Origin of the sequence: Segatella copri, from assembly GCF_002224675.1 — a bacterium.
Classification (GTDB): Bacteria; Bacteroidota; Bacteroidia; order Bacteroidales; family Bacteroidaceae; genus Prevotella; species Prevotella copri_U.
In genome coordinates this window covers 1-57671 of record NZ_NMPZ01000021.1, presented here as the reverse complement: position 1 = coordinate 57671, position 57671 = coordinate 1, and the positions used below count along the sequence as shown (strand labels likewise).

Sequence of the window (57671 nt, the reverse complement as noted above, 5' to 3'; positions counted from 1 at the left end):
AATGACGAAGCACTTGCTCTGTACATTCAGTATGGCGGTTTGCCTGGTCTGGCAAAGATAGGGCTGGAAGAGGATGATGCACGTGAATACCAGATGGATATTTACCATACCGTTTTGCTTAAGGATGTCATCATGCGCAACCAGATAAGAAACGTGCCATTCTTAGAGAACCTGGTGCGTTTCCTTGCTGATAATACAGGTAAACTCATCTCAGCCAACAGCATCTCCAAATATATGAAATCTCAAGGAGAATCCATCGCTTCGGCAGCTATCACCAATTACATATCCTTCCTTTGCGAAGCCTATATCCTGCACAAGGTGAACCGCTATGACATCCACGGCAAACGTATCTTTGAAACCAACGATAAGTTTTATTTTGAAGACAACGGCATTAGAAATGCCATTGCCGGAGGTACACGTGAAGGAGACATTGAGAAAGTGATAGAGAATATCATCTATCAGCACCTCATACGATTGGGCTATCAGGTATATGTAGGACAACTGCAAGCTGGAGAAATCGACTTTGTATGTACCAAACCAGGAGGCGAACGCATCTACGTGCAAGCTTCCTACATCATAGCCGACAATGCAACCAGAGAGCGGGAGTTTGGCAATCTCCGTGCCATCAAGGACAACTATCCGAAATACGTTATCTCCATGACTCCTCTGCTCACCAAGAATGATGATGACGGCATCACGCACCTGCATCTTCGCAAGTTCTTGACTGAAGGAATATAAATGAGCCTATGTGGTTTATGATAAATCGTGCAAAAACAAAGGAACATACAATGATTGATACAAGACTGAAAGTTTTCAGGAGCGTGGCTACACTCCTGAGTTTCACCAAGGCTGCCAACGAACTGTTTATCAGCCAGCCTGCCATCAGCAAGCACATACAGGAGCTTGAGAAGGAATATGGGGTGCGATTGTTCGACAGAATCGGCAATCGCATCCAACTAACCCGTGCCGGACAGCTTCTGCTAGACCATGCCTGCAAGATTATCGATGCCTATCAGAATCTTGATTTCGACATGAAGAAGCTCACGGCGAAATCAGAAGGCGAATTGCGCATCGGAGCCAGTACTACCATCTCGCAATATGTTCTCCCCGAACTGATTGCTGGGTTCAGAAAACAATATCCCGACATTCGCCTTACCTTGCTCAGCGGAAATTCTCATGAGATAGAGGATGCACTCGCTACAAGAAGGATAGACCTGGGTATGGTAGAAGGCATGAAGCGACAACCCACCTTTAAATACACCCCATTTATGAAAGATGAGCTGGTGGCGTTTGTACATTGCTCCAATCCCCTTGCCCGGCAAGAGGAGATTTCCCTAAACCTTCTGAAGCAGACTCCGATAGTACTGCGTGAATTAGGCTCCGGAACTTTGGATGTCATCCAAAAAGCACTGCAAGAGAACGGCATCGCTCTCTCTGATCTGAACATAGAGATGAACCTGGGAACCACAGAGGGCATCAAGCATTTCGTAGAACACTCCCAATGTATGGGTATCATCAGCATCAGAGCCATCTACAAGAGTATCTACGAACAGGTATTCAAGGTTCTGGAAGTGGAGAATCTGAAGATGGAACGGGAATTTCAGTTTGTTGAGAAGAGAGGCGAGACGGCAAAACTCCACCAAACTTTCAAGAGATTCATAACCCAAGGTTATAACACATAGTTATTCTGTATATACAACATCTCATGATTTTTCGTACCTTTGCACCCGCTTTACAAAAAAAAGCATTTAACCGACAAAAAAGAAAATTATGAGATTATCAGAACAAAGGAGCAGTATGCTGCATGGTGTACTACTCATCACGCTCTTCGCCTGCGCCGCCTTCTACATCGGCAACATGGATTGGGTGAAGGTACTTTCGTTTAGCCCGATGGTAGTGGGCATCATTATTGGTATGATTTATGCCAACAGTCTGCGTAACAACCTGCCCGACACCTGGGTACCTGGCATCAAGTTCTGCAGCAAGCGAATCCTCCGCATAGGTATCATCCTTTATGGCTTCAAGCTCACCTTCCAGGATGTGATGGCCGTGGGAATCTCTGCCATCGTGATGGATGCCATCATCGTATGCGGCACCATCGGCTTGGGAATCCTGATGGGAAGACTCCTGAAGATAGACCGCAGCATCGCACTGCTCACCGCTTGCGGAAGTGCCATATGTGGAGCTGCAGCAGTATTGGGCGTAGATGGAGCTATCCGTCCGAAACCTTACAAGACAGCAGTAGCCGTAGCTACCGTAGTTATCTTTGGCACATTATCCATGTTCCTCTATCCTATTCTCTACAGAGTAGGCATCTTTGACCTGTCGCCAGAGATGATGGGACTCTTCACGGGTTCCACCGTCCATGAAGTAGCCCATGTGGTGGGTGCAGCCAATGCCATGGGAGCCGAGGTGAGCAACAATGCCATCATCGTGAAGATGATAAGAGTGATGATGCTGGTACCGGTTCTGCTGGTGATAGCATGGACTGTGGCAAGAGACGTTGCCAAAAGAGATAGCTTGGAAAACTCTGATGCCAACAAGCCTAAGATCAGCATTCCATGGTTTGCCATTTTCTTCCTGGTGGTTATCGGATTCAATTCCCTCGGATTGCTTTCAGAAAGTGTAGTGGCATGGATCAATCAACTGGACACCTTCCTTCTGACTATGGCAATGGCAGCACTGGGAGCCGAGACTAGCTTCGACAAGTTCAAGAAAGCAGGCTTCAAGCCATTCCTTCTGGCAGCCATTCTTTATTGCTGGCTCATCGGAGGTGGATATTGTCTGGTAAAGTTTGCTATTCCTTATTTATAAGATGGCAATCTGCCAAGAAACTATGTAAATATTATTCCAAACAAGTAAAATACTTCTCAAACACCCGTAAAATGGGGTAAGAAGAGATTCTATATTTTCCCTTAAGGTTTTTTGTATTTTCCCTTAAGGAAAAAAATATTTTTCCTTAAGGGTTTGAAAATATCTCCTTAAGGGATTTTTACGAAGCTTTTAACTTGTAAAGATAAGTACAATATGGCTCATTCCATACACTTCATTGAAACCATCAGTTTATCACCTTATCGGATACCTTACAACAGCTGGATTACGAGTGCACAACACCTGATGTGCGTCCGCACAACAGCTGATATGCAAGCGCACAACAGCTGTTGTGCGGTTTACAACTGCATCGTTTCCAAGAACAGACATTATATCTTCCAACAACTTCCATTATATACTTCGACAACTTCTCATATTGTTTTCAATCGCTTATCCTATTACTTACGACCGCTTATCCTATTACATATAATAACCGACGATACTTGCTGGCAGCAGTTATCCTATTTGCCTTTGTGTGGCATCAGGTGACATTAAGTGGCAATGCACCAATAAATAAAAAAGCTTAAATCAAGCTGCAAACAATCTGATATCCAATTATTCTTAGTACCTTTGCATTCGAAAACAACGTTTAAGAAACAGCAGTTTCGAAAACACCAGTTTCAAAAAACAAGAGGAAATCAATACTAAAAATAACAAATAATGAATTTCAACAAGACATTTCTTACCCTCGGTTTGGCTGCAACACTCTTGCAGATGCCAACCTCATCGTTTGCCCAGAATGCAGGCGGCAAGCGTCAGAACCCTCTCCTGGTAAAGAGCAGCCTTCCTTTCGGCGCTCCTGATTTCAGCAAGATTCAGGAGAGCGACTATCTCCCAGCCTTCGAAGCTGGCATCAAGGAGCAGCGTGCCAACATCCAGAAGATTATCAGCAACAAGAAGAAGCCAACCTTCCAGAACACCATCCTCGCTTACGAGAACAGCGGTATGTTGCTGGATCGTGTTTCCAATGTATTCTTCGGTCTTACCAGCGCACACAAGACTCCTGGAATCGCAGAGGCCCAGAAGAAGGTGATGCCTTTGCTCACCGACCTCGACAACGAGATTTCATTCAACCAGAAACTCTTCGAACGTATTAAATATGTTTACGACCATGAGTACAGCAAGCTCAAGGGCGAGGACAAGCGACTCACCGAAGTCATCTACAAAGGCTTCGTCCGCTCAGGTGCCCTGCTCTCTCCAGAGAAAATGGAGCGCATGAAGCAGATCAACACACGCATCTCAGACCTCCAGGAGCAGTTTGGCAATCTTCTTCCTGCAGCTACCAACAACGCCGTGGTTTGGGTGAACAGCAAGGAAGAACTTGCCGGACTCAGCGACGCCGACATCGCACAGTGCAAGAAAGACGCAGAAAGCCTGGGCAACAAGGCTCCATACTGCATTGTCATCGTGAACACTACCCAGCAGGCTATCCTCACCAATCTCCAGAACCGTGAGCTCCGCCGCAAGGTTTACATGGCAAGCATCCACCGTGCCGACGGTACCGACCCTAAGTTCAACACCTTCCCTATCGTAACCGAGATTGCCAAGCTCCGTGCCGAGAAGGGACAGTTGATGGGCTACAGCACCTATGCAGACTATTCACTGGAGAAGACGATGGCAAAGACTGCCAAGAACGTAAACAACTTTCTGCAGAGCCTCATCAAGGAATACGCTCCTAAGGCAGATGCCGAGACCCGCGAAATCGAAGCTTACGCACAGAAGAGCGAGGGCAAGGACTTCAAGCTCCAGCCATACGACCGCTTCTACTATTCTGCCAAGATGAAGAAGGAGATGCTCAATATCTCTGACGATGAAATCAAGCCTTACTTCAATGTGGATAGCGTTCAGATAAATGGTGTATTCTATGCTGCTCATCGCGTATATGGTCTGAACTTCAAACAGCGCAAGGATATTCCTACCTATCACCCGGACATGAAGGTATTCGAGGTAAGCGACAAGAGCGGCAAGCCTATCGCCCTCTTCTACAGCGACTACTTCCGTCGCCCTACCAAGCGTGGAGGTGCCTGGATGAGTGCCTTCGCCAAGCAGAGCGACAAGTGGGGACAGTTGCCTATTATCTATAATGTATGCAACAATGCCAAGGCTCCTGAGGGGCAGCCTACCCTGATTACATGGGATGAGGTTTGCACCATGTTCCATGAGTTCGGTCACGCTCTCCACGGCATGTTGTCAAAGTGCGGTTACAATACCCTTTCAAGTACAGCTGTAGCCCGCGACTTCGTGGAAATGCCATCACAGTTTAACGAGTCATTTGCCAGCATCCCAGAAATCTTCGATCACTACGCCCGTCACACAGAAACCGGTGCAGCGATGCCAGCAGACTTGAAGGAGCGCATGCTGAAGAGCATCAACTTCCAGCCAGCCTATGCTTTGGGTGAGAACCTGGCAGCTACCTGCCTTGATCTGGCTTGGCACGAGTTGACGCCAGATGAGATTCCATCTCCATATATGGCAGGTGCCTTCGAGAAGGAAGCCCTCAATAATGTGGGCCTGCTCAATTCCCAGATTCCTCCTCGCTACTCTACCACCTATTTCAATCACGTATGGGGTGGCGGTTATGCTGCCGGTTACTACAGCTATCTCTGGACAGAGGTGCTCGCCGTAAATGTAGCCGATTACTTTGCCAAGCATGGTGCCTTGGATCCAGCCATCGGTCAGGCTTTCCGTGACAAGGTCCTGAGCCGTGGTAACACCAAGGATCAGATGGAAATGTTCACCGATTTCACGGGTATGAAAGAGCCAGATGCCTCTGGTTTCCTGAAGGCAAGAGGATTGTAAGAAAGAAAATCATATAAGAAAAAAGCGTCCCCCAAAAAAATCAGGAGGACGCTTTTTTCTTTTATAAAGCTTTTACCCTTACAGGGCGACAGGCTTGCATCTACAAAAACCCAGGGTGTTACCCTGGGCTAGGAGCTTCTGCCCTTTCAGGACGTTTTGCAGCAAACAGGGCGTATAAAAGTTACATGCAAACCTTACTGCTTCACCGCTTTAGGAGTCCAGTTCTTCAGGAATCGGAGTGTCTTCTGCTCATCGTAGCCCTTGCCCTGCTCCAGGAAGCTGGAATCCTGGATATGGAGTACATTTCCATTCTCGTCCAGAACCACGAAGACTGGGAAACCGAAACGCTGAGGATAATTCAATCGCTTCATCAGCTGCGCAGCCTTCTCAACAGAAGCATCGCCTTCCTTCTTGCGAGGATTGTAATTCACGTGAAGATACACGAAGTTATCGTTCACCGCCTTGTTCACCGCCGTATCCTTCTCTACGAAATCGGCAAAGCGCAGGCACCATGGGCACCAGTTGCCACCCACCTGACAAATCACGAACTTGCCCTCAGCCTTCGCCTTCTGCAATCCCTCGTCTATCTGAGTCATCGGGTCGATAGTCTCATTATACACTCTCTTCAATGCTCCCTGAGCATGCGCCATCATCACGACAACCGTCATCATGAAGGCAATGGTAATCATTCTTTTCATACGATATCTCTATTTTTTCTAATTCATTATATACAATACATTTTATCAATCATACATCGCAGGACTTACATTTCGAATGGAGTCAACACATTCCGAAGCTTTTCGAAATCGGATTTCGAGATTCGTCTGCCCCGAAGACTTCTCACCTGCGGATAATCCTCAAAATAAGACTCCTGGGTGGTGTACCAGCGATGAGAACGGAGCTCGCGAACCAGAGCCAGTTTCGATTCGATGCGGCGGGCAAAGCTGGGATTCACACGCGAAAGATAATGCTTGCCATCCTGCATTTCGATGGCAAGCATCAGATAGGTTTGCGGTCCCTTCGCCTTCTGCCTCTCCTCAACCCGCTCACTCACCTTCCAGCCCTTGGTAGAAGTCATCACCCGGATATCCCAACCGTATTTCCTGTTCAGATTATCCATCATCCCCCTGAACACGATGCCGTGAGGAGCCGTATCCTTCAAACCGGTAAAGCCGATGATGTAGTGAATCATCTCGTGGAGCAGGACGCTCTTTGCCTGCCGGTCGGTCATATCGTAATACGTACTCATGGAAAGCTTGAAATCATAGAGTTTGGTGCGCCCCCATCGGGTGGCACGCTTGTAGGCAAGCTGTCCCAAACGGGTCTTGGCACGGGTCAGCCCCAACTCCGGAACGGGCAGTTTGCCGCCGAAGTAGTCGTGGTCGAAACGCCGAAACCACTCTTCCATCCATTCTACTGTTACAATCATGGCGGCAAAGGTACAGCATTTTGCTCATAAAACAAAAATAAATCACGAAAAACTGGTTCAAATTGTTTCATTTTGTTTCACTGCCAGCATATTAACACAAATACAGACTCAGTACTCTTCTGGAAGAGCGCTGAAAGCTATCTGGCCATTCCTAAGAGTTTCTTCTTCAAGACAAGATGGAAGAACTATGACTTCGACAGAAGCATAGAACAGCTTACCATGCTCCTCAATATGATGAGCGAGGCACATTCCCTGCATAACAACGCAGCCCATCTTGCATATATTACGAATAAATATGCAGAAGTTTAGACTTTTGTATCTCCATATCAAACTTTTTTAGCCTCTGCAATGCGATTGTAACTTGCAGAGACTATTTTTTTGTATTTTTATAGCATTTTCTTGTCGAAAATGAGTAACTTTGCAGCCAAATTTAAACGATAAAATGAACAAGACTGCACAGCACATCATTGACATACAAAATGTGTCGAAAAGATTCGGCGAGAAAACAGCCCTCAACAACATTAATCTCTTTGTGAGAAAGGGTGAATTCATGACCATTCTCGGTCCTTCGGGATGCGGAAAAACTACTCTTCTGAGACTCTTGGCAGGATTCGAAACAGCCACAGAAGGCGTGATAACCATCAGCGGCAACGACATTACCAACCTGCCACCCTACAAACGAAACGTGAACACGGTGTTCCAGAAATACGCCCTGTTCCCTCACCTCAATGTATTTGACAACATCGCTTTCGGCTTGAAACTCAAGGACACGCCGAAGGATCAGATTATGCCTAAGGTGAAGCGTGCCCTGAAAATGGTGAACATGAGTGATTACGAATACCGCGATGTGAACTCGCTTTCGGGTGGACAGCAGCAGCGAATCGCCATCGCCCGTGCCATCGTCAACGAGCCGGAAGTACTCCTACTCGACGAACCGCTGGCTGCACTCGACCTCAAGATGAGAAAAGACATGCAGCTGGAGTTGAAGGAGATGCACGACCGTCTGGGAATCACCTTCGTATATGTTACCCACGACCAGGAAGAAGCATTGACCCTGAGCGACACCATCGTGGTGATGAGCGAGGGAGAAATCCAACAGATAGGAACGCCTACCGATATCTACAACGAGCCAGCCAATTCGTTTGTGGCAGATTTCATCGGAGAGAGCAACATCCTCTGCGGAACGATGATCCACGACTGTCTGGTAAAGGTTGCCGGATCGGAGATTCCTTGTGTGGATAAGGGATTCGGATGCAACCAGGAGGTAGATGTAGTGATCAGACCGGAAGACATCGAGGTGAGCACCGACACAGAGCACGCCCAGTTTGTCGGCAAGATTACCTCATCCATCTTCAAGGGCGTACACTACGAGATGCTTGCCGAAAGCGACAAGGGTTGCGAATTTCTGATTCAGAACTACAAGCATTTCGAGGTGGGACAGACCATCGGTATGAGCGTGATTCCCGACAACATCCACATTATGAAGAAGGAGCGCACCACCAATACCTTCGAAGCAAAGGTGAATGGCGACGACACCATCGAGTTCCTGGGCTGCGAATACCAGATAGAAATTCCGGAGGATAAGAAGAATCTGATTCATACCGATGAAGACGGCAAGGAAGTGATCAATGTCAACGTGGATTTCGGAAAGATCGAACTCTTCGACAACGAGAGCGAAGGAACCTTTACGGGCGACATCAGCTTCATCCTTTACAAGGGCGACCACTATCACCTGACCATCGACACCGACTGGGGCGAGAAGCTCTATGTGGATACACAGGATGTATGGGATCTGGGCGACCACGTAGCAATCACCATTCCTCGAGAGAATATTACTTTTTAAATAAAAAAATTGTAGATCAGAAATTGAAACTCATTAAGTTTATCTCTTCGCGACAGAGTTGGTCGATTCCGTACGCCATCTTCGCGGCAATTTTCGTGGTGCTCCCCTTGCTGCTCATCGTGTTCTTCGCATTCACCGATGAGTATGGTCACATCACGCTCTATAATTTCCAGAAATTCCTGGCGCATCCCGAAGCCATCAATACCTTTGTGTATTCCATCGGAATCGCCTTTCTCAACACCCTGCTCTGTATCCTGCTGGGCTATCCGGCAGCGTATATCCTCACACAGACCAAGATGAAGTATGCCAACACCATCGTAATGCTCTTCATCCTGCCTATGTGGGTGAACATCCTGGTAAGAACACTCGCCACCGTGGCACTGTTCGACTTTGCCGACCTTCCGCTGGGCGAGGGCGCACTCCTGTTTGGTATGGTTTACAACTTCATCCCCTTCATGATCTATCCAATCTACAACACCCTCCAGAAGATGGACCGCAGTTATATCGAGGCAGCCGAAGACCTGGGCGCATCGCCTTGGCAACAGTTCTATAAGGTGATACTGCCCCTGTCGATGCCGGGCGTGGCAAGCGGAATCCTGATGGTGTTCATGCCAACCATCTCAACCTTCGCCATCTCAGAGCTGCTCACGATGAACAACATCAAGCTCTTCGGTACCACCATCCAGGAGAACATCAACAATTCGATGTGGAACTATGGTGCAGCACTCTCGCTCATCATGCTCTTCCTCATCGGTGCCTCTACCCTCATCGCAGGCGACGGCAGTAAACAGGAAGGAGGTATCAGATGATGAAATCACTATTTACCAGGGATATGATGAAGAAGATATTCTGTCAGGGTTATCTGTGGCTGCTCCTGCTGCTGCTCTACTCCCCTATCCTCATCATCGTCATCTTCTCGTTTACCGAGGCCAGGGTCATGGGCAACTGGACGGGCTTCTCGCTGCAACTTTACAAGAATCTCTTCGTAGAAGGTACCCACCACTCACTCACGGCGGCACTCATCAATACGATTACCATAGCACTGATCACCGCCACCGTATCTACGATTTTCGGAACCCTCACCGCCATCGGAATCTACAATCTGAGAAACCGGTATGCGAGAAATGCCATCCAGTTCGTCAACAATATCCCGATTCTGAACGGCGACATCATCATCGGTATTTCGCTCTTCCTGCTCTTCATCACGTTGGGCATTCCGCAGGGCTACACCACGGTGGTTCTCTCTCACATCACCTTCTGTCTGCCCTACGTCATCCTGAGTGTGATGCCTAGACTGAAGCAGATGAACCCGAACCTCTATGAAGCGGCACTCGACCTGGGTGCTTCTCCGATGCAGGCATTGCGCAAGGTGATTATTCCGGAGATTCTGCCCGGTATGATTTCGGGCTTCATGCTCGCCATCACGATGAGTATCGACGATTTCGCCGTCACCATCTTCACCATCGGAAACGAGGGATTGGAAACACTCTCCACCTTCATCTATGCCGATGCCAGAAAGGGAGGCTTGACGCCGGAACTTCGTCCGCTGAGTACGATCATCTTCGTATTGGTGCTCGTGATGCTGATTATCATCAATCGTCGTTCGGATAAAAACAAGAAGAAATAAGAATGAAGAACAAGATATTTTTAGGAGTTAAGACAATTGCTTTTCTCTTCCTGAGCCTGCTGATGATTCTGCCGCTCTCTTCCTGTTACAATAAGGAGAACAGAGAGGAGATTCTGAAGGTTTACAACTGGGGAGATTACATCGATGAGGATATTCTTGCTGAATTTCCGAAATGGTATGAGGAGCAGACGGGCAAGAAGATCCGCGTCATCTACCAGACCTTCGACATCAATGAAGTGATGCTCACCAAGATTGAGCGTGGTCACGAAGATTATGATGTGGTGTGCCCATCAGAATACATCATCGAGCGAATGCTTCGCAAAGACCTTCTGCTGCCTATCGACACCGCTTTCGGCAAGACGCCAAACTATCTCAAAAACGTGTCGCCATACATCGTGAAGCAGATTGATGCAACCTCGAATCATGGCAGAATCGCCCACAATTATGCCGTTCCGTATATGTGGGGAACCTGTGGTATCTTATATAATAAGGTACACGTACCTATAAAAGATGCGCAGACCTGGGGCACGCTGTGGAGTCCCAGATATCGTGGCAAGCTCCTGATGAAGGATTCCTACCGCGATTCTTACGGCACCGCCCTGATCTGGGAGCACCGCAAGGAACTGGCTGCCGGCAAGGTGACCGTTCCGGAACTGATGAACGATTATTCGCCAAAAGCCGTTGCCATCGTAGAGAAACAGCTGAAGGCGCTGAAACCGAGCATCGAGGGATGGGAGGCTGATTTCGGCAAGGAGACGATGACCAAAGGCAAGGCTTATCTAAATATGACCTGGAGCGGTGATGCGGTCTGGGCGATAGAAGAAGCCGGGAAAGTGGGCGTAGATCTGGGATACGAAGTTCCTAAGGAGGGAAGCAACGTATGGTTCGATGGATGGGTGATTCCGAAGTATTCCCGCAATCAGAAGGCTGCTTCCTACTTCATCAACTATCTCTGCCGAGAGGATGTGGCTCTCGCCAATATGGAAACCACGGGATATGTGAGCAGTATAGCGGGCAAGAAGGTCTTCGAAGCAATGAGCGACAAGGAGGCTTATCCTGAGACTGTGAATCTGGCTTATTTCTTCGGAGAGGAAGGCAGAAAGGCGCATCTCAACCCGATTATGTATCCTGACAGCACGGTAGTGGCAAGATGTGCGATGATTCATGATGCCGGTGATCATACTCCGGAAGTTCTGGATATGTGGTCGAAAGTAAAGGGTGACAACCTGGGTGGTGGCATTGTGATTTTCCTTCTTGCAGTGGTCTTGGGCTTAACCGTCTTCGTTTCTATCAAGAAAATCGAGCACTACAAGCACAGAAGATTGTCGAGAAAGCATCGCAGACACCACATTATAAAAGTTAAAGGGTAAAAAGTAAAAGGATAAAAGCTCATACCTCTCACGCCCTGAACCAACGGTCACCGGCCGAAGGGAAAGGTAAAGGGCAGAAGCTCTTAGCCCAGAGCAACACCCTGGGTATAATAGCAGTCAACATGACGCCCTGAAAGGGCAAAAGCCTTCTTTTTAGGGGGAAAATGAAGTTTTTTGAGAAAAAAGTGAAAAAAGATGCAGAAAAATTTGGTGGAATGAAAAAAAAGCACTACCTTTGCACTCGCTTTTAAGAACAAAGCTTTTATCAAATAAAGAAAGTTCGCAAATCAAAAGCTTTTGGGTAGTTACCAGAGTGGCCAAATGGGGCAGACTGTAAATCTGCTGGCTATGCCTTCGGTGGTTCGAATCCATCACTACCCACTTTTCCCAAAAAATAACTCAAAGATATAAAGATCCGGTTTTCATTATGAGAATCGGATTTTTTGTTTTTATATTATCCACAGATAATACAAAACGAAAAAGCGATGGATTTCTGCAATCCATCGCTTTTCATATTTCTCTACCAAAAGATTAGTCTTTCAAACTCTCCTGATACCAGTCGAAGAGCTTCTTCACACCATCCTCAATCTCAACTTTGTGAGTCCATCCAAGGCTGTGGAGCTTATCTACTGAGATGAGCTTTCTTGGGGTTCCATCTGGTTTGCTGGCATCAAACTCAACCTCACCCTCGAAACCTACAGCCTTTACTACAAGCTCAGAAAGCTCACGGATGGTGAGTTCCTTGCCGGTTCCCACATTGATGTGGCAGTTGCGAATCTCACCGAGAGATGGAATGGCTCCGCCACGACCCTCTGAATTGTTTCTATCCACGGCACCATCTACCTTGGCACCATAGAATACAGAACTGTACTTCTCGATACCGATGATGTCCTTGAAATCCACATTCAAGAGCACATGTACGCTGGCATCAGCCATATCCTCGCTCCAGAGGAACTCACGAAGCGGTGTTCCGGTTCCCCAGAGCACTACCTTATTATCATAGATACCATAGAACTCCAATGCCTTCAGAATGCGCTCATGAGAGTTGCTTCCATCCACATTGCCCTCGCCGATGATGGCACGGAGCTTGTCTGTAGGATTGATAGGACGCTTGTTCATATCTACCTCGATGCTGTGCCAGTCGCCGTCGTGGATGAGCTTGGCAAGATAGATCTTGCGCATCATCGCAGGCATCACGTGACTATTCTCCAAGTGGAAGTTATCGTTCGGACCATAGAGGTTGGTTGGCATCACAGCGATATAGTTGGTACCATACTGAAGGTTGTAGCTCTCGCACATCTTCAGTCCGGCAATCTTGGCGATGGCATATTCCTCGTTGGTGTATTCCAGCGGAGAAGTGAGGAGCACATCCTCCTTCATTGGCTGCGGAGCATCCTTCGGATAGATGCAGGTAGAGCCCAGGAAGAGGAGCTTCTTCACACCATGAGAATAAGCGTTACTGATTACGTTGCACTGCATCTTCATGTTCTGCATGATGAAGTCGGCACGATAGAGCGAATTCGCCATGATACCGCCCACGAAGGCTGCAGCCAAGACCACAGCATCCGGCTTCTCCTCATCAAAGAACTTCTCAACTGCATACTGGTCGGTCAAGTCGAGTTCTTTGTGAGAACGACCCACCAGATTGTGATAGCCTCTCTTCTCGAGGTTATTCCAGATAGCAGAACCCACGAGTCCATGGTGTCCTGCTATATAAATCTTTGAATCTTTTGATAACATTGATTATTATTGTAAACTATCAACCGTTAACTATCAACTGTTAACTATTACTTAACAATACCCTTCTCCAAGTATTCCACGAGGTTGCAGCGAACCTTCTCACCGGCAGCCTCGGCAGCCACCTTTGCCATATCGCTCTCTACCATGATCTTGACGAGATCTTCGAAAGAGGTGGTGTTTGGATTCCAGCCGAGCTTAGCCTTTGCCTTTGTTGGGTCACCCCAGAGGTTAACCACGTCGGTAGGACGATAGAAATCTGGAGAAACCTCAACGAGTGTCTTGCCAATGAGTTCCTCAGGACCCTCAACGCAGATACCCTTCTCGTTCTCGTTCTTGCCTTCCCACTTCAGCTCGATGCCTACATAGTGGAAAGCCAACTGAGCGAACTCACGAACTGAGTGCTGCTTACCTGTTGCAATCACGAAATCCTCTGGCTTCTCAGCCTGGAGAATCAACCACATACACTCTACGTAATCCTTGGCATAACCCCAGTCACGGAGAGAATCCAGGTTACCGAGATAGAGCTTGCTCTGCTTGCCCTGCTTGATACGAGCTGCAGCCAATGTAATCTTGCGGGTTACGAAAGTCTCACCACGGCGCTCACTCTCGTGATTGAAGAGAATACCCGAGCAGCAGAACATATTATATGCCTCACGATACTCCTTGACAATCCAGAAGCCATACTGCTTGGCAACTGCGTATGGAGAATAAGGATGAAATGGAGTGTTCTCGTTCTGAGGAACCTCCTCTACCTTACCATAAAGCTCAGATGTGGAAGCTTGATACATGCGGCAGGTATCGGTCAAACCGCACTGGCGGATAGCCTCCAGGATACGGAGCACACCTGTTGCATCTACGTCGGCAGTAAACTCAGGAGAGTCGAAGCTCACCTGTACGTGGCTCTGAGCTGCGAGGTTATAAACTTCGGTTGGTTTCACCTTGTTCATCACCTGGATGATGCTCATAGAGTCACCAAGGTCGGCATAATGAAGGTGAAAGTTTGGGGTACCCTCCAAATGTGCGATGCGCTCGCGATAATCGGTAGATGAGCGACGGATTGTTCCGTGAACATCATACCCCTTACTCAACAACAATTCGGCTAAGTAAGAGCCATCCTGACCTGTGATACCTGTAATTAAAGCTACTTTTCTATTTTCCATTTACTTCTTTATATATGATAAATTAATAAATTCGTTGCAAAAGTACGACTTTTTTCTCAGACTATCAAACTTTCTGCTATTTATTTGCCTTTTTCTCTAACATTGAACCGTCTGCGTCTCTGGCCAGTTCACCAGATACAGCATTTCCGTAGCTCGCGTAAAGGCGGTATAGAGCCAGTGGATATAATCGGGATTCAGCATATCATCCGTCATATACCCCTGATCCACATACACATGTGCCCACTGTCCGCCCTGCGCCTTGTGGCAGGTTACGGCGTATGCGAATTTCACCTGCAGAGCATTGAAGAACTGATCCTGCCGGATTGCCTTCATCCTATCTGCCTTGAGCGGAATATCCTGATAATCCTCTTCTATCTGATGGAAGAGCTGCTCCTGCTGTTCATGGGTCAGGGCAGGCGCCTCACTCGTCAATGTATCCAGCAGCACTGTAGCTTCCAGCTCATAGTTGCCGTAATCGGGAAACTGGAGCAGCAGCGTGGCAAAGCGGAAGCCATAGAGGTCAATGCGGCGGCGCACCTTCAGCACTTTCGCCCGATCGCCATTCGCCAGAAAAGCAGGAATCTCGTTGCTTTGAAGTTTATTATTACTCTTCCTCTCTTCTTCCATCCAGTAATAATTGTTCTTCACAATCATCAGGATATCGCCCTGCGAAAGCTCTTCCTCCCTATCCAGCACCATATTGCGGATGCCCTGATTGAAGATGTTTGCACGCTTGTTGCTGCGAGTCACCACGATGGTATCGTCCAGACCCACATGGTGATAGCTGTCGGCCAAAGCCTCTATCAGTTCGGCTCCAGGCATCGGCTTGATATCCGAATAGCCAGCGAAATGAATCTTCGGAAGTTGGGTAATGTCATCGTGCGTAATCATCTGTCTGATCATCGTGGCATTATAGAGAATACCCGATTCCTCGCTCTGTCGGAGCACCTCGTTCAGATCACATTCATACGCCTTCAGTCCATATCCCTCCAGCATCGCTGCATGCAGGGCTGGCGATTCCTCCTCGCCTACAGGAGGCAACTGCGCCTTGTCACCTATCAGCAGCAAGCGGTCGTTCCGTCCCTGATACACGAAATGCACCAGGTCATCCAACAGGCATCCGCTTCCGAAGCTCATCCCTCCCAATCCCATATTGGCAATCATCGACGCCTCATCTACCATGAAAAGCGTATCGGTATAGAGATTATCATTCAGATTAAACTGTCCCTCTACCCCTGAAAACGATTTTTCACGATAGATACGGCGATGGATGGTATAGGCAGGCGAACCGCTGTTCAGCGAGAAAACCTTCGCTGCCCTACCCGTAGGTGCCAGAAGCATCACCTTCTGACGAATCTCCTTCAGGGTCCTGACGATGGCACCCGAGAGCGTTGTCTTACCCGTACCCGCACTACCTCGTAGAATCATCACGGCATGCGGATCTCTATCGGTAAGAAACTCAGCAAACACCTCCAGGGCATGTGCCTGTTCCTGGGTTGGCGGAAAGCCAAATTGCTGCAATATCTTATATTTTAGCTCGTCTATTATCATCAATTTGTTATTTATCCTTTAATAATTAATAATTTCAACACCAAATATTTTGCGTTGTCTTCGTTTTGCATTATCTTTGCAGAAGATAAGCTGCACTCGGCAATGTGAAAGCAAGCTTTCATTGCGCTCGTTTGCATTATCTTTGCAGAAGATAATCAAAAAAGTTGTATCAGTCTAATAATCAGCATAGTTGTTTCGACTGGTTTATTTATGGTAACGATTTAGCGAAAGTCAGACTACTTCTGCCTGCTTTACTTTGCATAATGGTTCAAACAACTTTTGCAGTTGCAAAGATATGGTATTTATTTGATAACGCCAAATATTTTAGTAGCCATGTTCGCTACAACCATAAAATATCTTGTATATCAGAAGAAATAGAGCATGTTCAAAGTGAACATGCTCTATTACTATTTCTATTTCACCAAAGTCAATCATCGCATTAAAAAGACTTACCTTGTTGGCATTTCGCAAATCTTCCAATGTAATATCTGCTTTTTGTATCATTCCCTTGTCCAATAGTGCGGCTCTTTTTGTGCCTGGCAATAAGGGATGTCTGGGAGTCACCCAATGTTTGCCATCAAATATGGCAAGGTTCGTGAATGAGGTATCCGTTAAAAGTCCATGTTTGACGATGATGATGTCGTCACAGTTTCCTTTCTGTGCGACCAAGGCATTGAGGCGACTGCGGTCGGTACTTTTGTAGCCAACGTTATCGTGTCGTCTGCGACCACTTGAATTTACCATTGTTCTTGAAGGCGATAACATTAAGATACAAAGACATAAAATGGCTACTGATCTGTGATGTAACAATGAAAATTAGAAATATTTTACATCCTCAAAAACTCCGTAAACCGTTACATTCATTGGCAGGTGCAACTGTTATGGAGTAATACTCTACGCACTTACTTCTTTATCGTTAATAATGCATAAATATTGGGGGTTGTATACGTTTTTTAATGTATTGCACCTTATCTTTGCTTATCGGAAATAATCCATAACCAAAGTAATAGAAATAGAAAATGGCAAAGAGCAAAAAAGACTTTACATTACTTCTCATTGCGCTCTTTTGCAGTTCTTTGGCTCATGCACAAAAGCAAGTTCCTGCAGAACGGAAAGATTCCATTGACAATGGAAGTAATATAATAAAGATAGTTGGAAATCATTCCAACAAGGGTGCGGCCAACAACGCCCTCGACGTGTTGAGTGGTCAGGCTGCTGGTGTCAATGTGACATCCAACGGTCTGGATCGTATGGCTATGCTCAATAGTGTGCGAGTACGTGGTACAACCTCCATCATCGGAGGCAATGACCCTTTAGTGCTGATTGATGGTGTCACTTCTGACGTACTTACCCTATCAACCATCTATCCTGCAGACATCGAGAGTTTTCGTATATTAAAGAATGCTGCGGAGACCGCCATGTATGGTTCACGTGGAGCGTCTGGTGTTATAGAGGTGAAAACCAAGAAAGGCACAGGAAGAGGATTCCAGATCTCGTATGAGGGTAATGTGGGTTTTGAGCAGATGTACAAACACCTGGAGATGCTCAATGCTGCTGAATATGTTGCAACGGCAAAGACATTGGGTATCTATTGCAACAACGGAGGTTTCAATACCGATAACTACAAGGTGATAACACGCACGGGTTTGGTGAACAATCATTACCTTGCATTCAGCGGAGGTACGCCACAGTCAAACTATCGTGCATCTTTCGGAGTAATGGACCACAACACCATCATCAAGAAGATGGACTATAACGTTTTTGTTGCCAAAGTTGATGTAACCCAGAAAGCCTTCAATGACAGACTAACCGGAGAATTCGGAGTTTTCGGCTCTTCATTCAAGAACCATGACATCTTTGATACGCAGATGCTGTTCTATTCCGCAGCATGCCAGAACCCAACTTTCCCTGCAGGTACTGACGAGCATGGAAACTGGCTGAAAAACGAATCGGCAACACATGTCAATCCACCCGGGATATTGCTTGAAGAGAAAAACGACTCCAAGGATTTGAACTTTGACGCACACATAAAGCTGAGCTACGATTTCAATAAGAACTGGCGTGTATCCACCTTCGGCTCTTACCTGTATGGCTCTACCGAAAACGGACAATTCTGTCCAACATGGGTATGGGCACAAGGCAACGTGTACCGTGGAGAGTTCAAGAAAGAGGAATGGCTTGGCAATGTATCTCTTGATTTCAACAAGGAGTTCGGCATACATAAGGTCTCTGCTGGAGTAAGCAGTGAATACAGAAAACTGAGAAAAACTGCTTTCTGGGTGTATGCCAAGGGAATACCTACAAACGATTTTCATTACGACAATCTGGGTGCTACAGCAGCCCGTCCATACGGTGGAACAGAAAGCACTTACGAAGACCAATCTCTGGCTTCTGTAATGGGAAGCATCACTTATAATCTGCTTGACAGATATACCTTAGCAGTTAATGCACGCGGTGACGGATCGTCAATGGTTGGTGACAACAACACATGGGGATTCTTCCCATCTGTATCATTCACTTGGGACATGAAGAAGGAAAGCTTCCTTGCCAACATAAAACCGCTGTCAATGCTTAAACTCCGCACGGGTCTGGGACAAGCGGGCAATCTTGGCGGTATCTCCGCCTACACAACCATGAACACCGTAAGGCAGACTGGCATTGTTCCGGTAAAGAGTTCTCCAACAGTAACCCTTGGTATGGTAAGAAACAACAATCCTGATTTGAAGTGGGAAACGAAGACAACGTTTAACCTCGGTGCGGACATTGGTCTCTTTGCCAACAGGCTGATGCTTACAGCGGAGTATTACTATTCCAAGACCACCGACATGCTCTACGCCTATGAGGTTCCGGTTCCACCATTCGCATACAATACATTGCTGGCAAACATCGGTTCAATGTCAAACCGCGGATTTGAGCTGGGCTTGTCCGTGCAGCCAATCAGCAAGAAGGACATGGATCTTAACATCAATATGAACCTGTCGTTTCAAAGCAACAAACTTATCTCGCTAAGTGGTGATTACAAGGGAATGAGCATGTCGGCAGCAAACATCACCGCCATTGGTTCTTTGGATGGTGCTGGTCAAAACGGCGGCGACAACAACGTGGTCTATCAGATAGTTGGACAGCCGCTTGGCGTTTTCTACCTACCCCACTGCAAGGGACTTGTCAAGAACGAGAACGGCAGCTATTTTTACGACATAGAGGACCTTGACCATAATGGCAATGTGGACTTAAGCGATGGAGGCGACCGATACATTGCAGGACAAGCCACACCAAAGGTGATCCTTGGCTCAAACATCAGTTTCAGATACAAGAATTACTATGTCTCCATACAGATGAATGGAGCATTCGGGCACAAGATTTTCAACGGAACAGGACTGGCTTACACAAGCATGGCTTGCTTCCCAGACTACAATGTCTTGAAGGATGCTCCAAAGAAGAATATCGTAGATCAGAGAGTCTCAGACTATTGGCTTGAAAAGGGCGATTATCTGAACTTTGAGCACTTGACATTAGGATATAATGTACCTTTGAGGAGCAAGCTTATTCGTTCCTTGCGTGTATCATGCAACATTAGCAACATTGGAACAATCACCGGATATAAAGGTTTGACACCAATGATAAATAGCTATGTTGTCAACAGTACGATGGGTATTGACGACAAGCGCAACTATCCATTATACCGTACTTACTCATTGGGACTGAGTGTACAATTTTAAAACGAAAAGAGCATGAAGACGATTATTAAATACATATTAGCAATACCGTTAACGCTATGCTTCAGCAGCTGTCTGGATGAGCATCCCAAAGACCAGCTGGACCAGGAGGCAATCTACAACAATGCTGATAATATATACAAGAATGCCGTGGCTTCTCTGTACAACTACATAGGGAGCAATCAGGAGTCGGAAGGGCTTCAAGGAACTTGCCGGGGTATTTACGACTACAATACCTTGACCACTGACGAGGCAATGAATCCAATCCGTGGTGGAGACTGGTATGATGGCGGTTTGTGGGAGAACATGTATCAGCACAAGTGGAATGCCAATGATATTAATTTATATAATGTATGGAAATACCTCTTCAAGGTAATTGTTTTATCTAACCAGTCGCTTTCTATCATTGACAGCCATAAGAGTCTGCTTTCTGCAGAACAGACAAGAGATTTCACGGCAGAGGTAAGAGCTGTACGAGCCTTGTTCTACTATTATGCGATGGATATGTTCGGGCGTGTTCCTATCGTGACATCATACGACGTGAAATTGGAGCAGGTAACGCAAAGCGAAAGAAGTGAGGTATTCAAGTTTATTGTTGACGAGTTGCAGGATGTTACCCCACAGCTCGCCGATGAGCATTCCAACAAAGAAGGTGACTATTACGGACGTGTGACACGCCCGGTCGCAAACTTTCTGCTTGCAAAGCTTGCCTTGAATGCGGAAATATATACGGATGATAACTGGACCGACGGCAAGCGTCAGGACGGGAAAAGCATTTACTTCAATGTAAATGGCGAGAAAAAGAACGCTTGGGAAGCCTGCATCTGGTATTGCGAGCAACTGCGGCAAGAAGGCTATGAGTTGGAGAGCGACTACGCATCGAACTTTGCGGTTCATAATGAAAATTCCAAGGAGAACATCTTCACAATCCCATTGGACAAGAACTTATATTTGAACGAATACCACTATCTTTTCCGCTCACGCCACTACAAACATGGCGGAGCTTATGGTGGTTCTTCCGAAAACGGCACATGTGCAACTGTTTCAACCGTCAAGGCTTTCGGTTACGGAACGGACAATGTTGACAATAGATTCAAGATAAACTTCTATGCAGATACCGTGCTTGTTGACGGAAAGAAGATATATTTGGACAACGGGAAGCCGTTGGTGTATATGCCGCTTGAACTGAAACTGAACCTCAGCGACAGCCCATATAAACAGACGGCAGGCGCCCGTGTAGGCAAATACGAGGTTGACCGAACCGCCTATTCGGACGGACGGCAGGTTGACAACGATATCGTCCTTTTTAGATATGGTGACGCGCTGTTGATGGAAGCCGAGGCGAAAGTTCGCAATGGCGAGGATGGTTCTATAGAGCTGAACGCTATAAGAGACCGAGTAGGAATGCCTCATGTGGAAGCCAATTTGGACAACATTCTAAAGGAGCGTCTGCTGGAATTGGTTTGGGAAGGTTGGAGACGTCAAGATCTCATCCGTTTTGGCAAATATACCAAGGCATATGATCAAAGAACTCCATTAGAAAAGGAGTCTACCGGGTTTACAACGGTTTTCCCAATACCACAAAGATGTCTGGATTTAAACAAGAAATTAAAACAGAATCCAAGTTATTGATATAGTTGCCATAAGCTTTTCATTCACATGAAATCATTTTAAGGTAATAAGAGTTCAGGATTCTGGGCAGACAAATTATAATAGCTCATAATTTAGTCTGCCATGCCAAGACTGCCAAGGTGAGCGCACATCATTGCACAGCAAATTGGAACTTTTGATGTTTCAGCACTGCGTAAGCCTTTGTGCAGTCTTGGCTATAACTAAAAAGAACCTTCTGTAAATTGGTCTACTTCCTATTATTTGAGAACTGATACGTTACTATCAATTCCATTTTAATTCAAGTTCCTATTTCTTAATAGTTAGCAATAAACTAATTGTTGTTTTCCAGTCATTTTTTAACACACTTATAGCTCTTATTTGTTCCGCGATTCCAAGCGAATCAAAGCATTGGAATCACGCATAAAAGAATCTTCCGAGTTTTCTTGGCAATCTTCTAATTATTAGATACTTTTGCCTTTTAATTCTATAATTATCGCCCATTCATCATCGTCAAAAAGCAGTAACGTTATAGTAACGAAAGTCTGTCTTAAACTGGCATTTTCCTATCTTCTGATGTCTTTATGGAAAACCCCATTCACCGACATAATTCAGTCATCTTCAACAATTTTGCTTTAATTATTACTGATTTTCAACTTTTTGTTGTATCTTTGCAGAAGATAAGCTGCACTCGGCAATGTGAAAGCAAGCTTTCATTGCGCTCACTTGCATTATCTTTGCAGAGGATAATCAAAAAAGTTGTATCAGTCTAATAATCAGCATAGTTGTTTCGACTGTTTTATTTATGGTAACGATTTAGCGAAAGTCAGACTACTTCTGCCTGCTTTACTTTGCATAATGGTTCAAACAACTCTTGCGGTTGCAAAGATATGGTATTTATTTGATAACGCCAAATATTTTAGTAGCCATGTTCGCTACAACCATAAAATATCTTGTATATCAGAAGAAATAGAGAATGTTCAGAAGTGGACATTCTCCATTGCTATTTCTCTTTCACCAAACTCAATCATTGCATTAAAAAGACTTACCTTGTTGGCATTTCGCAAATCTTCCAATGTAATATCTGCTTCTTGTATCATTCCCTTGTCCAATAGTGCGGCTCTTTTTGTGCCTGGCAATAAGGGATGTCTGGGAGTCACCCAATGTTTGCCGTCAAATATGGCAAGGTTCGTGAATGAGGTATCCGTTAAAAGTCCATGTTTGACGATGATGATGTCGTCACGGTTCCCTTTCTGTGCGACCAAGGCATTGAGGCGACTGCGGTCGGTACTTTTGTAGCCATACGTTATCGTGTCGTCTGCGACCACTTGAAGGGAGTTTATGTTTCGAATAAAATACGGAGCATATTCTACTGCTTCAACACCTTGTTCGCCATACACCACTCTCGCCTTGTAAAAATCCATGCTTTCCGTTGGATTTATCAGTTTTTCCAATGAAGGCATAGACGCATTGCATAATGAAGGAAAGAACTTACAGATCGTTCTTTCCATTCTTTCCTGATGGTATGCAAGAGCTTGTGTCTTTCCATTCACAATCTTTATTGTCTCTACGAATTGCTGTGCCATATTAAAATCAGTTCTATTCAAAAGGAAGATACACTTTTTGTAACACTTCCTCGTATTCTTTTCTGCAATCACTCTTCGAAGTAATGCCTCCTCCTGCCTTGAAATACGTTCCTATACCGTCATTTTCAAGAAAGCGTATCATTACAGCCGAGTTGAGTTCACCATTATTATATATACCCATGACTCCTGTATAGAATCCACGGTCATAGCCTTCCGCCTCATGGATTATTTCCATAGTCTTGTCCTTTGGCGCACCTGTTATGGAACCTGCGGGCAACATTGCATCCAATATGTTTCCGATGTGCTTTTGATAACCAGTTGGCAACTTGCCGCTTATTTCGGAACTGGTCTGGAGAATATTCCCCTTATTGGTATGGAGCACATCAATATAACGGTATTTATCCACCCTTACATGCTCCGCCACACGGCTAAGGTCATTTCGAATCAGATCCACAATGGTAGCATGTTCGGCTGCTTCTTTTTTATCTCCCATCAACACTTGCTCTGCTTCGGGTAAGGACGCGTCAATCGTGCCCTTCATCGGATAAGAATATATCATTCCGTTCTTTATCTTCACGAATGTTTCCGGCGAGAAGCACACGAACCGTCTATTGCTATTATTGTCTATTAGTAGAATCTTATACTTGCCTTTAGCACGTAGGAAGATGTCCTCCAACGTAAGGTTGCAGTCCAAAGCAACCTTACAAGTAAGGTTGGCAAGATAACTGTTTCCACGCAGGATGTTGCTTTTGACGGTTTCAAAACTTTTCGTGTAATCTTCAAAATTTGGCTCAAACACTTTCCACGTCGGATGTTTGGTAGCCGAAGAGAGTGACTGCCGTTTTACATTGGTTATACCCTCAAAGTCATAAAGGCATTCATCGATAGCTATTTCAGACAGCTTCCGTATGTATGCTTCCGAACCTGCATAGTTGATGACAAAAAGGAAAGGCTCCTTTTCGTTAGCCAAATGATTGATACGGTCTATAATATTTTGTTTCATTGTCTTACATTTTAATGTTACTGAAACATCTGTCCATTATCTTATATCTTAGTTGAGCATTCTTGTTTGTTGGCATACTTATGCGATTTTATTATAAAATTGCAAAGATAGCTATTCCTTCGCAATATCATACTTTTTTTGCGATAAAAAAAGTAAAAAATGGAGAGATGTTGTTGAAAATCCAACTTCATCACTCCTTTGTTATTTATTGGTGTTCACTTTATATATAATACTAATGTTGTTGTAACCTTTAGGACTAACCTCCATGTATATAATCTTATGCGCCACAAAAAAGCATGGCACAAATCACTGCGCCATGCCACAATAAAAGAAAACCTTATAGTCAAAATAGAAATTAGCGATTCTAATTCTTATTCTGGTACTAATCTTTTTCTAGTACTTCGCATTCTGAGGATCAAAGTTGGTCCAACCATTCATCCAGTTGTTGCTGCCATCGAAGGCTCCGATGTAGGTTACAGTGTCGAAACCTGTCCAGCCAGCGAAACTTGCGGCACCAAGCAATGGGCTTCCTGCGATAGGAGTATAGCCATCTGCACCAACCAATGAAGTCCATGAATCAAAATACTTGTTGCTCTGCTCTGAGAAGAAGAAGGTGTTGCTGTATGACTTCTGATTCTTGTCGATATCCTGCTTCTTTGCAGCATCGTAGAGATAATCCTCATACTTTTTGTTGGCATCAGTACCAACGGCATCCATACCTGCGAAATATACATTCTGAAGCTTGAACTTGCCATCCTTGGCATCCTTCACGGTTTCACCCTTCTCACCATCAACAATCAAACCGATAGGCCAGCCTAAGGCTACAGAGTTGATGCAGTTGAGGTTAGAAGAACGACGAATCTGCATGGCTGACTGGAACTTGCCGAGAGCTGACCCGTTGTTTGGATTGTATGCTCCGGCAGTGATATAATCTGTGGTGTTCTGGAACTTGTCATCCAATACCTTAGGACCTACGAAGGTGATGTTAGAGAAGGTAGCCTTGGTACGAGGGTCCACGGTAGCACCATCAGCGCAGTTGTCGCTCTCGAAACCGTTGCTCTGAGAGGTATCGGCTATCTTGCTGTCGCGCAGAGAAAGACCATACTGCACCTTTCCTGAGAAACCGTTATCGGTATCGAAATCATCATCCCAGCCCTTGTAGGCTACGAGATACTTGCAGTTTACTGTACCGCCAAACCACTCGAAGGAATCATCATTGGAATAAGATACCTGAACGTGGTCAATCTCTGTGCCTGAACCTACAGAACCTAAGGTTAAACCATTAATCTCCTTATCCTTCTGGAATGGATAACCAGCAAACTCAATGCGTACATAACTCAAGGCTCCTGAGTTGTCAGCATCATCTGCGCCACCATGCTTGGTACGAGGACCACCCTCTATCTGCTGCTCAGTCTGGTTGTTCTTAGCCTTGCCGCAGAGAATGATGCCCCCCCAGTCGCCAGGCTTTCTGCTACCAGCAGCCTCTTCAGATGTAAAGACGATAGGCTCGGTGGCTGTACCCTTGGCGATGAGCTTGCCGCCACGCTCTGCGATGAGTGCCGCCTTGGTCTGCTTGTCGCCCTTGATGATAGTTCCCGGTTCGATGGTAAGCTCAGCACCATCTGCAATATATACCCATCCCTTGAGGAGATAAGTTCCTTTCTTCAAAGTCTGCTTGCCTGTGAAGACGAATTCCTGGTCGCCGTTGCCAATCTGTGTTCCGTTGGCGTTTTCCTTGTCATCTGTTCCGAAGAGGATGTGGTCGCAAGCCTTCAAGCCACCATTGGTTGTCCACTTGTAAACTACTCCTGATCCAGGATTTGGAGAAGGAGTTGGATCGTCATTGTCACTGCTGCAGCTGCTCAACATGGCAGATGCTGCAAGGATGCCCATGCATCCTAAAAAATACATCTTGTTCATCATTGTTTTCTGTTTTATTAAACAAATATCTAATATTATCTTTCTTGAAATTCTACGGATAGTCTCTAAAATTTATAGATTGCCTGCAAACCGATGTTTTTGCCCGGCTTGTAGCATCTTGCTATTTCTTCTACTTCCTTCTTGCTTCCGTCGCTATACGTTACATCGGCAAACTGCTTGTAATATATCTTTTCTGCTAGAAGATCCCTTACGTTGAGCTTCAGCTCCAGATGGTCTCCGAATTTCTTAGCCAGCGAGAAGTCGATGGTGTTGCGGGGCATCTCGTAGCTGTGAGGCACTCGGGCGTTGGAGTCATCGCCTGTGCTTCCCTCGCTTCTGCCCACACCGATGATTCGCTTGCCTATGCGGTTGTAAAGCAGGGCGATATCCATCTTTAATGGCTCGTTCTTATAGAAGATGCCGGTGTTGATAAGGTATGGCGACTGACCCTGCATCGGTCTGTCTTCTTCCTTCGCTCCCTTCTCAAACTGAACCTTGCTTTTGATGAGAGCACCGTTAAACGACCAACTGAAATCCTTCAATCCTATGAATCCGAGATTCTTTCTGATATCCAGCTCCACACCATAGTTGTTGGCACTCTTCGCATTCTTGTAAGAGTAAATCAAGTCAGTGCCACCTGCCACCGTATAGGTCCACTCGATAGGAGAATCGAAGTGCTTGTAGAAGACTGCCAGCGAAATGAGCTCTCCACGGGATGGATACCACTCATATCGCAGGTCGAGGTTATCGACATAACAGTTCTTCAACTCAGTGTTTCCCTGCACATTGCTGGCAAGGTCGAAGTCGTAATACACCGACGACGATACTTCACGGAATTCCGGGCGGTTAATACTGCGGCCATACGACAGTCGCACCTGGTGCTGGTCGTTGATCTTATATGTTGTATTGAGAGATGGAAAAACATCATCGGTCTTGTAATGACGGCTCGATTCACTCTTCTCGTAGTCACGGGAATTGGAGATGAGTTCCATATCATTATGCTCGAAGCGGACACCGGCGTGGATGCCGAGTTTGCCAAAGGGGAGAGACAACGCCAGGTATCCTGCGCCTAAGGTGTTGTGTCCGCGGTAGTTGTTGCGCATCTGCTTTTCCTCCAGAAGATACAGCTTGTCGTAACCCATGTTTGCCTCGCTGGAGAGCAGGGTTGGGATGTCGCTGTGGCGGAAGTCGGATGGCAGGTTGTTATCTGAAACATTCCAGTTGTAGATGAAGTTGCGGGTCTGGTATTCTCGGCTGCGATACTCCCCGTAGGCACCCACTTGCAAGTCTGGCTCAAAGTTGCCAAACTTGAAGTGGTGCTTGTCATTTACACCAAGAGAGAGAATGTGTTCGTCGAGTTGAGTCCACTCGCGGGATATGTCGTTGCCGGTGCTCAGGGCATAAACGCCCGATTCTAGAGCATCGTCGATGAGGTATCTACGACGGTCAGGCAAATGGCGGTTGGCATACGCATACCCGATACTCCAGTCAAGGGCATCGCTAGTGAAGGTGTGCTTACCGGTAAGCTGACCGTTATATGTAGTTCTACTGCGGTAGTAATACTCTGCGCTTCGCTCCAGGTTCGACTGGGCGCTCACGCCATCACGCCAGGTATATCGGCTGGTAGCCAACTGGTTGAAGATGTTCTTGAGCTGATACTTGTGATTGCCGTCCTTGGAAAGGAAGGTGAAGTTGAGCATTGCTCCGAGTCTGACGTTATTATTATACTGATCGTCAATAGAGTGACGAAGATAGTTTGGCTTGTCGTTTGCCGCATCATAGATGCCATAGAGATTGTTCTCCATGTTCTCGTAGGTGCGGTATTCGTTGGTATAGTTCAGGGCGGCAAGCATGCCGAGTGTTCTTCCGCCGAGCATCCAGCGCTGGTTCAGGCTGGCTGCCAGTTTCAAGTCGCCCAAAGGTTTCTTGTTCTTGATGAGCCAATCATTATTGAATCCGTTGCCCAGGAGCGAAGTAGCATAATCGCCCACTGGTTTTCCGTTGGCATCGAGCTGTGGATTCAAGTCAGCATGGATGCCCCCATTCAGATTTCTCAAGCCATTATCGAACCCAAGGAAATCGGTTCCGGAACCTTTTGAGTAAGAAAAGTCCTTGAAGGCAGAAGATGTATTCCAGTTTCCGCCCACGGCGATGTTGAAACTGTTTTCTGCCGGAATCTCCTTGGTGTTGACGATGATGAAACCGCCTGAGTAATCAGCGGGATATTCAGCCGTTGGCGACTTCACGATGGTAAGGTTGTCAATCTGCGAACTTGGGATGATGTCGAAGGAGAATGCCCTGGAATCAGCCTCAGAACTAGGCACTGCTCCTCCGTTCACCCACACATTGTTGTAGCGCTGTGACAATCCGCGAACCATCACGAATTTATCGTCGATGAGGCTCACGCCTGGCACTCGGCGTATCACCTCACCCGCATTCGTATCCTGAGTTCTGGATATTTCCTGTGCCGAAACATTACTCACGATGACGGGACTGCTTTTGGCCACCTGTATCATTGCCGCATCCGTATTACGCCTTTCCACTGCGGTAACGGTCACCTCTTTCAGCTGCTGTTCATCAGGTTGCAGCGCGATCACCTGGTCTGCGTCCTTCGCCTGAACCCCGTCAATTTTTTGAGTCTTATATCCTACATAGTTAATATATAGTGTATATTTCTTTTCTTTATCCAATCCATCAATCTGGAAGTTTCCGTCGATGTTGGTGATAGCCTTCACGTTGGTTCCATCCACAGTGATGACTGCACCGATGAGTGTCTCTTTCGATTTCTGATCGATAACCACACCCTTAATCTGTTGCGCCCACGTTGGCATGCTAGCCGCCGAGAGCAATCCTAATACAATAATTCCCCTTTTAGCATTCATAACCTATATCGTTTGATTACGGTTGCAAAGGTACGGCAGTATTATTACATTGCGATTGCGATGAGATTGAAAGGCATTGACGAAGCTGCGACAATGGTGTTACGGTTGCAATAACTAAAGATATTTAAATATTTAACCCGATATTTGGAGATAAATAAAGGAGTCCACTTTAAAAAGTAGTTTTTGGTTCTTTTTCCTACAAAATACCATTTGATTATCAGATGGTTACGTACATATAAAGATATACTATTTATGAGAGAATGCCAAAAATATCCGTAGCCACATTGACTACATTTAAAAAATTTCATGACTTTTACCATTATTCTTTAATACGATAACATTAAGATACAAATATATAATAATGGTTGCTGACCTGTGATGTAATAATGGAAAAACACATTTTTTTTTACATCCTCAAAAAACTCCACGAATCGTTATATTCTCGGGCAGGTGCAGCTGTGATAGAGATTTACTCGACGTGTTTCGATTTTTATCGTTAAAAATACCCGAGTCATAACAAAATCTTTTATTAATTGAATATCAGCGGGTTAAGTACTTTAAAAAGCGTAACTGCTAACGATTTAGAAACGAGCTATATTCTTTTTCTTTCACAACCTTGTAATATACAAAGAACGCTTTGATTACAGGTACAAAGATAAATTGAAATTCTGATATACAATTATTTTTGCTCATTTTTTTCACTTTCTTTAATGGATTCCCTTGGCAAGCCCTTTGGCACTTTACCTACTTTAAGGTATTGCAAATATACACCGATTTTCGTACCTTTGCAGCCGATTTTGAATATTCAAACCAAGATGAGGCTACGATATGCTTATGTGTCTGTGCTTTTGCTCATGTCCTTCTCAACAATAGCAAATGTATGGGCATCGTCTTCCCTTTCTCCTGACGGAAGGGCTTTCTCTTATGCTGTGTCGAGTGATACAGTAAGGGAGAGTCGTGCCTTGTCAGAGGGCGATGGCGACTCTGTGGAAACGCAAAAAGAAGATTCCATCTTTAAGACGCTCAACCTCGGCGAAGTGGTGGTTACTGCTGCCATGAAGGAGGTGGAGATGAAGGGCGATACCACGGTTATCAATGCCAATGCTTTCCAGACTCCCGAAGGAGCATACCTCGAAGAACTCTTGAAGCGAGTGCCTGGATTGGAATACGATAAGCAGAACAAGACGATGACCTATAACGGTCTTCCCATCCATGAAATCAATGTCAATGGCGAGAGTTTCTTTGGCGGCAACAGCACCCTCGCCCTCGAAAACCTGCCAGCCAAGTTGGTGAGCAAAATCAAGGTGTATGACAAGCGGAGCGAACTGGAGAAAATCACCAAGGTGCGCAAGGGCGGCGAAAACTATGTGCTCGACTTGCAGACCAAGCGAGAGTTCAACGGCACGCTGATTACTTCGGCTGGTATAGGCAGGGGCAACAACGAAAAGAAGGAAGCCGAGTTAATATCCAACCTCTTCCGCCAGACTGGCGATAACATCTCCGTGATAGCTCGAAGTGGCAACCGATACATGACTTCTCGCTATCCCGACAACCGACAGGACAACGTGGCGATGAACTTTGCCAAGAAGTTCTCCAAGCGATTCACCCTCTATGGCAACATGATGTACAACCATTATGCCAGTGGCAACGAGAGCACCCTATATAGCGAGCAATATCTCACCACAGGCAACCGTTACCAGAACTCGGCATCCACCAGCACCAATCGCAACACGATGGGCAATGGTTCGTTGGGCATGAGGTGGAGCTTGGATGACAAGACCTATTTTAATATAGGTGGAAACTTCAGCAAGTCGAAGAGCGACAACACCAGCGACAGCCAGCAATCCACCTCTTCAGAAGGCGATGAGCGTATCAACAGCATCACGAGAAACTCGGATTCGAAGAGCGACAGCCATTCGTTCTCCGTCAATGCCGACATCACCCGAGTGTTCAACGACAAGGGTACGAGCATCAGCCTCACGGGTAGTTACTCCGACAGCAAGAGTACCAACGAGTCACATTCCCTTTCCGAGACCACTTACTATCAGTTGGAGAGCAGTCTGGGTGGCGATTCCGTGCTTTATCGTAACCAATACCAGCACTCCCCCTCCACCAATCGTGCCTATTCCGTAGGCATCAACTTGACGCAACCCTTGGCTGAGAACTTGCGCCTGCAACTCGGTTATCGCTATTCCGCCAACCGACAGGTGAGCGACCGAAGTACTTACGAGAGCGAGGTGTATATGGATAGCCTAAGCAACCACACCCTGAGCAAGACCATTACCCACGACCTCAGCCTCTACCTCAATTATGATGGCAAGCGATGGGAGGCAAATGCAGGAGTGTTGATGCAGCCCGAGCGCAGGAGTCTTGACCAAAAGACCGGCTTGCTCCACGCCGACACGGTAAGGACGAGTGTGAACTGGAACCCACAGTTGAATGTGTCATGGCATCAAGGCAAGACTCGCTTCGAACTGAATTATGACGGTAGTAGCCGACAGCCCGACCTCGGTAGCTTGATGTCGCTCACCGATAATAGCGACCCGCTGCACATCACCCATGGCAATCCTTCGCTCAAAGCATCCTATAATCAGAATTTCCGATTGACAGGTAGGAACACGCGCCTCGGGCTTTCGGGCGATGTACACTTTAGCAACACCTATAACAGTCAGACGCAAGCCGTCTTTTACAACCTTGCCACTGGTGGCACGGAGACTTATCCTGTGAATGTGAATGGCAACTGGAATATGCGTGCCAGTCTTCGTTATCAGAAGCGATGGAAGAAACGGTTCAATCTCTCCGCTCGCACAGGTGCCAACTTTAGCCAAAGTGTAGCCTTGGTGAACGAGGGGAAGAGCGAGGAGCCAGACCGCAGCGTCACCCACAATACGTCGTATAATGCCAACCTTCGCTTGGGTTATCAGCCGAAATGGGGAGGCTTCGACTTGCAGGGCGATTGGCGTTATCGCCATGCCACCAACCAACTCCGGGGTACATCCAACTATACCCGAAGCTATAACTTTTCGCTGAATACTTACGCAGAACTTCCTCTTGGCTTCCTGGTCAAGAGCGATGCTGCATACTCTTTCCGTAACGGCACCAACATCAAAAAAGGCGAAGACGACCAAGTGGTTTGGAACTTGGAGGCATCTTGGCGATTCCTCAAAAAGAAGCAAGCCGAGCTTTCGCTCTATTGGTCAGATATTCTCAGCGACAAGAAAAACTATTATCGCAATGTTACGGCGACAGGATTGACGGAAAGCCGTACCTCACAAATTGGCAGCTACTTCATCATCAGTTTTAGGTATCGGCTGAATAAGCAACTGTGAAAAACATATTGAAAATCTTAGATATGTTATGATTTCTCAACAAGACAGATGAGAAACCCTATAAATCATAATAAATTAGTATTGCACATTATTTAATAAATATGTACCTTTGCAGCCACAAATTAAAGGTAATATTTTGATTAATTATAAACATTTAAAAGAATAATAAAACAATGAAAATTTTAAAGAATTTTATCGGTCTCGCTGCAATAGCTCTCTGCCTCGGCTTCGCTTCTTGCAGCAGCGATGATGATGCGCCTTCTTATAGTGAGGTGGCAGTTGACAATTCTCAGCTCAAAACCCTTCTCGAAAGCAAAGGATATACATTCGACGAGAACGGCAAATTGCTCCTTGACGACAAAGCAAACAGCACCACATCTCTCGACCTTTCAGGCACAAAGGTTGATACCGCTGCCTTGAAGGAACTTTCTGTTTTTCCTAATTTGAAAGAGTTGAACCTTAGCAGCAATGGCTATGGTCCAGTTTTCCATATCGCTTCACTTCCTTCACAGATTACAGGTCTTGACTTGCAAGGCAATGACATCTATGACTTCGACGGCTTGGTAACAGCCAAGGTTGAGAATGATGAGGTGAAAGCTACTATCCTTCATGAGTTTACAAAACTTTATCTCCCTGCTTCCTGCAAGTATAATGTAGAGGATTTGATGCCTTTCTATACAGAGAATGAGGCAGAGAATAAGACTGTTGACATGCAAATGGTTAATGATAAGGGTTCTTTGGAGAAGTATAATACTTTGAGAGAGATTCCAGATACTTACTTTGCAGCTTATTTGAAGATGAACTTTAGTTCGGTTTTCACTTCTGACGGAAAGTTGGACATCAGCAAACCTCTCGGTCTTGAAGACAGAGGACGCAATATTTTCTTGCAGTATGACACACAATATGCAGATATTGAAAAAATTGCTTCTATCGAAGGAATAGAATATTTTGTGAACAATCCTTTTTATGAGTCTTTTTATGTGTACATTGATGTTCAGGCAAGTACAGAAGAAACTAAGCAATTTGAATGTCACAGATTATCTCCAAGACAAAATGTCAAAGGCTTGGTCGTAAAAAAGACAAATTTTATTGGAGGACTAGATTTGAGCGACGCAACTGCTCTTTCTTCTTTAGGAATCAGTAACAATCCGTCTGTAACATCTTTGGATTTGACAAATACGGCTTTTCTTAATCAGGAAATAAAGGATTTTGATGCAACCATGTCAAACTTGTTAGATTGCAGAGATTGTAAGAATCTTGAGGAAATAAAAATCAACCTCAATAATAAAAAGGTTACATCTCAAATTATTTTGGCAAACTTGCCTAAATTAAAGGCTATTAATTTACAAAGTATTGAAGCAATAGGCGATTTGGCTCTTTGTCAATTACCAAACTGTGAAATTATTTATCCAATTAATTTGATTGCATATTATCGTAGTTCTAACAACAAGTTGTACGATTTTGAATCCAATCCACGCAGAAAGGTTTATTTCACTGTGTCACAAGATGTTTTAGACAAAGAAAGTACAAAGAACTTTGTCCAGACCTACTCTGCTCACTTGCAGAATGACAATAGTACATATTCAGAATATAATCCAGTAAACTGGAATTAATTTTAATAACAATTTAATTTTTTATTTATTATGTTTAAAAAAACACTTTTAATGGCGATAGCCTTCATCAGCATGATGGTTTTCGCAAGTACTGCATCAGCTCAGACAACTATCTATGGTTGCTTGGACAAAGTTTACATAAACAAGGACAAGAATCCTGTACATCAGAATGATGTTTCTCCTGCTCTTAACACAACCTTGACTCCTAATGGTGATGGTTCATACAAGTTGGAGTTGTCAGAGTTCAAAGTTGGCAAAATGCCTGCAAAGTTGAAGGTTGTTGCTAACAAAGTTGTTCTTGATGGTTCTACAGTTAACGAGTGTGACAATGCTATTATTTTGAGCTTTGGTGCAGGCTTGAAGTTTGACGCAACTATTGAGGGGTCTTATGATGCCTCTACAGGGAAGTTGGAATACACTGTAAAAAGTGTAGATGCGTCCTTCCTCGGTGTGGACTTCGATACTGAGGTTCATTTCACAACAGAATGTACAATAAAATAAATTAACTTAGGTCTTTACCTTAAAATATAAGGGAAGACCTTTGTTTGTTACATGATGAAAGCAAACTTCAAGAAAAACATCGCCTTCCTATCTTTGCTTTTTTTCGCTGTTTTTGCATTTTGTTCTTGTTCTTCTGATGAAGAAATCACTAACTCTGATGCAAATTCTGAACTTGTGAAAGAGGCAACAAACTATCTCAATGGCGAGATTGTACTTAGTACAAATGCAACGATGAATGGAGTGAACAAAACCCTTTTACCAGAGGGATGTCCTACAAAGTTTAAGTTTGAGTGGAGTAAGACTGACGCACAAACATTCACCATTTCTTTGCTTGACTTCACGGTCGGAAACATGGGAATGATTATCAATTTTAAGTGTGATGTCAAGACCATGGTTCTCAACTCTTGGGAGCAGAAAGAATATACAGGTGATGGTTGGATAAAGTTTAAGGGTGAAGATGGCTCTGTATGGGGTACAGATACAGATGGCTCTGCATCAAGTGCAAAAGGCAGTAGCGTGCAAGGCTATTACAATGCCAAAACACACGAAATTCAGTTCATCGTAAACTATAACATGATGAATGTACGTTCAGAATGTTTCTTGCAAACAATAGACAAGAATCGCATCAACAATTATGCAGCTGAATTTGAACAGTACGAAAAAGACTTGGCTGCGTATAAAAAGGAGCACGGAATCAAATAAGAGACTGTAGCTTATATATAAAAGGAAAGAGGGATATGCCCAGACATGTCTCTCTTTCTTTTTGCAAGTAAAAATGAAGGGAAGAGAAACAAACCATAGCGAGGCTGAAATCGTGTAAGAAATTGGAAAAAATAGAATAGCAATATAAATGAAGACAATTAGAAATGTAATGCTCATCGGCTTACTGCTGATACTCGCACTCCCTGTCGCTGCACAGCGAAAGGTGAAGTTCGGTATCTTCGACAAAGCCACTGAGCAGCCAATCATCGGCGCAGTCATCACCTACGCCGACAACGAGAAATTGAAGTCGCCACAGCGTGTTGTTACCAACATGGATGGTGAGGCTACCATCTCGGTGCCTCAGAGTGACAAGTGTTATTACCAGGTGGTATCCGTGGGTTACAACCCGCTGAAGGGAACCATCGGAAACGACAGCTCCCTCAAGCTCTTCATGACCGAAGACGTGATGAAGGTGAACGAGGTGGTGGTTACTGGTTCCCGTACTGCCCGACCTATCAAGCTCTCGCCAGTGAGCACGCAGGTGATCGGCGGTAAGGAACTGGTAGATGCAGGCTATGCCGACCTGACCAAGGCTCTGCAACAGGAGACACCGGGTATGAACATCCAGAAGGTGGGTTTCGGCAACGAAATCTCCATGCAGGGCTTGGATGCCCGCCACGTGCTCTTCCTGCAGGATGGTGAGCGATTGACGGGCGACATGGCGGGTAACCTCGACTACGAGCGATTCAACCTCCATGCCATCGACCGCATCGAAATCGTGAAGGGTGCCAGCAGTACCCTCTATGGAAGCCGTGCATCGGGTGCCGTCATCAACCTTATCACCAAGAAAACCACCAAGCCTATCGATATTCAGGCTGGTGTACGCTGGGGACAGATGAACGAAACCAACTACAAGAATCCATCCCAAAAGGATTTCCTGTATATGTTTGAGAAGAATGCCGACCGCCCGAACCTGCAGAGCTGGGTGTCGGCAGGATTCAATGCAGGAAAGGTAACTTCGCAGACGGATGTGTGGTATTCTTCGAGCGATGCCTTCTACATGTACCAGGCGGAGAACAACAAGAAGGTCTATACCCAAGAGGCGAATCCTTGGCTCGACCACGACGTGACCATTACCAGCGTGGCTTCCCGTCCGCCAATGAGCATCGAGGGTACAGAGCATATCTCGGTATCGCAGAAGGTATTCTACGACCCTTTCAAGAATCTGGAGATTCTTGCCTACGGTAGTGCGTTCTATATGAACACCTACGACCTCATTCAGGACATGACCTTCAGCCAGGCGCGTGACTGGACGGCTGGAACCAAGATTAAGTACTCCTTCAAGGATTGGTTCAAGATTACTGCCTCCCTTCATGGCGACTTCTACGACCGCTTCAAGCGCCACGAGCGCATCGACGAGCGTACCAAGGTGTATAAGAGCCGTATCTTCCAGCCTCGCCTCTCCATCACCTCGCAGAAGTTCGAGGGCCACGACCTCATCCTCGGTATCGAGCACCTGAGCGATGACCTGACGAGCGACCGATTCAACGGCGATGCCTCCCACATCATGCGCACCCGTTCGCTGAAGGAAACGGAGGCTTTCCTGCAGGACGAGTGGACGATGAACGACCACTGGATGGTTTCGGCAGGTGTGAGAACCAACTTCAGCCGTGCCTTCGGACTGATGGCGATGCCTAAGATTGCCTTCAAGTGGAGTCCTTCGGAGCACTGGGCATGGAGAGCCAACTACTCGATGGGCTACCGTTCGCCAAGCATCAAGGAGCTGTTCTTCAACTGGGACCACCTGGGCATGTTCATGATTAAGGGTAACGAGGACCTGAAGCCTGAGAAGAACAACTACGTGAGCCTGGGCACAGAGTACTCGAACGATAACTTCTTCATCTCGGGCAATGTGTATGGCAACTTCTTCCGCAAGAAGATAGAGGGCGTATGGCGCATCTACGACATGCAGTATAACTTTGAATACACCAACCTCGCCAAGCAGAACCTCATCGGACTGGAGACCATCATGCGCTGGCACTTCCTCAACCACTTCACGATGAATGCCACCTACAGCTACGTGAACGTGAGCAAGACAGATGGTATCCAGGTGAACACCACTTCGCCTCATGCGGCTACGGCGAGTCTCGACTATAAGTACAACAAGAAGAACTACCGACTGGGCGCCACCTTCTCGGCAAGCTACATGGGTGAGAAGAAGTTTGATGTGCAGGACCGACTCTCTGTAAACGGTGAGAGCCACGATGCCTACTTCCGCTGCCAGTTGCCACAGTATGTATTGTGCAACCTGTCGGTGATTCAGACCTTCTATAATAAGGTGAAGGTGACGGTGGGTGTGGATAACATCTTTAATTACGTGCCAAAGACCCTGGGTTCGGGCATCACCATGTTTAACGTGCCAGCCACGGCAGGAGCCAAGGCGCATGTGCAGGTGGAAGTGTTGGTAGATGAATTGGTAAAAGCATTTAGAAAGAAGAAATGATGAAGAAAGCATTACTATATATAATAGGTATGGCAGCTGCAATGACGAGCTGCGTATCTTATGAGGCAGAGGACTTCACAGGTCATACCTTGCCCCGAAAAACAGGTTATAGCACGGGTGTTACCAACGACTGGCTCTATTTTGACCTGAAGACGGGCCATCGCTATAATGTGCTGAATCCTAACCAGAGTGTCATCGCCTTTATAGATGGCAAACCAATAGAGGAGTATTTCCATTATAAAGGTACAACTAAACTCGTAAAGTATTGGAGCGAGGGCGTGCAGAAGAACATCTTCGAGGATGCAGAGCGTGATGCAAAGGGCGATACCATCTTTACCAAGAATCAAGCTACAGGCAAGTTAACCTATAAGACGGTGAAGCGCCAGGCAAGCAGCATTCTGGTGATGGAAAACCAGGAGGATGATCCAAAGACCATGGCTTATCCTGCTACGGAGTGGGACCTTGCCTTTGACGGCTACCAGCTACGAACCAACAGTGGAACAAGCGGCATAGGCAAGGGCGGTGCTGCCGACCTGGGCTATGGCGAATATGACAAGTGGACGAGCAAGGCGCAGGTGGATGCTTATCTGGCTGAACACAACATGACTTTCGCCGTGGATGATTCAGCAAGCGTCTATGTCACCATGTCGCGGGAAGACTGGAACAAGTATTGCATCGCCAACAAACTGGATATGAACAAGAACCCTTGGTTCGACCCGAACAATGGTCCTGCCAAGCAGTTGGTAAGCGGCAATCCGGTGCTCGAAAAGGCAATGACCTTCTCTGGTCCACCTCCAGTATATACTCCTTCTTTCCATACCTACGTAATCCGTTCGTGGGATGGCGAGAGATATTACAAGCTCCAGATCATCTCCTGGTATGATGCCAATGTGCAGATAGGTGATGAAGGAGGAAGAATCAGTTATTACTTAGATGAATTAAAGTAAACATTAAACATTATGAAACAATTGAATTGGTGGAAATCCATCGCTTCGTTCCTCGTGGTACTCTTTACCATGCCGTTGGGACATGCGCTGATGATGATAATGGATAAGACGATGACTCCTGAAGCTGTGCATTACTCAGCCTTCTTCATGGGGTTGGCAGGTCTTATCATGGTAGTAATCGGTGTCTTCGTAAAGGGAGACACCAAACAGACTCTTTGGGGACTTTTCGGAGGTCTGCTCTTCTGGACCGGTTGGATAGAATTTCTGTTCCAGTACTATGCTACCCGCTGGGGTACACAGCCGGAGATGGAGAATGGCGAAGTTGTGACTCGCCCTGAATACCTCATCCTCCCTGCCACCTTCGGCATGTGGATGATGGTGATGGTACTCTACATCTTCTCAACCAAAAACGGATGTAACTTCATCAACTGGTGGCAGCGTGTTCTTTTCCGTTCCAGCAAGAATAAGATTGCCGCCCGTCCGATGACACATCATACAAGTATCGTCACCTTCATGGAACTGAACATGATTCTCTGGACTAGCTATCTCCTGTTGATGTTCTGCTACGACAAGAATTTCCTCGGCGACCATCATCCTGTAACTTCGGTTGTTGCCGCAGCTTGTCTGATAGGTAGTTTCTTCATCTTCCGAAAGCAGTTGCGTTTGAGCACATGGGGAGCCAATATCCGTATGGCTATCGCAACGGTTGTCGTGTTCTGGGTACCTGTGGAAGTGCTTGGTCGCCTTGACTTTTTCAAGGAGATTTGGATTGAGCCGGAGAAGTATACTACCCAGATGATTTGCATCCTCGTTGCATTCGTGGCATTGCTCGTCTATATCATGTTTGCAGCTCACAAGAAGAAAAGCCATGAGTAACAAGAAACTATATTGGTGGAAATCCATCGTGTCGATGGGCGTGATATTGGGAAGCATGCCCATCGTTCATTTGGTGGCACGAGTATTGAAGGACAACTACGACGGCACGCAACTGTTGGGTGCTGGCATGGCTGTGGGATTCGTGGGCTTGGTGATGGTGGTGGTCGGTGTTTTCGTCAAGGGACAGACTCGCCAGACCTTGCTCGGACTTATCGGTGGCATGTTCTACTGGACGGGTTGGGTGGATTTCCTCTTCATGTATTATGCCCATCGTTGGGGCACACATGCTGAGATTGACCCAGTGACAGGAGAAGTGTTGAGCCGCCCTGAATATCTTCTGCTCCCTGCCACCTTTGGCTTGTGGGCAATGGTGATGTTGCTCTACATCTTCTGTTCCCGAAATGCCTGCAACTTCCTCAACTGGTGGCAGACGCTCTTCTTGGGGAAGAACAAGCGACTCATCGCCGCTCGCCCGATGACACGCCACACCAGCATTGTTACCTTCATGGAAATCAACACAATGCTCTGGACTTGCTATCTCCTGCTGATGAACCTCTACGATCCTCAATTGTTTGGTCGTGAGAGTCCAGTCACCTTCGGTGTAGCCTTCGGTTCCTTGCTTTCCGCCCCATACGTATTTCGCAAGCAACTCCACTTGCAATCGTGGGGAGCAAACATCAGAATGGGTACGGCAACGGTCATCGTGTTCTGGATAGCGGTAGAGGCATTTAATCGCACGGGCATCATCGGGAAGCTCATTGCACATCCGAGCGAATATCCTTGGCATTGGGTGGTAATGGTGATAGAACTTTGTTTCTTGGCAGGAAAGATTGTCAAGGATGCAAGGGCGAAGAAAGAAAAGAAATAAGATAGATAATCAGATAAGGAAATCAATGAAGAAAGGAACTTGGAGAAAACAACATAAATGGCTTGGTATCGGCTTGAGCTTCTTCATGCTGATGTTCTGCGTGTCAGGCATCCTGCTCAATCATCGTTCACTCATCAAGGATGTGAACGTGAGCAGGAAGTACCTGCCAAGTCGTTATGAGTTTCGGAATTGGAACGGTGGATTGCTACGAGGCACGCTTGACATTGGCAAGGATTTAATGGTAGATTCCATGAGGAATGTGGATTCTTGTCGCCAACTGTTGCTTTATGGCAATGGTGGCATCTGGCTCACCGACTCCAAGGCTTCCTACTTCAAGGATTTCAATGAGGGGTTGCCAGAAGGTGCAGACTATCGTCAAATCAAAAATGTCATAAGGCTTGATAATGGAAGGATATTTGCAGTCTCACCTTTCGGGCTTTATCGCTATGGAGTGCATAACAAATGGCATGAGGTGAATATGTCACTGGAGGATGAGGAGAAATTTACGGACATCGCTTCGCATGGCGACACCCTTGTAGTGCTCAGTCGTTCCTTTGTCTATACCTCGCTTCCTCCTTATAAGACTTTTAAGCGCATTCAACTTCATGCGCCAAAGGATTATGACGGCAAAGTAACTGCCTTTCGTACCGTTTGGCTACTCCATAGTGGAGAACTTTTCGGAATAACTGGAAAGATTGTGGTTGATGCCATAGCCATTATTCTTGTGGTTCTCTGTATTACGGGTTTCGTCTTTTGGCTGAGACCGAAGCGAAAGGCATTACTGCAAACCTCGCTTCATCTGCATGACAGAATCGGGCGATATACTATCATACTTGCGCTCTTGATTGCACTGACGGGTTGGTGTCTCCGCCCTCCTGTGATTATAGCATTAGTGTTAAGCAAGATTCCGTCTATCCCAGGCACAACACTCAGAAGCAAGAATCCTTGGAACGACAAGCTCCGCATAATTCGTTATGATGAGAACTGCCATGATTGGCTGTTATCCTCATCGGAAGGATTCTATTCATTGAATATCAAAAATGCTACAGTGAAAATTATTACTTCTGTTCCACCTGTCAGCGTGATGGGATTGAATGTATTACAGAAAGATGCAAATGGTAGATGGCTTTGCGGTTCATTTAGCGGCTTGTTTGTTTGGGACAGACGACAAGGAACTGCTACCGATTACTTTACGAACAAACCTGCACCGAATGAAGCAGGAGCACCATTCGGAAAGAAAGCAGTCGCAGGTATGAGCCAAGACTTTTCCACCCCTGTCGTAGCGGAATATTACGAGGGAACAAACTTTGCCCCTCAACCTTCGAGCATGAACCAACTTCCGATGTCGCTTTGGAATGTGGCATTAGAGGTGCATAGTGGCAGAATTTTCATTGGAACGATAGCCACATACATATTCATCTTTGTTATGGGCATTCTTGCGTTTTGGTGCTTGTGGTCGGGCTATAAAATTAGATTAAAAAAGAAATAACATTGCACAAAATCCAATTCTCATTAAATGCGAAAACAAACTGATGGTGGCGAGGTAAAAATACATAAATATTGGAGTTTATATACGTTTTTTAATGTATTGCACCTTATCTTTGCGTATCGGAAATCATCCATAACCAAAGTAAGAGAAATTGAAAATGGCAAAGAGAAAAAAAGACTTTACATTACTTCTCATTGCACTCTTTTGCAGTTCTTTGGCTCATGCACAAAAGCAAGTTCCTGCAGAACGGAAAGACTCCATTGACAATGGAAGTAATATTATAAAAATAGTTGGAAATCATTCCAACAAGGGTGCGGCCAACAATGCCCTTTACGTGTTGAGTGGTCAGGCTGCTGGTGTCAATGTGACATCCAACGGTCTGGATCGTATGAGCTATGCTCAATAGTGTGCGAGTACGTGGTACAACCTCCATACTGCAAAGATGTCTGGATCTGAACAAAAAGCTGAAGCAGAACAAGGGCTACGAGTAAGAGCTGACATAAGCATTACATAAACAAGGACATTTAATGTGTCATCTATTCAGGAACAAAGGGCAGACAAATCCGACTTTTCATAATTCTGTATGCAATGCCAAGGGTAAGCGTTGCCTTTGTGCTGTCTTGGTTATGCGAGAACTAACTTTTAAAGTTTGCACGGGCAAGTTCCGTGCAATGTTATCAATGATAGTGCAAATCGAGAGCAATGAAGCTTGCTTCAATTGCCTAGGTGAAGCCTATCTTATGAAACTATCAATAAAACACAGTAGAACTCAGAACTGTATTATTATATACATGTTCTACACTGCGATTAGGATTCCAGCCCAAAGTGAGGATTTTCTAATCGCAGTTTTTGTTTTAATAACGTTTGTGTTCAACCATGATAGTTTAATTTTATTCTCATGTGCAAAATGTAAATATGAATTTGAAAGATAACACTAAAGACCAATAGACAAAAGTCACGTTAGAACCGTATTTTTGTAATAAAAGACACAGTTTTGTTTAAGTAAGTATAATTTTGCTGTTTATAAGTTTAATTCAGTTTAAAATATCAACATAAAAGTTCTTCGTATCTGCATTTTTAGTACTTTTGCAAATGGAAAGAAAGAGGCTGTATACCTCCGCAATATGTATAACATTTAAAAAAGGAGAAAACTTGAGTTTTTCTTTCCTATGGCTAAGGCTTTAAAAACTATAGTTACCAAGTCATGCAAGGATAGCAGAAAATTTTCTCAAGCGGACTCGTTGCATTATTATGAAACTAAGGTTTATAATTATTATAGCATTATCCATATCGAATAATATGGCATTTGCTCAAGAATGGAATTTAACAGGAAGACTATTTGATAAAGCAGAAGGCTCTTTACCGTTGGAAGCCACGGAAATAATAGTAAGTCATCTTGATGGAGAAACTATCTCCAGTGGTTTTTCTGATAATCAAGGAAAGTTTACATTCTCTTTACCGTCAGGAAAGTTTGTCGTCAGATACAGACAATTAGGTGATATATTAAAAGCTGACACCATTGACGTACACAACAATGTTGATTTGGGCGATATCATGTTGACTGTGAAGGAGCACACACTGAATGAGGTGATGATTACCTCTCAGCGCAGACTATTTAGCCAGAAAGCTGGCAAACTTGTTTATCTTGTTCAAAACAGTCCCTTTGCCAGTGGTTTCAATATGCGAGATATGCTCCATAATATTCCTCGTATAGATCCGACAAGTGATGAAATAAAGATTATTGGCAAAAACGGTGTAGTTGTTTTGGTTAATGGCCATCGCATTAACTTAGATGGTAAAGATTTGGATATGTACCTACGCACCTTACCATCTGAAAATGTAAGCAAAATAGAACTTGTAACCAATCCTTCTGCCGAATTTGATGCAGAAGGCAATTGCGGAGTAATCAATATTATTCTAAAGAGTAAGCCTGTGGGGTTTGATGGGAATGTCCACACGGTGTTAACACAACGCTCTCACTTTAGCGCAGAAGAAGGATTTGGACTGTCTTTTTCTTCAGGCAATTTTTCTGTTGAATACAAAATAAATAATTCCAATGAAAAGCGCCGCCAAATAGTACAGAATACTTATTCTTATCCTGACTATATGCGCTTTACGACCGACAATACTTTAAATAGGTATGACATACTAGGCCAGAATCTAAATAGCAATTACCAATTAGGCGATTTGAATTTGGGATTTTTTGCAACATTAAATAATTCTCGCAGTAAAGCCCACCAAATAGGGCAGATGACTTTCAATGCAGACGCATATCCATCGAATTCTTATTCCGAGTCGAATCACGATAAATACCGTTTGGAGACAATCTCCCCCTATGTGGACTGGAAACTTGATAGCTTAGGAAAAAAAATAACGATAAATTACAACTATATCCATGTCATTGACAAAATTAATCAGAATTTTGATTCGAGTACAGCACACAGCTTCTCGAACAGCAATAATGATTATAGCTATATCGTCAATACCCTGAGCGCAGATTTAAACCTTCCATTTACTTGGCTAAATTTTGAGTTAGGTGGAAAATATTCCCATTTCAGGACCAATAATGTCTCTGAGTTTGGAATTAGAAATGGTTTTTTATATAAAGAAACGGTAACAGCCTTCTATGCAGATGTCAACCGAATGTTTGGTTCTTTTTACGCCAAAGCTGGTTTACGGTATGAACACACCAATGATGATGGAATAACCTTGGAAGGACTGTCCGTTTCTAATAAATATGATCACTGGTTTCCATTTGCAGAAATCTCATACAATCCTTCAGATAATCATTCCTTTGCCTTAAGCTACAGCAAACGTATTGACAGACCTTCTATGAATGATATGAATCCTACACGTGTTTTTCGTAACACCTACACATACACCGAAGGTAATGATAGACTTACACCATCGGTCATGGACAATTTGGAGTTTAACTATGTGTTTAAAGGGAATTTCTCTTTTAACCTGTATTATTATCACACATCTGATGCCATACAGAATCTGACTCAGGTAGTGAATGACTTGTTCACCAAGTATTCTCCAAAGAATTGTCTTACCATTAATACTTTTGGTACGGATGCTAGTTATAATTTCTCATTTGGAAAATTCAATTTGTATTCAAGTGTATCTATGTTCTACGTTAAAGCAAAATCTTACATTGACGAGCTGGATGACAAAGATTTGCGAAGTCTGAACACATCTTTTTCTGCCAATTTAAATTACCGTTACAAAGTCTTGAACTTTTATGCGAACTATTATCATGTGCTTCCAGGAATAGAAGAATCCTTTCACACTGGAAACATCGATTGTGTCGGCTTAGGATGCAAGATTGATATTATTAAGAACAAACTTCTTTTGAATATACAAGCCCAAGACATCTTTAGTGGTACTAAGAGCAATAACAGAACTGAATATAAAGATTATGTCTTTAGAAACAGAATAAACAATGACAACACCTCATTCCGTGTGGGATTGACTTATAATTTCGGCAAGCAAAAAGCTAAAAAGGCAGATATAAACATCAGCAACAATGAGACTAATCGCTTGCCTGATATAAAGAAATAAGAAAATGAAAATTATACAAAGTTTTTGGACCGGTAACAAGAACAGCCTGACCGATAGTTATGGATGGCTTTTACCTATATTCAACTATCTGAGTTGGATTATTAGTTGTAATCAGTTACGACGTTATTATGATGATGTTACTTTGGTAACCGACAGTCAAGGATATGATGTTCTTATCAACAAATTGCACTTGCCATATACGGATGTAATCGTATCTCTTGACTGCCTGAATCATTATAATCCGAACTTGTGGGCATTGGCAAAAATTAAGGCCTACCAGTCTATAAAGGAACCATTTATCCATGTTGATGGCGATGTTTTCATTTGGACAAAAATTGATGAAAGCCTAAAGAATCATGATCTCATTGTCCAGAATGAAGAAACCACAACTGACTATTATGGAAAGATGTGGCGTGATATCCGTCATGCTATCAGCTATATGCCAGAGGAAATGAAACGATATGACCTTCATATTGATAATAAAGCTTATAATATGGGCATTTTTGGAGGTACAGATATTGATTTTATTCAGCGATATACCTATAAGGCATTTGATTTTGTAGATAAAAATATCAAAATGGTAAATAAGCTGCAGGGAACTAATTTCAATATATTCTTTGAACAAGTTTTACTATATGAGATGGTGCTTTCCGAAGGCAAAACTACAGGCTGCTTTATACATGAAAACATTGGTGATAATCAATATCATGATTTTGCCAATTTCGATGAAGTACCTGACAAAAGAAAATACTTACATCTTCTTGGTTTCTATAAAAAGCAATTGCAGGTATGTAAGAAAATGGAGTCTTTCGTTATAAGATATTATCCGGAATATTATCAAAGACTAGAGCGGTTGTTTGCTTTGCCTGAGATATTTACAGCCTCAGACTATGAGTATACCACAGAATGTACATCTTTATTAGAGCAAGACTACATGAGAAAACTTGTGTTAGGTAAAGTACAATTACCCAAAAATACTTCTGTACTCATGCGAGAAGTGACTTCACTGGGTAAAAGTTGGGAACTTCAGCAACTGCTGTCTACTAATACGATTTTTTACATAATGCGAACTACTGATTTTCATCTTGAAGATGATAGAATCATCGTAAAAGGTTTGCGGAATAGCGAGTTGTCATTTCCTGCCTTGAGAATAGATAAGATTATTTTTGAGGCAGTCGGAAGAGCTTGCGAGCGTAAGGTGTTTGAAATTAAAGCTTTGACGTATCTTGACGAGTCTTTTCCTGACTCCGAAAAGCAGAATTACATCAAAGTTCTTTGGAAACGAATTTTCTTGCTCGTGGATATAGGAGTGATGCTTCCTGTAACGAAACAGGAATATGATAGGATATTGCTTAAGCAATAGAATAGATATAGGAAGAAGTGGATGCCTTAAAAGAACACATATTGTCTAACAATAAAAAAAGTATCAATGGAAAAAATTAATCTTTCCGAGTTTAAAGAGAACAGTCTTGCTATCAATGAGATGCTTCACACGTCAGGTGGCTCAAGTGATTCGTCAGGAACGGTCCATTGCCAGACCAGATGCAATGGCAGTGATGCAGATCACAAAACATGTGATGTAGATTGGTAATTAGTCCAATGGGAAGAAGTGGATGCCTTAAAAGAACACATATTGTCTAACTATAAAAAAAGTATCAATGGAAAAGATTAATCTCTCTGAGTTTAAAGAGAACAGTCTTGCTATCAATGAGATGCTTCACACGTCAGGTGGTTCAAGTGATTCGTCAGGAACGGTCCAATGCCAGACCAGATGCAATGGCAGTGATGCAGATCACAAAACATGTGATGTAGATTGGTAATTAGTCCAATGGGAAGAAGTGGATGCCTTAAAAGAACACATATTGTCTAACTATAAAAAGGGTTATCAATGAAAAAAATTAATCTCTCCGAGTTTAAAGAGAACAGTCTTGCTATCAATGAGATGCTTCACACGTCAGGTGGTTCAAGTGATTCGTCAGGAACGGTCCATTGCCAGACCCAATGCAATGGCAGTGATGCAGATCACAAAACATGTGATGTAGATTGGTAATTAGTCCAATGGGAAAGTGAAAGTCTCTCAGAGGACCATATATAAATTCATTAGATAAAAACTCCCAGAATCATAGAAAAAACTCCCTATTGGAGCAGGAATACCGTTAGCGACAGTTAAGTGGCTACCCTTTTCTTGGTCAGAACGGTCTAAGGCATAATAGGAAAATGATTCATGTTTGGCTTTTATCTAAGTTAATCATAATTGATATGGAAAAATTTAAATTAGCTGATTTTAAGGTATCTAGTATCAGAATTGATGATATGTTGAATGTCATGGGTGGAAGTGGTGGTCATACCCATAATGATACTGGTACTTGTGGTTGTTTAACATGTACGACAGGTGCAGATGGTGACAATAAAACTTGTGATATGGACACAGATTAATCTTGCATTCAATGGATAAAAAAATAGACTTATCAATTTTTCAGCATGATAGTCTGGAAGTTGAATCCATGTTAGCCATTTGTGGTGGTAGCACTGGTGATTATTCTGGAACTGTTAACTGTAGTACAACAAGCAACAACAGAGATGCAGACCAGAAATCTTGTGATGTAGATATTTAAATTTAGAAGAACGAAGAGGAGCCAATCCTCCCCTCCGCTCTTTGCTTAATTCAGAAGAAGATGATAGTAATTTTTTCTAATGAAAATGATCTCTCAACTATAGATGTAGCTAAGCGATTAAAACAGATGAAACAGGATGTGATTATCATAGAGCCTGATACGGCAGAAAATATGCTAATAGGTATAGATAATGAAAAAATTCTGTTTAAAAATATTCGTACAGGTAGAGTTTTTAATATTCTCAATGCTTCGGCTACCTGGTGGAGAAGAAGTGGGTTAGGAATGAAAAATTTCACAAAAAGTTTACCTGATAAGTTTATCGTGGACGAGCATGATCTTTCTGCGTTAATTCATGGCAGTAAGAGTATAGCTTTCATGGAAATGAACGACCTTCGCGATTATATCTTTACAACACTGTACAAACATTGTAAAATTAAAATAGGTAATCCTCACGCTATGAGCTTGAATCGTTTGGAAGTATTGGATACAGCACGAGAATTAGGATTAGAAACTCCTAATTTTGCAGTGATTACAAACTACAATCAACTTCAAAACCTTTACAATATCAGTGATCCATTCGTTACAAAAGCGATATATAATGGCATCTACAATGTGTTTGACAAGATATCATACTACACATACACAGAGGCTCACAATAAGGCGGATTTCTATGATAAAGATATACCACTATTTCCATCTTTGGTCACAAGTATCATTGACAAATCCTATGAAATTCGCTCTTTTTATCTTGAAGGGAAATTCTATTCTATGGCTATTTTCTCTCAAAGTAATGAGCAAACAAAAGTGGATTTCAGAAAATACAGTAATACCAAACCAAACAGAACCGAACCTTATCAACTACCTATAGATATAGAGACAAAACTGAATGCAATTTATAAGAAGTATGATTTAAATTGTGGTTCTGCAGACTTTATAGTTGATAAGAAAGGGCATTATGTCTTTTTGGAAATAAATCCTGTAGGTCAGTTTGGAATGACTAGTCAGCCATGCAATTATGATTTAGAACAGAAAATAGCAAACTATTTAGCTTATGGACATCAATAAAAAGATATTAACAGATGAGCAAATTAAAAATTTGCCACTCTTCTTCAAAGTCATTTATTATAATGAAATGGTAAGTATAGAGGCTGAAAACCGTCTGATGAAATACAACAATAATATACATGCGGTCGAAATGCGTCATTACAATCCTAATCGAAAAATATGTCTTCCATATGAACTTACTCAATTTGTAAAAAAATGAAATACAATAAAAATTTATATTTTATAGTATCTTCTTCTTGCCAGATGACTAAAGGATATAGCAAGACTCTTCTACAGGATTTCTCACGTAAATCGTGGGAATATATTCCTAACGATTATTACATGATTACTAAATTGTTAGATAGACATCAGATTGGCGAAATTGCAGAAAAAATAAGTGACTCATCGATGGGAAACTTTGAGAAGTATATAAATTTCATGATTGATAAGGAATATGCTTTCCTCACTAAGGATATTAGTCTCTTCCCTCCCAAGTGCCATGTGGTTCATGATTCACTTTTTCCTATAAATGATGCCATTGTTGAGTTTAATCCAATAGTATCGAACATGGAAGAAATGTACTCATATCTTAAGGAGTTGAATTCTATGCAATGCCCATATTTGCAAATCCGATTTAGCCCATCAAGCAACTATCCCTATATTGTGGATGTCGTAAATAGAATCTGCACAATGGATTTTGAATGCGTTGATATACATATTGCAGATAGTCATAAAACTCCAATGCAAGCGTGGAATAAACTTATTTTAAAAAATGCGGCAGTAAGCAGAGTGTATCTGTATAATCAGCCACAATCAAAGGTTTTTCCATTTAACGTTAAACCATCAGGAAACGAGAATCTGCTTATGGGAGAAATCATAGCAATAAAGCATCCACTAGATGCAAAACATTGCGGAAAAATTAGCAAATACACAATGCAATTTTTTAATGAAGAACTCTATGAAGTAAGCAAGTGCTATAATTCTTGCTTATATAAGAAGATTGCAATCAACGAATCTGGTTCTGTAAAAAATTGTCTTGCTTTAGATAAGGAATATGATGTTTCAAACGGCCTTGCTGAAATTGTATATTCTAAGGAATTTCGCCAATGTTGGAGTATAAAAAAAGACAATATCAAAGTTTGCAAGGATTGTGAACTTCGTTATAATTGTATAGATTGTAGAGCTGGTCATCAAGTTGATAATGGCAGCAAACCTGTTGGATGTAATTATGACCCTTATAAATTAATTTGGAATGATGAGCATAAATAAACTTGTAGACAAGGTAAATGGCTTATTAGGAAAGTTTCCATGCTATTTTCAATATGACCAAATGGATTGTGGTCCAGCTGCACTATCTGCAGTCTCGTCTTATTATGGCAAGAAATACTCCATCCAAGAATTAAGGGAATATTGTCATTTGTCTAAGGATGGAGTTAGTCTACTTGGTATTGAAGATGCAGCCAATGAAATAGGTTTTGATACATTAGCTGTTAGGGTTACAGCTGAAGAAATGATTAAAAAACATCCTTTTCCATGCATTTTGCATTGGGATAATTGTCATTTTGTTGTGCTCTATAAAATCCAGAAGAAATTTTTTAGTAAAAAATATTTATTCTATATCTCAGATCCAACTTTCGGCTTAATAAAACTAACCGAGAATCAGTTTCAAGAACATTGGTGTGGAATCGACAAAAAAGGTATAGGATTACTCTTAACTCCTGGCAAGATTTTTGTGAACCATCAGCCTCATAAGCAGCCGAATAAACTGAAAAAAAATGTAATAAATATCTTCAAAAAATTCCAAAAGGAATATCAGATTCTCTTCTGGGGAATGTTTTTTAGCAGTCTCTTTGCTATGTTTTTCCCTTTCTTAACCCAATCACTTATTGATGTAGGGATTGCAAATAAGAACATCAACTTCATTTTCATTTTTCTTCTGGCTCAATTATTTATTTTTTTAGGTTCTACAATTATAGAGATTGTCAGAAATTGGGTGTTGTTATATTGTAATTCTTTGATTGATATAGAGATTATTTCAAATTTCTTGTCTAAAATTGTAAAATTACCTTTCAAATTCTTTGACACTAAGCAGTTGGGTGATTTCACTTCGCGCATTCATGACCATAACAGAATACAAAATTTCCTTACATCGGAGAGCATAACTGTGATATTTTCTTTTCTAACATTCGTTGTGTACTTTGTATTATTGACATACTACAATACGGACATTTTGCTTATATACATCGGTATGACTGTGGTATCGATTCTTTGGTCTATATATTTTGTTGGAAAGGAAAAGAGACTTGATTACAATAGATTCCGCGTCCAACGTGACAACCAACAGGACATATTTGAACTTGTCAATGGTATTGCTGATATTAAACTTAATGGTACAGAACAATATAAGCTCGATCGTTGGAAGAATAGCCAGATTAAATTATTTAATATAGACTTCAAAACGTTGAAAGTTAATCAGCTACAGAGTATCGGTTTTTCTTCATTTAATAAACTTAAAGATATTATAGTAATCTTTATAGCAGCAAAGGAGGTTATATTGGGGAATATGACCATAGGAACACTATTGGCAATTTCTTACATCATTGGAACTTTGAATGAACCGATTCAACAGATTATTGAGTTTATTAGAAGTTTACAATATGCTAAACTTAGTTATGACAGACTCACTGAGGTGCAAGCAATGAAAAATGAGGATTTCGATGCCAACATTTCGTTGAAAAGAATGCCGACCGAGGACGGCAAGGCTATCCATTTAAATCATATTGATTTTCATTACTATGGACCGCGTTCTCCGAAAGTCCTTGACGACATAAGCTGTACTATTCCTTTTGGTAAGACAACAGCTATTGTGGGGGAAAGTGGTAGTGGTAAGACTACGCTAATGAAAGTGCTACTCAAATTTTACAATAATTATACAGGCGACATATATTACGACCGTATCAATTTAAAAGATATTTCAGCAAAAAGTCTGCGATTCTGTTGCGGAGTAGTGATGCAGGATGGATATATATTTTCAGATACGTTAGAGCGTAACATTGCAACAGGTGCAGAAACTATTGATAAAAAAATGCTTTGGCGAGCTGTGCAAATAGCCGAATTAGAGGATTTCGTCAAAAGTCTGCCTCAAGGTCTTTATACAATGCTGGGGGCTGGAGGTAATGGAATCTCTGGAGGTCAGCGTCAACGTATTTTGATAGCTAGAGCAGTTTACAAGAACCCTAATTTCATTCTATTTGATGAAGCTACCTCTTCATTAGATGCGGAGAATGAACGCAAAATATATGATAATCTTGACACTTTCCTTAAAGGTAAAACGGTCATAAAAATAGCTCACCGACTCAGCACTGTAAAAAATGCGAATCAGATTATTGTTCTTAAAAGAGGACGCATCATAGAATGTGGTACGCATATAGAACTCATCAAGATGAAAGGAGCATATTATAATTTAGTGAAAAACCAATTAGAATTAGGAAATTAGAATTATGGTAACGAACAACTTAAAGAAAAATTATTCATTTGTCAAATATGGGTTAGGTATCATTTTTGTCACTGCTGGTATAGTTTTCCTATCGTTGGCACTTCTCAAAACAGGTAACACCTCTATCCTCCAAAGAATTATAAACTATTTTATAAATAAAACTGCATGATGATAAATTCTCGAAACAACGTCTATTCTCTTTTATCTTCTCTGTTAGAAGAGTATCATTATAATATCTTTCGTAGTGACTGGGACAAGGAAGTTAAACGCATGAATTTCTCTCCAACATTGCCTATGATATCACAAATGTTGATGACTTTTGGCGTAGATAATTTCATAGCAAAAGTACCATCTGATAAAATTTCTTTATTACCAGATCATTTTCTTGCTTTGTTCAAGAATCAAGGTGTCTTTATGACCGTTCTTGTTTTAAAGTCTCCATCATTTGTTGAAATCACAGATATTCAGACGGGTAATGTCCAGAAGATAACCTATCAAGATGCTCTGGGAAAATGGACAGGCTATATAATTTCTATCAAAGAAAAGTCTGTCGTGACACAAGCACCTAATGTGTGTATTAAAGGAGAATACAGCAAGAAATTTTTGGTTGGAGTGATATCCATGTTCTTAATCTCATCCTTTTATTTATTTTATTCCTATCGCATACCAGTATCGGTCATTGCACTACTATTGATAGGCATAACTGGAAGTTTTATATCATGGCTATCGTTACAGACTTCTTTGGGATATTATAACCAAAAAGTTCAATCTGTCTGCCATTTAATAAAGGGAGGAGACTGTTTTTCTGTCATTCACTCTGTAGGCTCAAAATTACTGAGAAATATATCTCTATCTGATCTCTCTTTTCTGTTTATGGTCTATTCTACCATCACAGCTTATTGCGCAGTTTTTGATTATAACATATTATTTATCAATAAGTTACTAATCATTCCTTCTGTAGCAATAGTTGTGTATTCAATCATATATCAAGTTTACTTAAGGAATTATTGTGTCATCTGCCTTCTAACATCTGTGTGTGTGAGTCTTCAGGTTTGTGTGTTAGAAAATTGTTTTCCACTGGCTTTTGATTGTAATGCGTGTTCAATTAATATTTTAATAGGATTGATTTCCATTTGTATTGCCTTCTTTGTGAAAATGACTTTAAGAAAAATGATAATGTCACATATAGAAATAGATTATAAAGATCAAATATATTATAACCCCCAAGTATTAAAATATTTTTTTTCAAATCTTCGTCAAATTGATGCAGATGCTTGTACAAAATTACCCCTAATACCTTTAGGGGGAAATGGTGAGAAAAACATAATTATGGTTCTCTCATTATCCTGTAACTATTGTAAAGATACATATAAAAATGTACGTTTACTAAAGTTCTATCATCCTTCAGAATATGTGATAAAATTATTAATTGATACGAAGACTCTTGATGGTATTTCTAAATATGTTTTTCTGAAATTGATAGAGATGCAAGAAACTACAGATTTAGAGAAAGCATGTGATGACATCTTTATCTATGATATACCTATTAAAAGATGGTTAAAGAAATGGGGAATGCCTCAAGATTTGTCCATTGAATTATTGAATAAGAAGATACAAATAGTACAAAAATTTGAAGAGAAATATTGTTTAGATGATGTACCAGCGCTCATTATAGGGAATCAAGTATGGCCGACGACTTTTTACAGATTTGATGATTTATTACACAACATACAATTTATAAAATCTGAGTGAATGTATGGAGTTGCAAAAAGTAAGTCCATTCTAAGGGAGGACAAAAATGCAAAATGTTCTTATCTTATATGCTCTAGTATTTAGCATATACAATATAAAACTCAGTCGTCGTCGCTGAAAGACAGTCCTCGTACTCAGACTAACTTTCTCCGACTATGGCACGGCAAGGAAAAAACCTTGGCAGTATGCCTTGAAATTCTTCAAGACTATACAGCCAAGGTCTTTTCATTTTCTTGCCATGCTGACAACGGCTGACTTTTATAGCCACAACTCGCAGTTTCATTTTTATCGCACAATCCAAACGACATGAAACAGTGGCACGCCACCCTTTCATGTCTCAGTAGTACGGCATGAGGAAAAGTGCTTCTTTTTGTCGGTTGCAGGCTAACCGATCAAAAGAAACACCATTCCTTGATTTGCCGTACCATTTTGTTTGCATACTCCACCGCAAGAAAGAAGTCATTGATGTAAACCTCAACGACCACTTTCATGCTTGGCAGCACAGCCTTGGAGAAAACCCGATGCAAGAAGCATGGACAAGCCATACTCTTCTTTCACCGGAATTTCTCTGAAGGCTGTGCCATTCTTGTATGCGATTTCCATTTTCCTAAAAACATTTGCAAGACAGTAATTGTATCCATTTCTCAGAAATGGGTATGCGATAATCGTACAGTCCAAAAACTTCCGTGAAGTTTCTATTTTCATTTGCCGCTCTGATTTTCTTTCCTCCACAAGGTCTTTCCTTTTGGCATCAACCGTTATCGTGCAGGTGCAAAGGTATGGCAGTGGGCTTTGGAAATAAAAGGTCGAGCCTTCGGTTTTCGAAAAAATCTCCACACCGTTGGGTAGTATTTTTCTAAAAAACCTTGTATTTCCAGCCTCGCCGCCCTTGAAAGGCACCTGAAACGAAACGACCGATGCGACAGGAAGACGCAAAAAAAATGTCGGAAAAGGAAGCGACAAAAAGGTGAAGAAACGAGAACTTCCCTTCAGTTCCTGGAACCGCAAATAAATTTAATTCAAGGCTATATGACAACAAACATCAATATAACACAGACTTGGTGGAGATTACTCTCCGCAGTCGGCTCAACCCTCATCACTTTGGTGGCTTGGTTGGGATATATGGCTCTCTGCATGGTCGGTGAAGTCATATTGGGAATTGTGAAGTTCATCTTCGGCATCATCATTTCCATTCTTTCTATGGTGGTACTGATTGGAACATTCATTTGGTTATTAACACTTTAAAGTACAAGCGATATGAACAGAAGCATTGAAGCGATACCTACATGGGCACTCTGCTACATCATCAATGGCGATGCAAGCGGACTGACAGACGAGGAAATCCGTATGGTGGACGAAGCCATACGCAAGAACAATATTGAGATAGTAAGTCCGAGATACAACGAGGACATGTGCACAGAACCTTACTTCAGCCATTATCCGTTCTTCGGACTGCCTACAGAAGTTGAGGACTGCGACATCATTTATCACGAGTAACAACCCCTTTAACAACATCAGACATGAACACTACAGAATATTTCAAGAGAACCATACAAGCCTATTTGGAGGAGCGTGCAATGGAGGACGAACTCTTTGCAGCCAAGTATGACAACCCCGACAAGAACATAGACGATTGCGTCACCTATATCCTTAATTGGGTACAAAAGAGCGGTTGCAACGGCTTTTGCGATGACGAGATATATGGGCAAGCCATCCACTACTACGAGGAGAAGGACATCGAGGTAGGAAAACCATTGAACTGCCAAGTGTCTGTTAACCATCACATCGAACTCACAGAGGAGGAGAAGGCACAGGCAAGACAGGAAGCCATCCGCCAATATCAGCAAGAGCAGATGAACAAGATGCGTAACAGAGATACCGCCAAACGCACCTCACAGAGAACGGAAACAGAAGTACACCAACCATCATTATTCGACACGTTATGAAACCAAGAACGAAATATCAGAAGCAAGTCGTAACCTCAAACAAGGGGTTACGACCTATCAAGGGAGCGCAAATGCAATGGGCATTCCGTGAATGTCTTGACCACTATGCCTTTCAGTTGAAGCACGGACAGACCACCTGCATGGACTGCGGACACACTTGGACTACGGACGAGGATGCGGACAAATGTGTCTGCCCGAAGTGTAAGGCAAAGTTGGAAGTGCAGCGCACCAAGCGACAGAAGGCAATGTCTTCTACCTATTTCAGCGTACTCACCGAGCGTAAGGGACTGCAACTTATGCGAGCATATCAGATGAAAGCATACTACCGCAAGGGACAAAAGGCAGACATCTTTTGTTGGGAGGTGGCACGCTATTGGATGAACGAGAAAGGCAAGGTGGAGGTTATGGCACGCAAGCGCACAATGGGTATCTATATGGACACGTTCTGCTACGACTCCGACATTGAACTGCGCAAGGACAACACCACCTATCAGCATATTGCTTCATTTCCGGTCTGCCCCGATATGAAAGTCATTTCTCAGATATGGCGCAATGGCTTTGACGGAGCTTTTCACGGCATCGAACCGCTTACATTGTTCAAGGCAATGCTGACAGACCACCGCATCGAAACGATGATGAAACAATGTCGTTACGGACACGTCCGCCACTTCATAGACCACCCACGGCACTTGGAAACTTGTTGGAATGCCTACAAGATTGCCAACTGCAACCATTACCATATTACAGACATCGGCAAATGGGCGGACTACATCTGTATGTTGGTAGAAATGGGCAAGGACATCAGAAGTCCACATTACATTTGTCCCGACAACCTTGAAGCCGAGCACGACAGAATATCCGAGAAAATCAGAGCCAAGAAAGAAAAGGAGCGCACCGAGGAGGAGATACGCAAGGCATTGAAGAACGAGGACAAGTTCAAGGAAATGAAGAGCCGTTTCTTCGGTTTGATGTTCACGGACGGCAATATCGTGGTGAGAATGCTTGAAAGCGTCAGGGAGCACGTTCTTGAGGGTAAGGCGATGCATCATTGCGTAGGCAGCGGTACAAACTACTCACTCAATCCCGACTGCATCATCTTCTCTGCAAGAATAGCCGAACAAAGGGTTGAGACCGTGGAGTTTTCACTCGAACAGATGAAAGTCGTACAATGCCACGGACTACAGAACAAGGACACCGAGCACCATGCCGACATCATCAACTTGGTGAACAGCAATGCAAGACTTATAGAGCAACGAATGGTTGCAACAACATAAAATCCATATCGGCGGAGCGATGAAAATTCGTTCCGCCACTTTCTTTC

General features: G+C 43.4%; 45 protein-coding genes and 1 tRNA gene (1 of these 46 running past the window's edge). 35 read left to right on the top strand and 11 right to left on the bottom strand.

The features are described 5' to 3' along the window. The 4 genes from CFT61_RS12315 to CFT61_RS12300 form a co-directional block, all read left to right on the top strand. On the top strand, positions 1–738 hold the 3' portion of the coding sequence (locus CFT61_RS12315; protein ID WP_089544720.1) for an ATP-binding protein. The gene continues 468 nt to the left of window position 1, outside the view; only the last 738 of its 1206 coding nucleotides appear in the window; its start codon lies beyond the left edge, outside the window; its stop codon occupies positions 736–738. A 50-nt stretch (positions 739–788) separates the two neighbouring features. Beyond that, a complete protein-coding gene (locus CFT61_RS12310; RefSeq protein WP_089544719.1) occupies positions 789–1682 on the top strand; it encodes a LysR family transcriptional regulator in 894 nt (297 codons plus the stop codon). Positions 1683–1770: 88 nt separating this feature from the next. Further along, positions 1771–2814: a YeiH family protein gene (locus CFT61_RS12305; protein WP_089544718.1), complete on the top strand. Its 1044-nt coding sequence runs from the start codon at positions 1771–1773 to the stop codon at positions 2812–2814. Between the two features lie 717 nt (positions 2815–3531). After that, the gene (locus CFT61_RS12300) at positions 3532–5670 is read left to right on the top strand and encodes a M3 family metallopeptidase (RefSeq protein WP_089544717.1); all 2139 of its coding nucleotides are present in this window, start codon (positions 3532–3534) and stop codon (positions 5668–5670) included. Positions 5671–5864: 194 nt separating this feature from the next. On the opposite strand, the gene CFT61_RS12295 is transcribed toward CFT61_RS12300, so the two are convergent. Both CFT61_RS12295 and CFT61_RS12290 read right to left on the bottom strand, forming a co-directional pair. After that, the gene (locus CFT61_RS12295; protein ID WP_089544716.1) at positions 5865–6368 is read right to left on the bottom strand and encodes a thioredoxin family protein; all 504 of its coding nucleotides are present in this window, start codon (positions 6366–6368) and stop codon (positions 5865–5867) included. A gap of 65 nt (positions 6369–6433) precedes the next feature. Then, positions 6434–7099, bottom strand: coding sequence for a SprT-like domain-containing protein (locus tag CFT61_RS12290; protein WP_089544715.1), 666 nt, complete (start codon positions 7097–7099; stop codon positions 6434–6436). Between the two features lie 72 nt (positions 7100–7171). Between CFT61_RS12290 and CFT61_RS12285 the strand changes: the two genes are divergently transcribed. From CFT61_RS12285 to CFT61_RS12255, 6 genes are all read left to right on the top strand, one after another. Beyond that, positions 7172–7408, top strand: coding sequence for a hypothetical protein (locus tag CFT61_RS12285; protein WP_089544714.1), 237 nt, complete (start codon positions 7172–7174; stop codon positions 7406–7408). Positions 7409–7541: 133 nt separating this feature from the next. Next, positions 7542–8942, top strand: a complete 1401-nt coding sequence (potA, locus tag CFT61_RS12280) for a polyamine ABC transporter ATP-binding protein (protein ID WP_089544713.1) — start codon at positions 7542–7544, stop codon at positions 8940–8942. Between the two features lie 23 nt (positions 8943–8965). Next, a complete protein-coding gene (locus CFT61_RS12275; RefSeq protein ID WP_153090256.1) occupies positions 8966–9751 on the top strand; it encodes an ABC transporter permease in 786 nt (261 codons plus the stop codon). A 23-nt stretch (positions 9752–9774) separates the two neighbouring features. After that, positions 9775–10569 (top strand): ABC transporter permease, encoded by a 795-nt coding sequence (locus tag CFT61_RS12270; protein WP_089544712.1) that lies wholly within the window; start codon positions 9775–9777, stop codon positions 10567–10569. 62 nt (positions 10570–10631) lie between these two features. Beyond that, positions 10632–11939, top strand: a complete 1308-nt coding sequence (locus CFT61_RS12265; protein ID WP_254918970.1) for an ABC transporter substrate-binding protein — start codon at positions 10632–10634, stop codon at positions 11937–11939. Between the two features lie 299 nt (positions 11940–12238). Further along, positions 12239–12320, top strand: a tRNA-Tyr gene (locus CFT61_RS12255). 150 nt (positions 12321–12470) lie between these two features. Here the strand turns inward: CFT61_RS12255 and CFT61_RS12250 are convergent. The 4 genes from CFT61_RS12250 to CFT61_RS12235 form a co-directional block, all read right to left on the bottom strand. Then, positions 12471–13679, bottom strand: a complete 1209-nt coding sequence (locus CFT61_RS12250) for a GDP-L-fucose synthase family protein (protein ID WP_089544709.1) — start codon at positions 13677–13679, stop codon at positions 12471–12473. A 47-nt stretch (positions 13680–13726) separates the two neighbouring features. Next, positions 13727–14839 (bottom strand): GDP-mannose 4,6-dehydratase, encoded by a 1113-nt coding sequence (gene gmd / locus CFT61_RS12245; protein ID WP_089544708.1) that lies wholly within the window; start codon positions 14837–14839, stop codon positions 13727–13729. Between the two features lie 96 nt (positions 14840–14935). Next, positions 14936–16390: an ATP-dependent DNA helicase gene (locus tag CFT61_RS12240; RefSeq protein ID WP_089544707.1), complete on the bottom strand. Its 1455-nt coding sequence runs from the start codon at positions 16388–16390 to the stop codon at positions 14936–14938. A 324-nt stretch (positions 16391–16714) separates the two neighbouring features. Next, complete coding sequence (locus tag CFT61_RS12235) at positions 16715–17134, bottom strand: aminotransferase class IV (protein WP_254918967.1); 420 nt, start codon at positions 17132–17134, stop codon at positions 16715–16717. Between the two features lie 275 nt (positions 17135–17409). Between CFT61_RS12235 and CFT61_RS12230 the strand changes: the two genes are divergently transcribed. Together CFT61_RS12230 and CFT61_RS12225 are read left to right on the top strand one after the other, a co-directional pair. Then, positions 17410–20109 (top strand): SusC/RagA family TonB-linked outer membrane protein, encoded by a 2700-nt coding sequence (locus CFT61_RS12230; RefSeq protein WP_089544705.1) that lies wholly within the window; start codon positions 17410–17412, stop codon positions 20107–20109. A gap of 12 nt (positions 20110–20121) precedes the next feature. After that, on the top strand, positions 20122–21738 hold the full coding sequence (locus tag CFT61_RS12225) for a RagB/SusD family nutrient uptake outer membrane protein (RefSeq protein WP_089544704.1): 1617 nt from the start codon (positions 20122–20124) through the stop codon (positions 21736–21738). 956 nt (positions 21739–22694) lie between these two features. Here the strand turns inward: CFT61_RS12225 and CFT61_RS12220 are convergent. The 4 genes from CFT61_RS12220 to CFT61_RS12205 all read right to left on the bottom strand — a co-directional run bounded on the left by CFT61_RS12220 (position 22695) and on the right by CFT61_RS12205 (position 29105). Continuing rightward, complete coding sequence (locus tag CFT61_RS12220) at positions 22695–23300, bottom strand: aminotransferase class IV family protein (RefSeq protein ID WP_089544703.1); 606 nt, start codon at positions 23298–23300, stop codon at positions 22695–22697. A 13-nt stretch (positions 23301–23313) separates the two neighbouring features. Further along, positions 23314–24303 (bottom strand): aminodeoxychorismate synthase component I, encoded by a 990-nt coding sequence (locus tag CFT61_RS12215; RefSeq protein ID WP_089544702.1) that lies wholly within the window; start codon positions 24301–24303, stop codon positions 23314–23316. Positions 24304–24696: 393 nt separating this feature from the next. After that, the gene (locus tag CFT61_RS12210; RefSeq protein WP_089544701.1) at positions 24697–26226 is read right to left on the bottom strand and encodes a hypothetical protein; all 1530 of its coding nucleotides are present in this window, start codon (positions 26224–26226) and stop codon (positions 24697–24699) included. 62 nt (positions 26227–26288) lie between these two features. After that, positions 26289–29105 carry a TonB-dependent receptor gene (locus CFT61_RS12205; protein ID WP_089544700.1) on the bottom strand — a complete coding sequence of 939 codons (2817 nt, stop codon included), beginning with the start codon at positions 29103–29105 and terminating at the stop codon, positions 26289–26291. A gap of 815 nt (positions 29106–29920) precedes the next feature. Here CFT61_RS12205 and CFT61_RS12200 point away from each other — a divergent pair. The 19 genes from CFT61_RS12200 (at position 29921) to CFT61_RS12110 (ending at position 54404) form a co-directional block, all read left to right on the top strand. Then, positions 29921–32434, top strand: coding sequence for an outer membrane beta-barrel protein (locus CFT61_RS12200; RefSeq protein WP_089544699.1), 2514 nt, complete (start codon positions 29921–29923; stop codon positions 32432–32434). A gap of 173 nt (positions 32435–32607) precedes the next feature. After that, entirely contained in the window at positions 32608–34047 is a 1440-nt protein-coding gene (locus CFT61_RS12195) for a hypothetical protein (protein ID WP_089544698.1), read from the top strand. A gap of 51 nt (positions 34048–34098) precedes the next feature. After that, positions 34099–34548, top strand: coding sequence for a hypothetical protein (locus CFT61_RS12190; protein WP_077154028.1), 450 nt, complete (start codon positions 34099–34101; stop codon positions 34546–34548). Positions 34549–34602: 54 nt separating this feature from the next. After that, on the top strand, positions 34603–35250 hold the full coding sequence (locus tag CFT61_RS12185; RefSeq protein ID WP_394334031.1) for a DUF4903 domain-containing protein: 648 nt from the start codon (positions 34603–34605) through the stop codon (positions 35248–35250). Between the two features lie 148 nt (positions 35251–35398). After that, positions 35399–37753, top strand: a complete 2355-nt coding sequence (locus CFT61_RS12180) for a TonB-dependent receptor (RefSeq protein ID WP_089544696.1) — start codon at positions 35399–35401, stop codon at positions 37751–37753. Further along, positions 37750–38700 carry an HmuY family protein gene (locus CFT61_RS12175; protein ID WP_367379344.1) on the top strand — a complete coding sequence of 317 codons (951 nt, stop codon included), beginning with the start codon at positions 37750–37752 and terminating at the stop codon, positions 38698–38700. Before CFT61_RS12180 ends, CFT61_RS12175 begins: the two co-directional genes overlap by 4 nt. Positions 38701–38712: 12 nt before the next feature. Continuing rightward, positions 38713–39576 carry a hypothetical protein gene (locus CFT61_RS12170; protein ID WP_089544695.1) on the top strand — a complete coding sequence of 288 codons (864 nt, stop codon included), beginning with the start codon at positions 38713–38715 and terminating at the stop codon, positions 39574–39576. Then, positions 39569–40444, top strand: a complete 876-nt coding sequence (locus tag CFT61_RS12165; protein ID WP_089544694.1) for a hypothetical protein — start codon at positions 39569–39571, stop codon at positions 40442–40444. Before CFT61_RS12170 ends, CFT61_RS12165 begins: the two co-directional genes overlap by 8 nt. A gap of 25 nt (positions 40445–40469) precedes the next feature. Then, complete coding sequence (locus CFT61_RS12160) at positions 40470–41933, top strand: PepSY-associated TM helix domain-containing protein (protein WP_089544727.1); 1464 nt, start codon at positions 40470–40472, stop codon at positions 41931–41933. 157 nt (positions 41934–42090) lie between these two features. Next, a complete protein-coding gene (locus CFT61_RS12155; RefSeq protein WP_089544693.1) occupies positions 42091–42339 on the top strand; it encodes a hypothetical protein in 249 nt (82 codons plus the stop codon). An 893-nt stretch (positions 42340–43232) separates the two neighbouring features. Next, a complete protein-coding gene (locus tag CFT61_RS12145) occupies positions 43233–45497 on the top strand; it encodes a TonB-dependent receptor domain-containing protein (protein WP_254918965.1) in 2265 nt (754 codons plus the stop codon). Positions 45498–45501: 4 nt separating this feature from the next. Further along, positions 45502–46860, top strand: coding sequence for a DUF6734 family protein (locus CFT61_RS12140; protein WP_089544690.1), 1359 nt, complete (start codon positions 45502–45504; stop codon positions 46858–46860). 896 nt (positions 46861–47756) lie between these two features. After that, positions 47757–47933 (top strand): hypothetical protein, encoded by a 177-nt coding sequence (locus CFT61_RS17030; protein ID WP_176425600.1) that lies wholly within the window; start codon positions 47757–47759, stop codon positions 47931–47933. Between the two features lie 11 nt (positions 47934–47944). Then, positions 47945–48112 carry a hypothetical protein gene (locus tag CFT61_RS17025; protein ID WP_176425599.1) on the top strand — a complete coding sequence of 56 codons (168 nt, stop codon included), beginning with the start codon at positions 47945–47947 and terminating at the stop codon, positions 48110–48112. 60 nt (positions 48113–48172) lie between these two features. Next, entirely contained in the window at positions 48173–49177 is a 1005-nt protein-coding gene (gwsG, locus tag CFT61_RS12130; protein WP_089544688.1) for a grasp-with-spasm system ATP-grasp peptide maturase, read from the top strand. Beyond that, on the top strand, positions 49164–49376 hold the full coding sequence (locus CFT61_RS12125; protein WP_089544687.1) for a hypothetical protein: 213 nt from the start codon (positions 49164–49166) through the stop codon (positions 49374–49376). Before gwsG ends, CFT61_RS12125 begins: the two co-directional genes overlap by 14 nt. Further along, positions 49373–50425 (top strand): grasp-with-spasm system SPASM domain peptide maturase, encoded by a 1053-nt coding sequence (gwsS, locus tag CFT61_RS12120; protein WP_089544686.1) that lies wholly within the window; start codon positions 49373–49375, stop codon positions 50423–50425. The genes CFT61_RS12125 and gwsS overlap by 4 nt, the downstream gene beginning before the upstream one ends. After that, positions 50409–52652, top strand: coding sequence for a peptidase domain-containing ABC transporter (locus tag CFT61_RS12115; protein ID WP_089544685.1), 2244 nt, complete (start codon positions 50409–50411; stop codon positions 52650–52652). Before gwsS ends, CFT61_RS12115 begins: the two co-directional genes overlap by 17 nt. A 165-nt stretch (positions 52653–52817) precedes the next feature. Beyond that, positions 52818–54404, top strand: a complete 1587-nt coding sequence (locus CFT61_RS12110; protein ID WP_089544684.1) for a vitamin K epoxide reductase family protein — start codon at positions 52818–52820, stop codon at positions 54402–54404. 474 nt (positions 54405–54878) lie between these two features. Here CFT61_RS12110 and CFT61_RS17310 read toward each other — a convergent pair whose 3' ends face one another. Then, entirely contained in the window at positions 54879–55007 is a 129-nt protein-coding gene (locus tag CFT61_RS17310) for a hypothetical protein (RefSeq protein ID WP_254918964.1), read from the bottom strand. Positions 55008–55433: 426 nt separating this feature from the next. Here CFT61_RS17310 and CFT61_RS12100 point away from each other — a divergent pair, with 426 nt between their 5' ends. From CFT61_RS12100 to CFT61_RS12085, 4 genes are read left to right on the top strand one after another with little or no spacing between them, the layout of a single operon-like run. Next, positions 55434–55649: a hypothetical protein gene (locus CFT61_RS12100; RefSeq protein ID WP_005823733.1), complete on the top strand. Its 216-nt coding sequence runs from the start codon at positions 55434–55436 to the stop codon at positions 55647–55649. Positions 55650–55661: 12 nt separating this feature from the next. Then, entirely contained in the window at positions 55662–55901 is a 240-nt protein-coding gene (locus tag CFT61_RS12095) for a DUF6926 domain-containing protein (protein WP_089544682.1), read from the top strand. Positions 55902–55924: 23 nt separating this feature from the next. Then, positions 55925–56350 carry a PcfK-like family protein gene (locus tag CFT61_RS12090; protein WP_004312216.1) on the top strand — a complete coding sequence of 142 codons (426 nt, stop codon included), beginning with the start codon at positions 55925–55927 and terminating at the stop codon, positions 56348–56350. Beyond that, positions 56347–57624, top strand: coding sequence for a PcfJ domain-containing protein (locus tag CFT61_RS12085; protein WP_089544681.1), 1278 nt, complete (start codon positions 56347–56349; stop codon positions 57622–57624). Before CFT61_RS12090 ends, CFT61_RS12085 begins: the two co-directional genes overlap by 4 nt. Positions 57625–57671 lie beyond the last annotated feature (47 nt).

What these genes read in the sequence shown, in the direction of transcription:
- CFT61_RS12310 (WP_089544719.1), top strand. Translation starts at nt 789, where the DNA reads ATGATTGATACAAGACTGAAAGTTTTCAGGAGCGTGGCTACACTCCTG.
- CFT61_RS12305 (WP_089544718.1), top strand. Translation starts at nt 1,771, where the DNA reads ATGAGATTATCAGAACAAAGGAGCAGTATGCTGCATGGTGTACTACTC.
- CFT61_RS12300 (WP_089544717.1), top strand. Translation starts at nt 3,532, where the DNA reads ATGAATTTCAACAAGACATTTCTTACCCTCGGTTTGGCTGCAACACTC.
- CFT61_RS12295 (WP_089544716.1), bottom strand. Translation starts at nt 6,368, where the DNA reads ATGAAAAGAATGATTACCATTGCCTTCATGATGACGGTTGTCGTGATG.
- CFT61_RS12290 (WP_089544715.1), bottom strand. Translation starts at nt 7,099, where the DNA reads ATGATTGTAACAGTAGAATGGATGGAAGAGTGGTTTCGGCGTTTCGAC.
- potA (WP_089544713.1), top strand. Translation starts at nt 7,542, where the DNA reads ATGAACAAGACTGCACAGCACATCATTGACATACAAAATGTGTCGAAA.
- CFT61_RS12270 (WP_089544712.1), top strand. Translation starts at nt 9,775, where the DNA reads ATGATGAAGAAGATATTCTGTCAGGGTTATCTGTGGCTGCTCCTGCTG.
- CFT61_RS12265 (WP_254918970.1), top strand. Translation starts at nt 10,632, where the DNA reads ATGATTCTGCCGCTCTCTTCCTGTTACAATAAGGAGAACAGAGAGGAG.
- CFT61_RS12250 (WP_089544709.1), bottom strand. Translation starts at nt 13,679, where the DNA reads ATGTTATCAAAAGATTCAAAGATTTATATAGCAGGACACCATGGACTC.
- gmd (WP_089544708.1), bottom strand. Translation starts at nt 14,839, where the DNA reads ATGGAAAATAGAAAAGTAGCTTTAATTACAGGTATCACAGGTCAGGAT.
- CFT61_RS12240 (WP_089544707.1), bottom strand. Translation starts at nt 16,390, where the DNA reads ATGATAATAGACGAGCTAAAATATAAGATATTGCAGCAATTTGGCTTT.
- CFT61_RS12235 (WP_254918967.1), bottom strand. Translation starts at nt 17,134, where the DNA reads ATGGTAAATTCAAGTGGTCGCAGACGACACGATAACGTTGGCTACAAA.
- CFT61_RS12230 (WP_089544705.1), top strand. Translation starts at nt 17,410, where the DNA reads ATGGCAAAGAGCAAAAAAGACTTTACATTACTTCTCATTGCGCTCTTT.
- CFT61_RS12225 (WP_089544704.1), top strand. Translation starts at nt 20,122, where the DNA reads ATGAAGACGATTATTAAATACATATTAGCAATACCGTTAACGCTATGC.
- CFT61_RS12220 (WP_089544703.1), bottom strand. Translation starts at nt 23,300, where the DNA reads ATGGCACAGCAATTCGTAGAGACAATAAAGATTGTGAATGGAAAGACA.
- CFT61_RS12215 (WP_089544702.1), bottom strand. Translation starts at nt 24,303, where the DNA reads ATGAAACAAAATATTATAGACCGTATCAATCATTTGGCTAACGAAAAG.
- CFT61_RS12210 (WP_089544701.1), bottom strand. Translation starts at nt 26,226, where the DNA reads ATGATGAACAAGATGTATTTTTTAGGATGCATGGGCATCCTTGCAGCA.
- CFT61_RS12205 (WP_089544700.1), bottom strand. Translation starts at nt 29,105, where the DNA reads ATGAATGCTAAAAGGGGAATTATTGTATTAGGATTGCTCTCGGCGGCT.
- CFT61_RS12200 (WP_089544699.1), top strand. Translation starts at nt 29,921, where the DNA reads ATGAGGCTACGATATGCTTATGTGTCTGTGCTTTTGCTCATGTCCTTC.
- CFT61_RS12195 (WP_089544698.1), top strand. Translation starts at nt 32,608, where the DNA reads ATGAAAATTTTAAAGAATTTTATCGGTCTCGCTGCAATAGCTCTCTGC.
- CFT61_RS12190 (WP_077154028.1), top strand. Translation starts at nt 34,099, where the DNA reads ATGGCGATAGCCTTCATCAGCATGATGGTTTTCGCAAGTACTGCATCA.
- CFT61_RS12185 (WP_394334031.1), top strand. Translation starts at nt 34,603, where the DNA reads ATGAAAGCAAACTTCAAGAAAAACATCGCCTTCCTATCTTTGCTTTTT.
- CFT61_RS12180 (WP_089544696.1), top strand. Translation starts at nt 35,399, where the DNA reads ATGAAGACAATTAGAAATGTAATGCTCATCGGCTTACTGCTGATACTC.
- CFT61_RS12175 (WP_367379344.1), top strand. Translation starts at nt 37,750, where the DNA reads ATGATGAAGAAAGCATTACTATATATAATAGGTATGGCAGCTGCAATG.
- CFT61_RS12170 (WP_089544695.1), top strand. Translation starts at nt 38,713, where the DNA reads ATGAAACAATTGAATTGGTGGAAATCCATCGCTTCGTTCCTCGTGGTA.
- CFT61_RS12165 (WP_089544694.1), top strand. Translation starts at nt 39,569, where the DNA reads ATGAGTAACAAGAAACTATATTGGTGGAAATCCATCGTGTCGATGGGC.
- CFT61_RS12160 (WP_089544727.1), top strand. Translation starts at nt 40,470, where the DNA reads ATGAAGAAAGGAACTTGGAGAAAACAACATAAATGGCTTGGTATCGGC.
- CFT61_RS12155 (WP_089544693.1), top strand. Translation starts at nt 42,091, where the DNA reads ATGGCAAAGAGAAAAAAAGACTTTACATTACTTCTCATTGCACTCTTT.
- CFT61_RS12145 (WP_254918965.1), top strand. Translation starts at nt 43,233, where the DNA reads ATGGCATTTGCTCAAGAATGGAATTTAACAGGAAGACTATTTGATAAA.
- CFT61_RS12140 (WP_089544690.1), top strand. Translation starts at nt 45,502, where the DNA reads ATGAAAATTATACAAAGTTTTTGGACCGGTAACAAGAACAGCCTGACC.
- CFT61_RS17030 (WP_176425600.1), top strand. Translation starts at nt 47,757, where the DNA reads ATGGAAAAATTTAAATTAGCTGATTTTAAGGTATCTAGTATCAGAATT.
- CFT61_RS17025 (WP_176425599.1), top strand. Translation starts at nt 47,945, where the DNA reads ATGGATAAAAAAATAGACTTATCAATTTTTCAGCATGATAGTCTGGAA.
- gwsG (WP_089544688.1), top strand. Translation starts at nt 48,173, where the DNA reads ATGATAGTAATTTTTTCTAATGAAAATGATCTCTCAACTATAGATGTA.
- CFT61_RS12125 (WP_089544687.1), top strand. Translation starts at nt 49,164, where the DNA reads ATGGACATCAATAAAAAGATATTAACAGATGAGCAAATTAAAAATTTG.
- gwsS (WP_089544686.1), top strand. Translation starts at nt 49,373, where the DNA reads ATGAAATACAATAAAAATTTATATTTTATAGTATCTTCTTCTTGCCAG.
- CFT61_RS12115 (WP_089544685.1), top strand. Translation starts at nt 50,409, where the DNA reads ATGATGAGCATAAATAAACTTGTAGACAAGGTAAATGGCTTATTAGGA.
- CFT61_RS12110 (WP_089544684.1), top strand. Translation starts at nt 52,818, where the DNA reads ATGATGATAAATTCTCGAAACAACGTCTATTCTCTTTTATCTTCTCTG.
- CFT61_RS17310 (WP_254918964.1), bottom strand. Translation starts at nt 55,007, where the DNA reads ATGGAAATCGCATACAAGAATGGCACAGCCTTCAGAGAAATTCCGGTG.
- CFT61_RS12100 (WP_005823733.1), top strand. Translation starts at nt 55,434, where the DNA reads ATGACAACAAACATCAATATAACACAGACTTGGTGGAGATTACTCTCC.
- CFT61_RS12095 (WP_089544682.1), top strand. Translation starts at nt 55,662, where the DNA reads ATGAACAGAAGCATTGAAGCGATACCTACATGGGCACTCTGCTACATC.
- CFT61_RS12090 (WP_004312216.1), top strand. Translation starts at nt 55,925, where the DNA reads ATGAACACTACAGAATATTTCAAGAGAACCATACAAGCCTATTTGGAG.
- CFT61_RS12085 (WP_089544681.1), top strand. Translation starts at nt 56,347, where the DNA reads ATGAAACCAAGAACGAAATATCAGAAGCAAGTCGTAACCTCAAACAAG.